Source organism: Kitasatospora sp. NPDC056531, from assembly GCF_042794375.1.
GTDB lineage: Bacteria > Actinomycetota > Actinomycetes > Streptomycetales > Streptomycetaceae > Kitasatospora.
This window is the reverse complement of record NZ_JBHTTU010000054.1, coordinates 1-46350: the sequence shown is the minus strand read 5'-3', so window position 1 is coordinate 46350 and position 46350 is coordinate 1. Positions and strand designations below refer to the sequence as shown.

The following is a 46350-nucleotide window of genomic DNA, read 5'->3' as shown; positions in this document are numbered from 1 at the left end:
TCTCGCGGCGTCCCGGTCTGCCCAGCCCGTCCAGCTCGCGCCGACCCCGGCCGTCCCCGAGCCCGGCACCCAGCCCGGCCCGCGCAGCCGCCCCGCCCGGCCCTTCCCCGGCGGGCCCGCCGAGGCCGCGCGGGGCCTGGGCGCGCCGACCGACGGCAGTCTGCTGGACATGCTCAAGGTCGCCAACGCGATCCTGGACACCGCGGGCCGGGTGGTGCTGTGGAGCCCGGCGGCCGAGGAACTGCTCGGCTGGCCGGGCGAGCTGCTGGTCGGCCGCCGGATCGACGAACTGATCCCGGACCAGGAGCAGGTCGCCCGGATCCGGGCCGCGATCCGGGACACCCTGCACCACGGCCGCTGGGCGGGCAGCGTCGAACTGCGCGACCGGGACGGCCTGCCGGTCACCGTGGACGCCCGGATCTCCCTCCTGGTGGACGGCGACGGCACCCCGTTCCTGCAGTCCAACATGGCCGAGGCGGCCGCCGTCCGGGCCGTCGAGCGGGACCTCGCGGTGCGCGACGCGCTGTTCGAGCAGTCCCCGCTGGGCATCGCCATCCTGGACACCGACCTGCGCTACACCGCCGTCAACCGGACCCTCGCCGAGCTGAACGGCGTCGCCCTGGAGGACCACGTCGGCCGCACCACCGGCGAGACCCTGCCCGAGCGGGCCGCCGACGAGATCACCACGATCCAGCGCCAGGTGCTGGCCACCGGCGAGCCGGTCATCGACGTCACCCTCGCCTCCCCGGTCACCACCCGGCCCGGCTACCGCTCGATCTCCTACAGCCGGATGACCGACCGCTCCGGCCGGGTGCTCGGCATCTCCGGTACCGTGATGGACGTGACCGAGCGTTACCGCGCGGTCGCCAAGGTCGAGCACGCCCGGCGTCGGCTCTCGCTGCTCAACGAGTTCGGCTCCCGGGTCGGTGACCTGCTCGACGCCTCCCGGATCGCCCAGGAACTCGCCAGCTCCGTGGTCCCCCGGCTGACCGACCACTCGGCGGTGATCCTGCTCCAGGCCGTTGCGCACGGTGACGACCTGCCCCGGCACGGCCACGACCGGCGCACCTCCCTGCTCCAGCTCGGCACCGCCTCCGTCCAGGACGGTCCCGAGGTCGAGGTGATGCTCCGGCGCGGCGCCCGGATCACCTTCGCCGAGGACTCCGTCTGCGGCCGGGTGCTGCGCACCGGCGTGCCCGAGCTGCTCTCCGGCGCCGACCAGCTGGACGAGGTGACCTACCCCGGCGACCCCAAGACGCAGGCCGCCCACGACTTGGGCGTGCACTCGATGCTGGTCGTGCCGCTGCGCGCCCGCGGCATCGTGATCGGCCTGCTGCTGGTCAGCCGGGCCGGCTACCGCGAGGGATTCGACCGGGACGACCTGGCCTTCACCGTCGAACTGGCCGACCGGGCCGGCAGCTCGCTGGACAACGCCCGCCTCTACGCCCGCGAGCGCACCGCCGCGCTCACCCTGCAGCGCACCCTGCTCCCGCAGCAGGTCCCGCAGCCCACCGGCGTCGAGGTCGCCTACCGATACGTGCCCGGCAGCAGCGGCACCGAGGTCGGCGGCGACTGGTTCGACGTCATCCCGCTGCCCGGCGATCGCACCGCGCTGGTGGTCGGGGACGTGATGGGCCACGGCCTGCGGGCCGCCGCCACCATGGGTCGGCTGCGCACCGCCGTCCGGGTGCTGGCCGCCCTCGACCTGCCGCCCGACGTGCTCCTGCGGCACGTCCACGAGCTGGCCGACGACCTGGCCCAGGGCCCGGACGAGGCGCTGCTGGCCACCTGCGTCTACGCGGTCTTCGACCCGGGCACGGCGATGCTGACCGTCGCCAAGGCCGGGCACATCCCGCCGGTGCTGGTGGTGCCGGGCGAGGAGACCACCGAGGAGCCGACCCACACCGGCGGCCCGCTGCCCGGCGGCGCCGGCCGGATCCTCGACCTGCCCTCCGGCGCCCCGCTCGGTGTGGGCGGCGTTCCGTTCGAATCCGTCGAACTGAAGATCCCCGAGGGCAGCCTGCTCGCGCTGTGCACCGACGGCCTGGTCGAGTCCCGGGACAAGGACCTGGACGTCGGCCTCGGCCGGCTGATCACCGTGCTCCAGGAGCCGCACGCCTCCATCCAGGCCGCCTGCGAGGCGGTGCTCGACACCATGGAGCAGGGCCGCGAACCGGACGACGTCGCCCTGCTGCTGGCCCGGCTCGGGCACGGCCAGGCCGGCACCCCGACGGCCGGCTGGACCCTGCCCGCCGAGCCCACCGCCGTCTCCCGGGCCCGTCGGCTGGTCCGCGCCGCGCTCGCCGAGTGGGGCGTCGAGGACCTCACCGACACCGCCGAACTGTTGGTCAGCGAGCTGGTCACGAACGCTGTCCGGTACGCCAGCGCCCCGATCGGGGTCCGGCTGACGCTCGGTGAGACACTGCTGGTCGAGATCTCCGACCCGCTGCCCGACCCGCCCCGGGAGCGGCACGCGGCCGAGGCCGACGAGGGCGGCCGGGGCCTGGAGCTGGTCCACCGGTTGGCGCTGCACTGGGGCGCCCGGGCCGAGGGGATCGGCAAGGTGGTCTGGTTCGAGCTGGAGCTGCCGGCGGATGAACGAGCGTAGCGAGCTCATCAACGAGGGGTGCGAGTGCCGGGCGGGTCGTGGTCCGAACGGGACGCGAGTAGAACATCAGGAGAACAGTGCCGCATATGCCAGCAGGGGCCCGGGGGGAGCGCGCGCTCCGGAAGGGGGCGCGGACGTGGCATTGTGGTTGCGCGGGCGGTAGGACAAAAACCTTCGCCCGATCTGATGTTGTGATGTTGAGGGCGTGTGAACGCACCCCTCGATGATGAATACTCGGTCTTCTCGACATCCGGACGGTCGCGGGTTGGAGGGGTCGGTCCGTTGAACAGCACACCGGCGCGGAACGCGCCGAGCAGCAGCGGTCATGCCGCTGTACCCGGGCAGGCCGGCTCCGCGCACCTGCCCGGACCGGCGGCGCCGCCCGCCGCCGGGGCCGGGGGCCCGGGCCGCGGCGCCCACCCCGTCGCCGGGCAGCGCCCCTGGGGCGCCGGCGACCCCGGCTCGATCTACGACTACATCCGGGTCGCCACCTTCGCGATCGGCCCCGACGGGCGGATCAGCCAGTGGAGCGAGCGCGCCGCCGAGTTCTTCGGCGTCCCCGCCGCCGAGGCCGTCGGCGCCGACCCGGTCTCCACCTTCGTGCCCCGAGAACTCTGGCAGCGCGGCCGCGCCCGGCTGGAGCGGACCCTGGCCGGCGAGGAGTGGGTCGGCACGACCCCCTACCGGGACGCCGCCGGTGGAGAGGGCCTCGCCGAGCTCTACCTGATGCCGGACAGCGCCCTGCCCACCGCGGGCGCCACCTGCCTGGCCGTCGACCTCGGCCGACTGCGCCGGATCGAGACCGACCTCGCCGCCTCCGAGGCCGTCTTCGGCCAGACGCCCACCGGCTTCGTGCTCTTCGACGACCGGCTGCGCCTCCAGCGGGTCAACGACGCCTTCGCCTCCGGCATGGGCCTGGTCCCCACCGACCTGGAGGGCCTCACCCCGCACGACCTGTTCCCGCCCTCCGAGGCCGACCGGCTCGCGGCCGCCCTGCGCAAGGTCCTCGCCACCGGCGAACCCGTCTTCGACCTGCGCTTCCACAGTGCCGTCCCGACCCGCGAGGGCAACCGGCTCTGGGCCGTCTCGCTGTACCGGCTGAACGGCTCGGCCGGGCAGCCGATGGGCGTGGCCGGGCAGGTCTCCGACGTCACCAGCCGGCACGTCGCCGAGCGCGAGGCCGACGGCGTGCGCCGCAACCTCGCCCTGCTCAACGAGGCCAGCGCGCACATCGGCTCCACCCTCGACCTGGAGACCACCGCCAAGGAACTCCTCGACGTCGTCGTCCCGCCGTTCTGCGACCTCGCCACCGTCGACCTCTACACCGCGCTGCTCTCCGGCGAGACCGTCCCCAGCGCCGGCCGGCCCGGCGACACCGTGCTCACCGACGGCAGCGGCGAACTGCGCCGGGTCGCCGTCTCCAGCGTGATCGGCGGTGCCTCCTCGGTGCTCGGCTCGGTCACCGGCCTGCCGATCGCCGAGGCCGGCGGCACCCTCTGTTACCCGCGCCGCTCCCCGCACGCCCGGGCACTGCGCACCGGCCGCAGCGTCGTCCCCGAGCCCGGCCGCGACCCGCTGCTGCGCTCCACCCTGATCGTCCCGCTGGTCGCCCGCGACCAGGTGCTCGGACTGGTCCAGCTCTCCCGGGCGATCGGCAGCGAGCCCTTCGACGCCCGCGACGTGGCCATCGCCGAGGAGCTTGTCGCCCGTGCCGCCGTCTGCATCGACAACGCCCGGCTCTACCGCCGCGAGCACGAACGCGCGCTGATCCTCCAGCGCAGCCTGCTGCCCCCGGGCAACCCGGCCGCCAGCGGCCTGGAGATCGCCTGCCGCTACCTGCCCAGCAACAACAACACCGAGGTCGGCGGCGACTGGTTCGACGTCATCCCGCTGCCCGGCAACCGCACCGCCCTGGTCATCGGCGACGTGATGGGCCGGGGCCTGCGCGCCGCCGTCGCCATGGGGCAGCTGCGCACCGCCGTCCGGACCCTGGCGATGCTCGACCTGGAGCCCGGCGAGGTGCTCACCGCGCTGGACGAGATCGCCCGCGGCCTCGGCGACGACTCCGTCCCGGCCGGCCCGCCCACCCCGTACGGCCGGCTCACCTCGACCGCCGACGAGGAGGCCCGCGAGGTCTACCTGGCGACCTGCGTCTACGCGGTCTACGACGCCGTCACCCGGCGCTGCTGGATCGCCAACGCCGGCCACCTGCCGCCCGTGCTGCTCACCCCCGGCGAGGGCGCCCGGATGCTCGACGTGCCGCCCGGCCTGCCGCTCGGCGTCGGCGGAGAGCCCTTCGAGGAGGTCGAGGTGGACCTCCCGGACGGCGCCGTGCTCGGCCTCTACACCGACGGCCTGGTGGAGAGCCGCAAGCACCAGCTGGACGAGGGCCTTCGTGCCTTCCGGGCCGCGCTCTCAGCCGAGGGCAAGGCCCTGGAGGACCTCTGCGACCACGTCCTCGGCGAGCTCAACCCGCACCACGGCGAGGACGACATCGCCCTGCTGATGGCCAAGGTGCACGCGTTCCCCGAGGACGCCGTCGGCAACTGGTTCCTGCCCCCCGAGCCCACCTCGGTCGCCAAGGCCCGCGAGCTGGCCTGCAGCTGGCTGCTCTCCCGGGGCCTGGAGGAACTGGTCGACACCACCGAACTGCTGGTCAGCGAGCTGGTCACGAACGCGCTCAAGCACGGGCGGGGCGAGATCCGGCTGCGGCTGCTGCGCGAGCGCACCATGGTCTGCGAGGTCTGGGACGACGGCTACGCCCAGCCCCGGCAGCGGCGCGCCCAGGAGACCGACGAGGGCGGGCGCGGCCTGCAGTTGGTCAGCCTGCTGGCCGAACGCTGGGGCAGCCGACGCACGCCCAAGGGCAAGATCGTCTGGTTCGAGCTGGCGCTGTAGGGGCGGTGAGGCCGTAGGGCTGGGCCGTACGGGTGCAGTCGCCCGGCTGCCCGCCGTGTCGGCGCGGGTCGGGCCGTCCGGGCGGCGTTCCATGGCCGCCATGCGCGTCCGCCAGCTCACCGCCGCAGCCATCGCGCTGCTGCTCTCCGCCGGCCTCGGCGGCTGCTCCGACAGCCCGGCCCCGGCCCATACCGCCGAGCCCGCGCCGGCCTCGGCCGACCCCACCGCCACCACGGGGGACGTCCGGCCCGCCGATCGCACCGACGTCGAGAACGGCGGCTCGTTGCGCTGGGCGGTGGACGGCGTGCCGACCACGCTGAACGTCTACCAGAGCGACGCGAACGCCGACTCGGCGCTGCTCGCCCACGCGCTGTACCCCTCGCTGTTCCGGCCCGACGAGCGCGGGCGGCTCGTCCCCGACCCGGACTACCTGGCCGCCGCCGAGTCCACCCCGCCCGGGCAGCAGCCGCAGGTGGTCACCTACCGGCTCAACCCGCACGCCGTCTGGAGCGACGGCACCCCGCTGACGGTCGCCGACCTCACCGCCCAGCGGGCCGCCCTGTCCGGGCAGGACCCGGCCTACCGGAGCGCACACCCGGCCGGGTACGACGCCATCGAGTCGATCGCCCAGGGCGCCGACCCGTACGAGGTCAAGGTGACCTTCCGGCGGCCGTACGCCGAGTGGCGCGCGCTGTTCGGACCGCTCTACCCGGCCGCCGAGACCTCCACGGCGACGGCCTTCAACCGGGCGCTCACCGGCAGCGGCCACCTGAGCGCCGGGCCGTACACCGTCTCCCGGTACGACGCGAAGGGCGGACGGGTCACCCTGGTGAGCAACCAGCTCTGGTGGGGGGACCTGCCGAAGACCGACCGGATCGACTTCCTGGCCACGCCGCCCGAGCAGCGGTTGGACGCGCTGGACCAGGACCGGCTGGACGTCGCCCCGCTGACCGTGGCGGTGGACCGGGCGGTGCCGGCCGCCCCCACGGCCAGCCCCTCGGCGGGTACCGGTCCGGCCGCCCCGCCCGCCCCGCCCGCCGCCGCGGACGCCGCAGCGCCCGAGGCGGCGGCTCAGGCGCTGCGGCGGGCCGAGTCGCTGCCCGGGATCACCGTGCACCGGGCCGCCGCCGCCTCGCTCACCGAGCTCACCGTCAACGCCGCCCGAGGCCCGCTCACCGATCCGGCGGTCCGGCGGGCGCTGGCCCGGGCGGTCGACCGGCGGCGGATCGCCGACGCCGCGCTCGGCCCGCTGGGGCTGCCCGGCGCCCCGCTCGGCAGCCACCTGCTCGCCGGGGACCAGGAGGGCTACCGCGACAACAGCGCCGCGGTCGGCCCGGCGGACGCCACTGAACTGCTGGACGAGGCGGGCTGGAAGCGGCCGAACGGCGGCACCCGGGTCAAGGACGGCAAGGAGCTCACCCTCACCCTGCTCGTCCCGGCCGGCTCGGCGACCGCCAAGCGCACCGCCGACGCGCTCACCGCCTCCCTCGCCGAGTCCGGCATCGCGGTGAAGGCGCAGGCCGCGCCCGCCGAGACCTTCGTCAAGGACCACCTCGCGGCCGGGGACTACGACCTCGCCCTGTTCTCCTGGCCGGCCGGCCCCAGCCCGGCGGCCGAGCAGCGCCCCGCCTACGCCAAGCCCCGGCCGGACGCCGGCGGCACGCCCGACCCGGGCACCAACTACGGCCGCAGCGGCACCGAGGAGATCGACCGGCTGTTCGACCGGGCGGCCGCCGAACTCGACCCGGCGGCCCGGCTGGACCTGCTGCAGGAGGCGGACGTGCGGATCTGGCAGCTCGGGCACTCGGTGCCGCTCTACCAGCGGCCGGATCTGGTGGGTGTGCGGACCGGGGTGGCCGGGGTCGGCGCCTGGGGCTTCGGGTGGCCCCGGTTCCAGGACGTCGGCTGGAGCCGCTAGAGCTCGGCGGGCCTCGGCTCCAGCAGGCGCTCGACGTCGGCGATCCGGGCCAGCTCGGGGCACTCCTCGCGGGCCTGGACGAGCGCCTTGCGGGCCTCGTCCGCCCGCCCGGCTGCGATGAGGGCCGCGGCCAGGCTGCAGGAGGCCAGGGCGGGCCAGAGCGTGAAGTGGTGGTCGAACCGGCGGCGGCGGGCGGCGCGAACGGCGGCCTCGGGGTCGCCCTGGAAGCGGGCGAGGTCGGCAGCGGGGAGGAACCGCCGGAGCAGCGTCCGGTCGTCCAGGAAGAACGGGCGGAGGGCGGCCTTCAGCTCACTGACCCGGTCGGGGGTGGTCCCTTCGCGATCGGTGCGGCCGACCACGGCCATCCCGATGATGAGTTGCGCGATCTGGCTCTGGGACGACGGGACCTGCTCCGCGAGGCGCCTGGCGTCCCGGTAGCGGCCCTGGGCCAGGGCGACCGCGGCGGCCGTGACGCGCTCGACCGGCGCGAGGGCGGATTCGTCCAGCAGCGCGTGGGCTTCGGCGATACGGCTCCGGACCAGGAGCCGTTCGGCAGCCACGGCGGTCGGCGACCAGAAGTCGTTCACCAGGGCCCACGGCCGGAAGAGCAGGGCGAACACGGCCCAGAGCGAGTTGCTCGCCGTTGCCCCGGCGACCAGCGTGACCACGACGAAACTGAACAGCAGGCCGAACCCGACGCCCTGGGCCGGTCCGGTGCAGGACGTGGCCAGCCAGGCGCCGAGCCCCGCGTGGAGGCCGAGCAGCGCGGCCGCGCAGAGCAACAGGCGCAGGCGCTGGGCGCGGACGCGCAGCATCGCCCAGGGCAGGTAGCCGCCCTTCGTCGGCCACAGCCGCAGTTCGACCGGTACCCCGGCGATCACGCCGCGCCAGAGCGTCGGTCCCTTGCCGTACGAGGCGCAGAACAGCCGGCCTCCGAAGAGCCGGTGGGTGGACAGGAACCAGAGATCGCCGAGCGGTTCCCGGCCCACCACGGTGCCGATGAGGCAGCCGAGCACGGTCGAGGCGGGGAGCCCGCCGAGGACGGCCAGGAACAGGCCGTACGCCCCGGCGACGTAGCAGAGCTGGGACGGCGAGGGGCGGAAGCGTCTGATCACGAACGGAAGAGTGTCGGAGCCTGGCCGCAGGGTGAAGAGTTCGTGACCCAGCTGTGATCTTGGTCCCGCCCGACCTGCTCGTTTCCGCCCACCTGGGTGCTTCCCCGTACGATAGGAGGAAGCCGAGGCATGTCCATATGCCCGGCGGGTGGACCGGTAGTAGCAGGCGAACGGGTGGCGGCGGCCGACAGGGGCCGCAAGTGCGCGTCTCGCGGCCGGGCGCCGTAACCCACGATTCCGGGAGAATCCGCTAGGCATGCCCACGCGCAACGACATCCGTAACGTCGCTATCGTCGCCCACGTCGACCACGGCAAGACCACGCTGGTCGACGCCATGCTGAAGCAGGCCGGCGCCTTCGCCGCCCACCAGCAGCTCGACGACCGCATGATGGACTCGAACGACCTGGAGCGCGAGAAGGGCATCACCATTCTCGCGAAGAACACCGCGGTCAAGTACCACCCCAAGGACGGTGGCGCGCCGATCACCATCAACATCATCGACACCCCGGGCCACGCCGACTTCGGTGGCGAGGTCGAGCGCGGTCTGTCGATGGTGGACGCGGTCGTGCTGCTCGTCGACGCCTCCGAGGGCCCGCTGCCGCAGACCCGCTTCGTGCTGCGCAAGGCGCTCGCCCAGCGCCTGCCCGTCATCCTGTGCATCAACAAGACGGACCGTCCGGACTCCCGGATCGACGAGGTCATCAACGAGACCTACGACCTGTTCCTGGACCTGGACGCGGACGAGGAGCAGATCGAGTTCCCGATCGTCTACGCCTGCGCCCGTGACGGCGTCGCCTCGCTGACCAAGCCGGAGAACGGCACCGTTCCCGCGGACAGCACCAACCTGGAGCCGTTCTTCTCCACCCTGCTGGAGCACGTCCCGGCCCCCAGCTTCGACGAGGGCGCGCCGCTCCAGGCCCACGTCACCAACCTGGACGCCGACAACTTCCTCGGCCGCATCGCGCTGCTGCGCGTCGAGCAGGGCGAGCTGCGCAAGGGCCAGACCGTGGCCTGGATCAAGCGCGACGGCTCGATCCAGAACGTCCGCATCTCCGAGCTGCTGATGACCGAGGCGCTCACCCGCAAGCCGGCCGAGGTGGCGGGCCCCGGTGACATCTGCGCCGTCGCCGGCATCTCCGACATCATGATCGGCGAGACCCTGGCCGACACCGAGAACCCGATCGCGCTGCCGCTGATCACGGTCGACGAGCCGGCCATCTCGATGACCATCGGCACCAACACCTCCCCGCTGGTCGGCCGTGGCGGCAGCGGCAAGGGCGCGGACGCCAAGTCCGGCGCCAAGGTGGACCGCAAGGTCACCGCCCGCCAGGTGAAGGACCGCCTGGACCGCGAGCTGATCGGTAACGTCTCGCTGCGCGTGCTGGACACCGAGCGCCCGGACGCCTGGGAGGTGCAGGGCCGCGGTGAGCTGGCGCTGGCCATCCTGATCGAGACCATGCGCCGCGAGGGCTTCGAGCTGACCGTCGGCAAGCCGCAGGTGGTCACCAAGGAGGTCAACGGCAAGACCCACGAGCCGGTCGAGCGCCTCACCGTGGACGTCCCCGAGGAGCACATGGGTGCCGTCACCCAGCTCATGGGCGTCCGCAAGGGCCGGATGGACAACATGTCCAACCACGGCTCGGGCTGGGTCCGGATGGAGTTCGTCGTGCCGTCCCGCGGCCTGATCGGCTTCCGGACCGAGTTCCTCACCAACACCCGCGGCACCGGCATCGCGCACTCGATCCACGAGGGCCACGAGCCGTGGTTCGGCCAGCTGACCACCCGCAACAACGGTTCGCTGGTCGCCGACCGCGCCGGTGTGGTCACCGCCTTCGCGATGACCAACCTGCAGGAGCGCGGCGTGCTCTTCTGCGAGCCGGGCACCGAGGTGTACGAGGGCATGATCGTCGGTGAGAACTCGCGCTCCGACGACATGGACGTGAACATCACCAAGGAGAAGAAGCTCACCAACATGCGGTCCTCGACCGCCGACGTGGCCGAGTCGATCGTCCCGCCGCGCAAGCTCTCGCTGGAGCAGTCGCTGGAGTTCTGCCGCGAGGACGAGTGCATCGAGGTGACCCCGGAGACGGTTCGCATCCGTAAGGTCGTCCTGGACCAGAAGGACCGCGGACGTACCGCCTCGCGCGCCAAGAAGGCGTGATCCGGACGCACTGAACGGCCATTGGCCGGATTGTTTCGCCCCCCTTTCCGATTGGAGAGGGGGGCGAACTTTTTCAACTACTCCAAGTTGTCGGGGCCGGTATTAACGGAATAACGCTCATCACACCCGAGTGTCCGCTGAGCGGACGCGACGGTTCGTCATGCATGACGACTGTCCGTTTGGTACCTGTCTGGCTATGTCTCAAATGTCCGGTTTTCGAAACTTACCGACTGTTCATGTGACCTAATTGAGATCGTCACTGGTCACTTTCGTGTCCGTGCGTGACGGATAGTGGAGCCAGTCAGGCTCGGGTCAAGGGTGAACGCGCAGGGGTGCGCGCCGAAACCACGAGCGTGGACGGCATTGCGGGCCCGGTGACAACCGTTCCGTGGTGCCATCCCCGTCGCAACGTCGAATTCAGGAGGCACACCGATGCGTGGTGTGAGCCAGGCCAAGTGGGTTGTCGCAGCGGTTGCTGTCGCGCTCGCCGCGACTGCTTGTAGCAGCAGTGGCAGCAGCGACTCCTCCGGTGGGAGCTCGGACGGCGCCGCGGTCAACCCCGCGGGCGTCTTCAGCTACCAGAGCGCCGAGCCCCAGCGCCCGCTGCAGCCGGCCAACGCCATGGAGAACCAGGGCGGCCGTATCGTCAAGCAGCTCTTCACGGGCCTGGTCGACTACGACCCCGCGACCGGTGCCCTGCGCAACCAGGTGGCCGACAAGATCGAGACCACCGACGCCAAGAACTACACCGTCACCCTGAAGTCCGGCTGGACCTTCCACGACGGCACCCCGGTCACCGCCAAGTCCTTCGTGGACTCCTGGAACTGGTCGGCCAACCCGGCGAACAACCAGATCAACTCGGACTGGTTCTCCGACATCGCGGGCTACGACGCCGTCCACCCGGACAAGGGCGACCCGACCGCCAAGGAGATGTCCGGCCTGAAGGTCGTCGACGACACCCACTTCACCATCGAACTGACGGCCCCCGTCTCGTACTTCACGTACAAGCTGGGCTACTCGGCCTTCTTCCCGCTGCCCACCGGGTTCTTCACCGACCCCAAGGGCTACGGCGAGAAGCCGGTCGGCAACGGCCCCTACAAGTTCGTCTCGTGGGAGCACAACAAGGCCGTCACCCTGGCCGCCTACGACAAGTACACGGGCAGCAACAAGGCGAAGAACGGCGGGATCGTCTTCCGCAACTACACCTCGCCCGAGGCCGCGTACAAGGACCTGATGTCCGACACGCTGGACGTCCTGGACCAGGTCGACTCGACCGACCTGCCGAAGTACAAGGACGACCTGGGCAAGCGCGCCGTCGACCAGGCGCAGGGTGCGATCCAGAACATCTCGTTCGCGATGTACAACACGGACTGGAGTGACCCGGCCAAGGCCAAGGTCCGCCAGGGCCTGTCGATGGCGATCGACCGCGACACCATCACCAAGACCGTGCTGAACAACAGCCGTCAGCCCGCCGACTCGTTCGTGGCGCCGGGCGTCATGGGCTACAAGGCCGGTACCTGCGGCGACGCCTGCAAGTACGACCCGGCCAAGGCCAAGCAGCTGATCCAGGACGGTGGCGGCGTCCCCGGCAACAAGATCACCATCCTCTACAACTCCGACGGTGGTCACAAGGAGTGGGTGGACGCGGTCTGCAACTCGATCCGCCAGGCCACCGGCGTCGAGTGCCTCGGCGACCCGAAGCCGGACTTCAAGACCTCTCGTGACATCATCACGAAGAAGCAGGTCCCCAGCATGATGCGTACCGGCTGGGTGCAGGACTACCCGCTGAACGCCAACTTCCTGCGTGACGTCTACGGAACGGGTGCCGCCGCGAACGACGCCGGCTACTCGAACCCGGAGTTCGACAAGCTGTCCCACGACGCGGACGCGGCCACCTCGGTCGAGAAGACCGCGGACCTGTACCAGCAGGCCGAGGCCGTTCTGGCCAAGGACATGCCGGCCATCCCGCTCTGGTACTACAAGACCAACTCCGGCTACTCCAACAACGTCCAGAACGTGAAGTTCAACTCCTTCGGCGACCCGGTCTACACCGACGTCGAGGTCAAGAAGAAGTAATCGGTCGGCACCGCCTGACCCGGTGACAACGGCCGGTGCCCGTCCCATCCCCACAAGGGCGAGGACTGGCACCGGCCGTTGGCACGCCGACTTATCTCTGGCCGGGTTGACGGGCCCGGCAGAGTCATACATGGAGGCACGATGGGGCGCTTTGTCGCGAGGCGACTGCTCCAGATGATCCCGGTGTTCCTCGGAACGACCGCACTCATCTTTTTCATGGTGCACGCGCTGCCGGGTGACCCGGTGGCAGCGATGTGGGGCGACAAGGCGCCGGATCCGGTGCAGCTCGCCGCTCTGAGGCACCAGCAGGGCTTCGACAAGCCGCTGATCGGTCAGTACACCGACTACATGGGCAAGCTGCTCGTCGGCAACTTCGGCACCGGTCTGGACGGGCGGCCGGTGATCGACAAGATCACCGAGGCGCTGCCGGTCACCATCCGGCTCGCGCTGTTCGCGTTCGCCATCGAGATCGTGCTGGGCGTCACCATCGGCCTGTTCTCCGGTCTGCGCCGCGGCAAGGCGTTCGACAAGGGCACTCTGATCCTGACCCTGCTGCTGATCTCGATCCCGGTCCCGGTGCTGGGCTTCATCTTCCAGACGATCTTCGCGAACAACCTCAAGTGGGTTACGCCGACCGTCCAGGACTCGAACGACATCACCCAGCTGGTGCTGCCGGCCTTCGTGCTCGGCTCGCTGTCGCTGGCCTACGTCGCGCGCCTCACCCGTACCTCCATAGCCGAGAACATCAAGGCCGACTACGTCCGCACCGCGGTGGCCAAGGGCCTGCCGCGCCGGAAGGTCATCGGCACCCACCTGCTGCGCAACTCGATGATTCCGGTGGTCACCTTCCTCGGCACCGACCTCGGCGCCCTGATGGGTGGCGCGATCGTCACCGAGGGCATCTTCAACGTCAAGGGTGTCGGTAACGCGCTGTACCACGCGATCAACCTGAAGGAGAGTGCGACGGTCTCCGGTTTCGTCGCCTTCCTGGTGATCGTGTACCTGGCCGCCGGCCTGATCGTCGACCTGCTTTACGCGGTCCTGGACCCGAGGATCCGTTATGCCTGACCTGACCGAGAAGAAGACGGCCGAGGAGATCCCGGCCCAGAGCACCGCGGCCGCCGTGGCCGCCAAGCCGGAGAAGGCCCGCAGCCTCGGCTCCGACGCCTGGCACGACCTGCGTCGCAAGCCGATCTTCGTGATCTCCGCGCTGCTCATCCTGCTGCTGGTGGTCATCGCGATCGCCCCCGGCCTGTTCACCTCGGTGGACCCGCGGGCCGGTGACCTGCGCCTGCACTACCTGACGAAGCCGAACTACACCCACTTCTTCGAGGGGGACTGGTTCGGTTACGACCTCCAGGGTCGCAGCATCTACGCCCGCGTCATCTACGGCGCCCGCGCCTCGGTCGTGGTCGGCATCTGCGTGACCCTCGGCGTGACCATCCTCGGCGGCATCACCGGCATGATCGCCGGCTACTTCGGCGGCTGGATCGACACGCTCATCTCCCGCATCACCGACATCTTCTTCGGCATCCCGCTGCTGCTCGGCTCGCTGGTGATCCTGAACGCCTTCACCTCGCGCACGGTCTGGAGCGTCGTCTTCGCGCTGGTCGCCCTGGGCTGGACCCAGATGACCCGTGTCATGCGCGGTTCGGTGATCACGATCAAGCAGTCCGACTTCGTGACCGCCGCCAAGGCGCTCGGCGCCGGCACCAACCGCATCCTGTTCAAGCACATCCTGCCGAACGCGATCGCCCCGGTGATCGTGGTCGCGACCATCGCGCTCGGCGGTTACATCGCCACCGAGGCGACGCTGAGCTTCCTCGGCATCGGTCTGCAGGACCCGACCATCTCCTGGGGCATCGACATCAACTCGGCCCAGAAGGTGATCCGCACGGCGCCGTTCGCCCTGTTCTTCCCCGCCGGCATGCTGAGCCTGACCGTGCTGGCCTTCATCATGCTCGGCGACGCGGTGCGCGACGCCCTCGACCCGAAGCTCCGCTGAGAGAAGAGGTGACGACCCGATGACCACCGTGATCGAGAACAACCAGCAGAGTGACCGTCTCGAAGTCGGAACCCCGCTCCTGGAGGTCAAGGACCTCCACGTGGAGTTCCACACCCGGGACGGGATCGCCAAGGCCGTGAACGGCGTCAACTACTCCGTCGCGGCCGGCGAGACCCTCGCCGTGCTCGGCGAGTCCGGCTCCGGCAAGTCCGTGACGGCGCAGACCATCATGGGCATCCTGGACATGCCTCCGGGCAAGGTGACCCAGGGCGAGATCCTGTTCCGCGGCCAGGACATGCTCAAGATGAGCAACGAGGAGCGGCGGAAGATCCGCGGCCGGAAGATCGCGATGATCTTCCAGGACGCACTGTCCGCCCTCAACCCCGTGCTCAGCGTGGGCTACCAGCTCGGCGAGATGTTCCGGGTGCACCAGGGCGCCTCCAAGGCCGAGGCGAAGGCCAAGGCCATCGAGCTGATGGACCGGGTGCGCATCCCCGCTGCCAAGCAGCGGGTGAACGACTACCCGCACCAGTTCTCCGGCGGCATGCGCCAGCGCATCATGATCGCCATGGCGCTGTCGCTGCAGCCCGACCTGATCATCGCCGACGAGCCCACCACCGCCCTGGACGTCACTGTCCAGGCCCAGGTGATGGACCTGCTCGCGGAGCTGCAGGCCGAGTACAACATGGGTCTGATCCTGATCACCCACGACCTCGGCGTGGTCGCCGACGTCGCGGACAAGATCGCCGTGATGTACGCGGGCCGGATCGTCGAGACCGCCCCGGTGCACGAGCTGTACGCGAACCCCGCGCACCCGTACACCAAGGGCCTGCTCCGCTCGATCCCGCGCCTGGACCAGAAGGGCCAGGAGCTCTACGCGATCAAGGGCCTGCCCCCGAACCTGCTGAAGGTCCCGGCCGGCTGCGCGTTCAACCCCCGCTGCGATGTCGCCACCGACCTGTGCCGCACGGAGATCCCGGCGTTGCACCAGGTGACCGGCAAGGACGGCGAGGAGCTCACCGGCCGCCGCAGCGCGTGCCACCTTTGGAAGGAGACCCTCCATGGCTGAGAACATCCTGGAGGTCAAGGACCTGGTCAAGCACTACCCGCTGACCCAGGGCATCCTGTTCAAGAAGCAGGTCGGCGCGGTCAAGGCCGTCGACGGCATCAGCTTCGACCTGAAGAAGGGTGAGACGCTCGGCATCGTCGGCGAGTCCGGCTGTGGCAAGTCCACGCTGGCCAAGGTGCTGATGAACCTGGAGCGGGCCACCTCCGGCCAGGTGCTGTTCAAGGGCGAGGACATCTCCAAGCTGAACGGCTCGGCCCTCAAGGCCGTCCGCCGGAACATCCAGATGGTGTTCCAGGACCCGTACACCTCGCTGAACCCGCGCATGACGGTCGGCGACATCATCGGGGAGCCCTTCGAGATCCACCCCGAGGTGGCGCCCAAGGGCGACCGCCGCAAGGCCGTCCAGGACCTGCTGGACGTCGTGGGTCTGAACCCGGAGTACATCAACCGGTACCCGCACCAGTTCTCCGGCGGTCAGCGCCAGCGCATCGGCATCGCCCGCGGTCTCGCGCTCAAGCCCGAGATCATCATCTGCGACGAGCCGGTCTCGGCGCTGGACGTGTCGGTGCAGGCGCAGGTGATCAACCTGCTGGAGCAGCTGCAGGGCGACTTCGGCCTGTCGTACATGTTCATCGCGCACGACCTCTCCATCGTCCGGCACATCTCCGACCGCGTCGGCGTGATGTACCTGGGCAAGATGGTCGAGATCGGCACTGACGAGCAGATCTACGACAACGCCACCCACCCGTACACCCAGGCGCTGCTGTCCGCGGTGCCGGTGCCGGACCCGGCGGCGCGCGAGTCGCGGGACCGGATCATCCTCAGCGGCGACATCCCCTCGCCGGCCAACCCGCCGTCGGGCTGCCGCTTCCGCACCCGCTGCTGGAAGGCGGAGGACCGCTGCGCGGAGGAGGTCCCGCTGCTGGCGATCCCGACCACGCTGGAGGGCCCGGCCGCCCACGAGTCGGCCTGCCACTTCGCCGAGGTCCGGGAGTCGGCCGCGGCCTGACCTCCCCCGGCGTCCCAGGAAGGGTCCGCGGCTCCGGCCGCGGGCCCTTCCGGCATTTCTGTCAATTCAGCGCTGCGTTGATCCGGCGCTGCGTTGATCCGGCGCTGCGTTGATCCGGCGCTGCGCCGATCCGGCGCCGCGTCAACCCCGCACGGGGTTACGGCACCCGTCCGGGTGCACCCGACTCGCGCCGTCGTCGAGGCGCGCTTCTCATGGGGTGTGATGCGACACACACCCATGAGGAGGGACCTCCATGCCCGTAGCTGCCCGTGCTCGCCTGGTCCTCGCCGCTGCGACGTCCGTGGTCCTGGTGGCCACCGGGTGCGGCGGCGGCGGCGGAGGAGGAGGTGGCACCAGCTCGTCGAACGCCACCAAGACCTTCAGCTACCAGAGCAGTGAGCCGCAGAACCCGCTGCAGCCCGCCAACGCGAACGAGGTCGGCGGCGGTCGCATCATCCAGAACCTCTTCAAGGGGCTGGTGGACTACGACCCCAGCACCGCGAAGATCCGGATGCAGGTCGCGGACAAGATCGACACCAGCGACTCGCAGACCTTCAACGTCACCCTGAAGGACGGCTGGAAGTTCCACGACGGCACCCCGGTGCACGCCAAGAACTTCGTGGACGCTTGGAACTGGGCGGCCAACCCGGCCAACGCCCAGATCAACAGCTCCTGGTTCGACGACATCGAGGGCTACCAGGACGTCCACCCGACCAGCGGGAAGCCCACCGCGGACAAGATGTCCGGACTGACCGTCACCGACGACCTGCACTTCACCGTCAAGCTGCGCCACAAGGTCTCGTACTTCGAGTACAAGCTCGGCTACATCGCCTTCTCACCGCTGCCGGACGGCTTCTTCAAGGACCCGACCGGGTTCGGGCAGAAGCCGGTGGGCAACGGGCCGTACCAGTTCGTCAGCTGGTCCCACAACACCGAGGTGGCCACCAAGACCTTCCCGGACTACCAGGGCGTGGACAAGCCGAAGAACGGCGGCATCGTCTTCAAGATGTACACCACGTCCGAGGCCGCCTACGCGGACCTGCAGTCCAACAACCTGGACGTGATGGACCAGGTGCCGCCGTCCGCGCTGGCGACGTACAAGAACGACCTCGGCGACCGGGCCATCGACGCCCCGCAGGGCGCGATCCAGAACATCGGCTTCACGCTCTACCAGGCCGACTGGTCCTCCCCGGACAAGGCCAAGGTGCGTCAGGGCCTGTCGATGGCGATCGACCGCGACACCATCACCAAGACCGTGCTGCAGGGCTCCCGCAAGCCGGCCACCGCCTGGGTGGCCGAGGGCGTCGAGGGCTACAAGGAGGGCGCCTGCGGCGACTTCTGCAAGTTCGACCCGGCCAAGGCCAAGCAGCTGATCCAGGAGGGCGGCGGCGTCCCCGGCAACAAGCTGCTGATCACCTACAACGCGGACGGCGGCCACAAGGAGTGGGTCGACGCGGTCTGCAACTCGATCCGGCAGAACACCGGCGTCGACTGCCTGGGCGACCCGAAGCCGGACTTCAAGACCGCGCGCGCGGCGATCACCACGCACCAGCTCGACGGCGCCTTCCGCACCGGCTGGGTGCAGGACTACCCGCTGAACGCCAACTTCCTGTCCGACGTGTACCGCACCGGCGCCGCCTCCAACGACTTCGGCTACAGCAACCCGCAGTTCGACGACGCGGCCACCAAGGCCGACGAGGCCGCCAGCGTCGCCGACACGGTGACCGGCTACCAGCAGGCCGAGGCCGTGCTGCCGAGCGGCATGCCGGCCCTCCCGCTCTGGTACTACCGCACCAACTCGGGCTACTCGAGCAAGGTGCAGAACGTGAAGTTCGACTCCTTCGGAAACCCGGCCTGGACCCAGGTCGAGGTCAAGGGCTGATCTCCTGCGGCCCGCCCGGCGGGCCCGCACCACCGGCCCGGCCGGCCGGAACGTAGGAAGGAGGCTCGGATGGGCAGTTACGTGCTGCGGCGGGTGCTGCAGATGATTCCGGTGTTCTTCGGCACCACGCTGCTGATCTTCGTGATGGTCTACACGCTGCCGGGTGACCCGGTGGTCGCGCTGTTCGGCGAGAAGGCCGCCGACCCGGCCGTGGTGGCCAGCATCAAGCACAAGTACTTCCTGGACCAGCCGGTCTGGAAGCAGTACCTGCACTACATGGGGAACCTCTTCCAGGGCGACTTCGGCACCAGCTTCACCGGGCGCCCGGTCTCCGACATCATGGCCAACGCCTTCCCGGTCACCATCCGGCTGGCGCTGCTGGCCTTCGTCTTCGAGATGATCCTGGGCCTCGCCCTCGGCCTGGTCTCCGGGCTGAAGCGCGGCAGCATCCAGGACACCCTGGTGCTCGTGCTGACCCTGGTGGTGATCTCGATCCCGGTCTTCGTGCTGGCGTACATCGCGCAGACGGTCTTCGCCACCAACCTCGGCTGGGTCACCCCGACCGTGCAGAACAGCTACGACCTCTCCCAACTCGTACTGCCTGCCGTGGTGTTGGGTTCGCTGTCGCTCGCCTACGTGGCCCGGCTCACCCGGACCTCGATCGGCGAGAACCTGCGGGCCGACTACATGCGCACGGCCGTCGCCAAGGGCCTTCCCCGGCGCACCATCATCCTGCGCCACCTGCTGCGCAACTCGCTGATCCCGGTGGTCACCTTCCTCGGCACCGACCTCGGCGCGCTGATGGGCGGCGCGATCGTCACCGAGGGCATCTTCAACGTGCAGGGCATCGGCAACGTCCTGTACCGGGCGATCAACACGAAGGAAGGCCCCACCGTGGTCGGCATCGTGACCGTCCTGGTGATCGTCTACCTGGTCGCCAGCCTGCTCGTCGACCTGCTCTACGCGGTCCTGGACCCGAGGATCCGCTATGCCTGACATCCATGACGAGGACTCGTACGAGCCGCACCCCAAGCCCGGCGTCTCGCGCCTCGACTATGCCGGGGAGCAGGGCATGGCGGTCGAGCGGGAGACCCTGGTCGAGCGGGACGTCGAGAAGCGGGAGGAGGCCCGCAGCCTCTGGGGCGACGCCTGGCGGGACCTGCGCCGGCGGCCGATCTTCCTGATCTCGGCGGTGCTGATCCTGCTGCTCGTCATCATGGCGATCTTCCCCGGGGCGTTCACCGACGCCGACCCGCGCAAGGCCGACCTGGTGCACGACTACCTGCGGCGGCCGGACTGGGGCGACATCTTCGGGACCGGCTGGTTCGGCTACGACGCGCAGGGCCGCTCCATCTACGCCAGGGTCATCTTCGGTGCCCGCGCCTCGATCACCGTCGGCATCTTCGTGACCGCCACGGTCACCGTGCTCGGCGGGCTGACCGGCATGATCGCCGGGTACTTCGGCGGCGCCGTGGACGCGGTGATCTCCCGGATCACCGACATCTTCTTCGGCATCCCGCTGCTGCTCGGCTCCCTGGTGCTGCTGAACGCCTTCTCGACCCGCACGGTGTGGAGCGTGGTCATCGCGCTGGGCGTGCTCGGCTGGACCCAGATCGCCCGCGTCATGCGCGGCGCGGTGCTGACCGTCAAGCAGGCCGACTACGTGGTGGCCGGCCGGGCGCTCGGCGCCGGGACCGGACGGCTGATGTTCCGGCACATCCTGCCGAATGCGATCGCCCCGGTGATCGTGGTCGCCACCATCGCGCTCGGCGGCTACATCGCCACCGAGGCGACGCTGAGCTTCCTCGGCATCGGCCTGCAGGACCCGACCATCTCCTGGGGCATCGACATCTCCTCCGCCCAGAAGGTGATCCGCACGGCGCCGTACGTGCTGTTCTTCCCGGCCGCGGCGCTCTCCGTCACCGTGCTGGCCTTCATCATGCTGGGCGACGCGGTGCGCGACGCCCTCGACCCGAAGCTTCGCTGAGCGAGGGGAGCGCATCGTGACTACAGCTGTGGACAGCACCGAACGCGAGCGGGAGACGCCGTACGAGGGGCCGCTGCTCGACGTGCGGGACCTGCACGTCGAGTTCGTCACCCGGGACGGCGTGGCCAGGGCCGTCAACGGGGTCAACTACAGCGTCCGGGCCGGGGAGACGCTGGCGGTGCTGGGCGAGTCCGGCTCCGGCAAGTCGGTGACCGCGCAGGCGATCATGGGCATCCTGGACATGCCGCCGGCCCGGATCCCGCGCGGCGAGATCCGCTACCGCGGCCAGGACATGCTGAGGATGGGCAAGGACGAGCGGCGGAGGATCCGCGGCCGGAAGATCGCGATGATCTTCCAGGACGCGTTGTCCGCCCTCAACCCGGTGCTCAGCGTGGGCTTCCAGCTCGGCGAGATGTTCCGGGCCCACCAGGGGGCCTCCCGGGCGGAGGCCAGGGCGAAGGCCGTCGAGCTGATGGAGCGGGTGCGCATCCCGGCGGCCAAGCAGCGGGTGAACGACTACCCGCACCAGTTCTCCGGCGGCATGCGCCAGCGCATCATGATCGCCATGGCCCTGGCCCTGGAACCGGACCTGATCATCGCCGACGAGCCGACCACCGCGCTGGACGTGACCGTCCAGGCCCAGGTGATGGACCTGCTGGCCGAACTCCAGGCCGAGTTCCACATGGGTCTGATCCTCATCACCCACGACCTGGGCGTGGTCGCCGACGTGGCCGACAAGATCGCGGTGATGTACGCGGGCCGGATCGTCGAGACCGCGCCGGTGCACGAGCTGTACGCGCGCCCGGCCCACCCGTACACCCGGGGCCTGCTGGACTCCATCCCGCGGCTGGACCAGAAGGGCCAGGAGCTCTACGCGATCAAGGGCCTGCCGCCCAACCTGCTGCGGATCCCCAGGGGCTGTGCCTTCAACCCGCGCTGCCCCCGGGCGCAGGACATCTGCCGGGCCGAGGTGCCGGAGCTGTTCCCGGTCGCCGAGGAGGACGGCACGCCGCTGGAGGGGCGCGGCAGCGCCTGCTTCTTCTGGAAGGAGACCCTCCATGACCGTTGACGGAGCCGGCGCCGGCAGGGCCGCCGCCAACGGGTCCAGCGCGCTGGGCGCGGTGGTGCCGGAGGAGGTCGCGTTCGACCAGGAGGTTCCGCGCGGCGAGCCGATCCTCGAAGTCCGGGACCTGGTCAAGCACTTCCCGCTCACCAAGGGCGTGCTGTTCAAACGGCAGGTCGGCGCGGTCAAGGCCGTCGACGGGGTCAGCTTCGACCTGATGCAGGGTGAGACGCTCGGCATCGTCGGCGAGTCCGGCTGCGGGAAGTCCACGCTGGCCAAGGTGCTGATGAACCTGGAGCCGGCCACCGGCGGCTCGGTCCGGTACAAGGGGGAGGAGATCTCCCGGCTGTCCGGGTCCGCGCTGAAGGCCGTCCGGCGCAACATCCAGATGGTGTTCCAGGACCCGTACACCTCGCTGAACCCGCGCATGACGGTCGGCGACATCATCGGGGAGCCCTTCGAGATCCACCCCGAGGTGGCGCCCAAGGGCGACCGCCGCAAGGCCGTCCAGGACCTGCTGGACGTGGTCGGGCTCAACCCCGAGTACATCAACCGGTACCCGCACCAGTTCTCCGGCGGTCAGCGTCAACGCATCGGCATCGCCCGGGGGTTGGCGCTCAAACCGGAGGTCATCATCTGCGACGAGCCGGTCTCGGCGCTGGACGTGTCGGTGCAGGCGCAGGTGATCAACCTGCTGGAGCAGCTGCAGGGCGAGTTCAACCTGTCGTACATGTTCATCGCGCACGACCTCTCCATCGTCCGGCACATCTCCGACCGGGTCGGTGTGATGTACCTGGGGAAGATGGTCGAGATCGGCAGCGACGAGGAGATCTACGACCACGCGACCCACCCGTACACCCAGGCGCTGCTGTCGGCCGTACCGGTACCGGACCCGACGGCGCGCGAGTCGCGGGACCGGATCGTGCTCACCGGGGACGTGCCCTCGCCGGCCAACCCGCCGTCCGGCTGCCGGTTCCGCACCCGCTGCTGGAAGGCGCAGGAGCGCTGCGCGGTGGAGGTTCCGCTGCTCGCCTCGCCGAGCTGGCTGCGGGACGCGGCCTTCCACGACTCGGCTTGTCACTTCGCGGCGGAGCGCGAGATCGGGCAGAGTGCGGCGGAGCGCGAGATCGGGCAGAGTGCGGCGGAGCGCGAGAACGGACAGAACGGCGACTGACTGCGCCGTCCCCAGGGCGCGTCCTCGGAACGGGGGCGCGCCCCGTGTTGCGCCGTGATGGAACCGAGATCTGCCGTGCCCTCCCCAAGTGCGCGTCGGTCATTGATAGTTGCAAGGCGCCTATCGATGGTCGCTGCTGTGCTGAGGAGGGCTGCTCACATGGACGCGGTGGAGGTGATCGGCGGCGGCCGGTCGAGCCTGGAGCCCGGGACCCCGTTGCTGGAGGTCGAGGACCTGCACATCGAGTTCCACACCCAGGACGGCGTCGCCAGGGCCGTCAACGGGGTGAGCTACTCGGTGTCGGCGGGGGAGACGCTGGCGGTGCTGGGGGAGTCCGGCTCCGGCAAGTCGGTGACCGCGCAGGCGGTCATGGGCATCCTGGACGTGCCACCGGGAAGGATCACCGCGGGGCGGATCATGTTCCGGGGTGAGGACCTGCTGACCATGAACCCCAAGGCCCGGCGGGCCGTCCGGGGCCAGCGGATCGCGATGATCTTCCAGGACGCGTTGTCCGCCCTCAACCCGGTGCTCAGCGTGGGCTACCAGCTGGGCGAGATGTTCCGGGTGCACCAGGGGCTCTCCCGCAAGGAGGCCCGGGAACGGGCCGTGGACCTGATGGAGCGGGTGCGCATACCCGCCGCCCGGCAGCGGGTCGGCGACTTCCCGCACCAGTTCTCCGGCGGCATGCGCCAGCGCATCATGATCGCCATGGCGCTCTCCCTGGAGCCCGAACTGATCATCGCGGACGAGCCGACCACCGCGTTGGACGTCACGGTGCAGGCCCAGGTGATGGACCTGCTGGCCGACCTCCAGGCCGAGTTCAACATGGGCCTGATCCTGATCACCCACGACCTGGGCGTGGTCGCCGACGTGGCCGACAAGATCGCGGTGATGTACGCGGGCCGGATCGTCGAGACCGCGCCGGTGCACGAGCTGTACGCGCGCCCGGCCCACCCGTACACCCGGGGCCTGCTGGACTCCATCCCGCGGCTGGACCAGAAGGGCCAGGACCTGCACGCCATCAAGGGCCTGCCGCCCAACCTGCTGCGGATCCCGCAGGGCTGCGCGTTCAACCCGCGCTGCGACCGGGTGCAGGACCGCTGCCTGACCGAACTACCGCCGCTGGTACCGGTGGTGGACGAGGAGGGCGCCGAGCTGCCGGGCCGGCGCAGCGCCTGCCACTACTGGCGGGAGACGCTGCACGGCTGAGCCCCTTCGGGCCGACCGGACGCCGGGCGGCCCTACTTGGTGAAGCCGACGTTCTCCCAGACGATGTCGGACAGCCCCTGCGCCCCGACGTTGGCGAGGTCGGCGCGGGCGCCGTACAGCTGCGGACGCTGGTAGAGCGGCAGCACGCCGGCCACCTTCCAGAGCTCGCCGTCGGCCTGGTTGATCGCCTCGGAGGCGGTGGCGGCGTCGGTCGCGGCGGCGGCCCGGTCGAGCGCGGCGTCCGCGGCCGCGCTGCCGGCGCCGACGTGGTTGGCGCCGCCGTTCTGCGCGAAGCCGGCCCGGCTGCCGCTGGCCGGGAACGGGGTGCCGAGCAGGGCGTAGGCGGCCAGGTCGAAGTCGTTGCGGTTGACGTACTTGTCGAAGAACTCGTTGGCGGCGGCGGTCACCGTGGTGACCTTGATCCCGACGTCCTTGAGCATCTTGGTGACGCCGGTGGCCTCGTTCTGGGCCACCGCGACCCCGGCCGGGACGATCATCCGCAGGTTCAGCTCGCGGCCGTCCTTCTTCCGGACGTCGCCGTCGAGCTTCCAGCCGGCCGCGTCCAGCTTGCGGGCGGCCTCGGCGGGGTCGAAGCGGGACAGGCCGAGGGAGTTGTCGCGGTAGCCGTTCTGGTTGGCGACCAGCAGGTGGTTGTTGAGCGGGACGCCGGGCCAGTCCAGGCCGTTGAGGTCGGAGCGGATCAGGGCGTCCCGGTTGATCGCCTGGAACACGGCCTGGCGGACGGACGGGTCGCCGAGCGCCGGGGTGCGGGCGTTCAGGGTGATCTGCCGGAAGTCCGGCCCGCCGGCCCGGCGCACGGCGGCGCCCTTGGTGTTCTTGATGACCTGGTAGCCGGCCAGGTCGGGGCCGTTGTTGAAGAGGTCGATCTCGCCCTTGGCGAAGGCTGGGCCCATCGCGTTGGGCAGCATGGCGTGGAAGACGATTTTGTCCAGCATCGGCTTGTCGCCCCACCAGGTGGGGTCGGCGACCAGGGTGACGGTCTGCGCGGCCGGGTCCAGGCGGTCGACCTTGAACGGGCCGGCGGTGAGCGGGATCGCGTCCAGGTAGGCCGAGTTGAACAGCTCCGGGGTGGAGACCTTGGAGGCCGGCAGCAGCGGGGCGTTGGCGGCGCCGTTGAACATCGACTGCCACTCGGAGAACGGCTGGTCGAAGGTCATCACGGCCTGGAAGTCGTCCTTGCCGCGCTCGACCGAGGAGACCAGCTCGAAGCCGGTGCTGCTGGAGGGTCGGTAGGCCGGGTTCCTGCCGTTCAGGGCGTGCCAGTTGGCCTCGATGTCGCGCCAGGTGATCGGGGTGCCGTCGGACCAGTGGGCCTTGGGGTTGAGCGTCCAGGTGACCACCTGCCGGCCGTCCTTGAAGTCGGCGTGCGCCTCCTGCAGGTAGGCCGGGTTGACGGTCTGGGTGCCGGCCGCGTCCGAGCGGAAGAGGGTCGGCAGCAGCGGTTTGGTGACGGCGATGGTCGAGGACTCGCTGCCGTCGGTGTGGATCGGCGACCACTGGTGGGAGAACTGGGTGATCGCCAGGTTCAGGGTGCCGCCCTGGCGCAGCTCGGAGCGGTCGTGCTGGTTGATGTCGATCGAGGTGAGCTTGGGCACCCCTGCGGCGCTCGGCATCGCGTCCGCGGCCGCGTCGCCCTGCCCGGAGGAGCAGGAGCAGAGCGCGAGCGAGAGGGTCAGGACGGTGAGGCCGGCGAGCAGTGCCGTCCGGTGGTGCTGGAGGCGGCTGCTCATCGGCGTGGCTCCCGGGGTCGCTGTGACGGAAGGTGTGGCGTCACATCTTGCTGACCGGGAGGTGGAGTTGTCGAGAGGCGGGACCGTCTGCCGGTACTGCGGCAGCGGGCCCGCCCCTCGTTCGTGTCCGGTCCGTCAGACAACGGTGAACTTGAAGGTGCGGTCCTTGTCACCGGTCTTGTCGAACAGCGAGGTGACGGCGTCCGCGACGTCCTGCGGGGTGATCGTGCCGGTCTGGCCGTTCTTCTTGACCTTCACCTTGTCGAACACGCCGTTCAGCTGGGAGCCCAGCGCGTCGAGGTCCCACTTGGGCACGATCTTGCCGGAGGCGTCCGGGACCAGCGTGAGCGCCTTGGCGGCGGTCTTGCCGCCGAACTCCCAGGACTTGGCACCGGCCACGATGTGGATCTTGCCGTTGACGACCTGCTTGCCGAGGCCGTCGGCGGCGGCCTGCAGGGCCTGGGTGGAGACCTTGGGCTGGGCGGCCGTGACGGCCAGCGCGATCGGCTGGTCCGGCTTGCCGTCGGCGCGGTCGCGGTAGGCCTGCTCGACCACGTCCAGGGCGGCGTTGGAGTCCACCGCCTGGCCGGCCTTGCCGGGCACCACGACCGGGTCGCCGGTGTCGCCGAACTTGACGTAGCCCTCCTGCAGGCCCTGGCCCGAGCCGGCCGCCAGCGAGTCCAGCGCCGCCTTGAGCTTGGCCCGGTCGACCCGGACCTGCGGCGCGACCGCCTTGCTGCCGCCCTCGAGCGACTTGATGACGTCGACCGGGTTGTAGCTGTGCGCGGCGAGGCCGTCCACGGTGGCCGTGGTGTCGAAGCTCAGCCCCGCGACGGTCGGGTCGAGGTCGACGCTCTGGTCGCCGATCTTCAGCTTGAGCGGCTGCTGCCCGGCCTTGCCGACCGAATCGTCCAGGGCGTGGATCGCCTGGTCACGGCTGTTGCCGCCGATGTCGGTGCCGAGCACCACGGTGCCCTTGGGGACGTCCGACTGGTTGAGCATCAGGCCGGTGCCGTACGCGGCGGCGCCGAGGAAGAGCACGCCGCCGACGGCGTAGACGCCGAGCTTGACCAGCTTCTTGGCGCCGCCGCCCTTGGCCTTGTCCTTGCCCTTGGCGGGGGCGGCCGGCTCGGCCTTGGCCGGAGCCGGGGCGGGGTTGGGTGCGGAGGCGGACTGCGCGGCGGGACCGGGCGGGACCGGGCCGGCGGGACCGCCCGGAGCGGGCCGGGCCGCCTCCGGGCCCGGGCCGGGGGCCGGGGTCGGCAGCGGGGTGAGCTCGGTGGCCTCCGGGTCGCGGCCGGCCTGCAGGGGGCCGCCGGGGGCGGGCTGCGGCGCGCCCGGGAACAGCCCGCCGGGGGCCGCCGGGGGGCCGAAGGGGTCCTGGCCGGGGGCGGCCGGACGCTGGGTGGCGAACGGGTCGGCGCCGGTCGGGGCCGAGGCGAACAGGCCCGGCTGCGGACGGCCGTCGCCGCCGCGCTGGGCGCCGTTCTGGGGCAGGCCGGGTATGGCGGCCGGCGGCGGGGTGTTCTCGCGGATCGGCGCGAAGCCGTCCACGGAGGTGTCCTCCGGACCGGGCTCGGCGGTGGCCGGGCCCTGCGGACGGCCGTTCAGACCCGGCGCGCCCTGCGCGCCGTTCTGCTGCCGCCGGTTCGGCCGGCCACCGTTCGGTCGGCCACCGTTCGGCTGGGCCCCGTTCGGCCGTGGGGCCGACTGCTGGGCCTGCTGCTGGGGGCGGCCGCCGCGCGGGCCGCGCGGACCGGCCTCGGGGCCGGTCGGGGCGAACGGGTCGGCGGCCTCGTACACCCCGGGCTCCTCGGCCGGCGTCTCGGCGCCGAACGGTGCGGCGGGGGCCTGGTTCGGCGACTTGCCCGGGGCGGGCACCGGGCGGCCGTTCGGGCGGGCCGCGGCGGCGGCCGGGGCCGGGCGGGTGCCGTTCGGGGCGCCCTGCGGACCGGCCTCGGCGGCGGTGCCGGGCCCGGCCGGGGCCTTCGGTGCGCTCGGGGCGCCGGCCGGCACGGCGGCCGGGGTGGGCTCGGCGGCCTGGGCCTTCTTCTGCCGCGGCCGGAACCACGCGCCGGTGGACTCGGACTCGGAGGTCGCCGGCGGGATCGGCGGGATCTGCCACTCCGGCGGCAGGTGCGGCGGGGTGGCCGCGCGGCCGCCGCCCTCCATCACGCCGAGGACGGGCGAGGCGGGCGCGGAGCGGTGCCGCGGGCTGCCCGGCTCGGCGGCGGCCGGGGCCTGCTCGCCCGGGCCGTCCTCGTTCTTGACGGTGCTGCGGACGACGACCGGCGGGATCGGGCGCGAGCCGGGGATGTTGATCCGGACCCGGGTGGTCAGGGTGGTCTCGGTCTTCGGACCGTCGTCCTCGCCGCCCGACGCGGCGCCCTGGTCGGCACCGGCCGCGGCCCGGTCGCCGCCGGGGAACCCCGGGGTGCCGTAGGGCGGCGTGCCCGACGGGTAGGCGTCCGGACCCGTGCGCCGGGGCGTCGGGTTGGCGTTGTCAGATTCGCGGCTGCTCAATGCTGCTCTGCTCCGGGTTCGCGGGCGGGCCGTGCGGCGCGACCGCGGTTCGTGGTCGCCGGGCCCTGGGCCTGTCTCTGCGACCGACGGTCGGGTTCGACGTACTGCGGGACCACCATACTGGGAAGAACTGAGCGGTGAACGGCTTCGGACAGATCCTGATACGTCCGGTTCCTCCGGTATGAGAGTACGGCCGTATGGTCCTGACTGCGCGTCGTGCGCGGTGCCGTTCGCCGCTCGCGGGCGGGATCAGCGCGGGGAGTTGGGCACCCCCGGGAACCAGCTGCCACGGGTGGGCAGGGTGGCGCAGATCACGCCCAGGACCGAGCCGGCGAACAGCCAGGCCAGCGAGGTGGCGTTGGACCACAGCACGTTGTCGCCCTCCGGCCGGGGCACCATCATCAGCAGCATCGCCAGGAACCAGCCGGCCGCGGGCATCGCGGCGCCGAGCCGGGTGCCGGTGATCCGGAGACCGGCGTAGAAGGTCGCGACGCTCGCGGCGAGCGCCAGCAGAACCCCCACCGGCGGCCACAGGGCCTGCACAAAGGATCCGCAGACCGACACCGCGATGCCGAGCAGGAAGAACAGGACATACACCGCGATCCGGACGGCGCGCGGGGGTTGAGGCTCGGCCAGCCGCTCCTTCTGGGTGCCGAGGACGGTCGCCGCGAACGAGCGGCGCGGCGGCGTGGCGGGCGCGGTCATCGGACGGTCCCCTCAGTGGCGGTCTCGGGCTCGGTGTCGTGCTCCAGGCCCGCGAACAGGTCGTGTTCGGGCCGCTCCGGACCGGCCTGGCCGCGCACCAGCTGGTAGTACTCGGTGGCGAACAGCGGCTGGCCGAGGTCGTTGGAGAGCGCGAAGAAGGCGCCGTCCACGGTGATCTGGGTGGCGTGCGCGGCCATCGCGGCGGCCTTGCGCCCCGCGTACCCGGCGCCGTCCAGCGTGGTGGTGACGGCCTCGTCGGCCACCACCCCGGGCACGTCGGCGGGCTGGGCGACGCCCGGGAACGGCGCCTTGGCGGCGGTCTCGGCGAGCCCGGCCTCGATCACCGAGCGGGGCATCCGGTTCCAGTACACCTTGGAGATCCGCCAGGCCCCGCCCAGCTCCGGGCGGTGCGCCGGGTCGGCGGCCAGCTCGTACGCGCGCATCGCGACCCGGTGCGCCTGGATGTGGTCCGGGTGCCCGTAGCCGCCGTTCTCGTCGTAGGTGACCAGTACCTGCGGCCGCACCTCGCGGATCACCGCGACCAGGTGGCCGGCCGCCTCGTCCACGTCGGCCCGCCAGAAGCAGCCGGGGACGTCGTTGTCGGACACGCCCATCATCCCGGAGTCGCGGTAGCGCCCCGGGCCGCCGAGGAAGCGGAAGTCGGTGACGCCGAGGGCGCGCATCGCCTCGGTCAGCTCGCCGATCCGGTACGCGCCGAGGCTGTCGTCCCGATCGGCCGTCAGATGGGCCAGCTCGGGTGGGATCACCTCGCCGCCCTCGCCGAGGGTGCAGGTCACCAGCGTCACCCGGGCGCCCTCGGCGGCGTACCGGGCCATGGTGGCGCCGTTGCCGATCGACTCGTCGTCGGGGTGGGCGTGCACCAGGAGGAGGCTGCGGCCGGTAGTCGCGGTCATGGGAGGAAGCCTAACGACCGCGGCTGCGGGTCAGAGCTTCAGGCCGTTGAGCATTCCGGCGAGGTTGGTGGTGACCTGGGTGATCGACGGGGCGATCGAGCTGGAGGCCAGGTAGAAGCCGAGCAGCGCGCAGACGATGGCGTGCGTCGGCTTCAGGTCGGAGCGGCGGACCAGCACCACCACGATCGTCAGCATCAGCGCGACGGCGGAGATGTTCATGGCCATGTCGGCTCACACCCCTTCTCGGGCGCCGACCCCTGGGGAGGGCCGGCGGTGGGACCGTACGGGAATCGGGGTCGGGTGACCGGGGCCGGGACGGACCCGACGGTCACTCGCCCGACCAGTCATACCCGATAGGTAAGGGGAGCATTACATTCAGTGAGTCCGCGCGCGCCCGGGCATCGGGGCACTCGTGCGGCGCATGGGCCGGTCGGAGGGGGTTTGGACCTCTTTGGGGCGTACTTCGCGACGATGCTCCGAACGAGTGATCACCAGTCACCCGGCTGTGGGAGTCCGCCGTCGTAGGGTCTGGTGCCATGACCTCCCACACCCCTGCGGACACCTTCCCCCGGCAGTACGCGCGGACTCTGCGCTACACCGTCGGCGCGCCCCGCTCCTTCTCCGTCGCACCGGACGGCTCGCGGGTCGTCTTCCTCCGCTCGCGCTCCGGCAGCGACCGGGCCAACCTGCTCTGGACCCTCGACACCGCTACCGGCGAGGAGCGGATCGCCGCCGACCCGGCCGTCCTGCTCGGCGGCGGCGAGGAGGACCTCTCGCCGGCCGAGAAGGCCCGCCGCGAGCGCAGCCGCGAGGGCTCGGCCGGCGTCGTCGGCTACGCCCTGGACGCGGACGGGAAGCTCGCCGCCTTCGCCCTGTCCGGCCGGCTGTTCACCGCCGACCTGGCCACCGGCGCCACCGCCGAACTGCCCGCCCGGGGCCCGCTGCTGGACCCGCGGCTCTCCCCGGACGGCGCGCACGTCGCCTACGCCAACACCATCGGCGAGCTGCGGCTGACCCGTACCGACGGCACCGGCGACCGGGCGCTCGCGGAGCCGGACGGCCCCAACGTCACCTGGGGCCAGGCCGAGTTCATCGCCCAGGAGGAGATGGACCGCGACCGCGGCTTCTGGTGGTCCCCGGAGAGCGACCGGCTGCTGGTCGAGCGCGCCGACGACAGCCCGGTGCGCCGCTGGTGGATCGCCGACCCGGCCAACCCGGACCGCGAGCCCGCCGAGGTCGCCTACCCCGCGGCCGGCACCGCCAACGCCGAGGTCGGCCTCTGGGTGCTCGACCTGCACGGCGGGCGCACCGAGGTGTCCTGGGACCGCGAGGCCTTCCCGTACCTGGCCCGGGTGCACTGGTCGAAGGGCGGGGTGCCGCTGCTGCTGGTCGAGTCCCGCGACCAGCGCACGCAGCGGATCCTCGGCCTGGACGTGGCCACCGGCGCCACCGACGTGCTGTTCGAGGAGCGCGACGAGGCCTGGCTGGAGGCCTTCGCGGGCGTCCCGGCCTGGACCCCGGACGGCAAGCTGGTCCGGATCTCCGACGAGGGAGGGGTGCGCGCGCTGGTGGTCGGCGACCAGGCCGTCACCGGGGCCGACCTGCACGTCAGGTCCGTCGTCGCCGTCACCGAGGAGGAGGTGTTCTTCACCGCCTCCGGCGGCGCCGAGGAGACCGACCCCGAGCCCGGCTGGATCGCCGTCGGCCGGATCAGCCACGACGGCAAGCGGCTCGCCTGGGAGTCTTCCAACGGCCGTCCGTTCACCTCCGTCACCAGCGCGGTGCACGCCGGCGGCATCACCGTCCGGGCCACCGCCGAGCCCGACCTGCCGGGCACCCTGGTGCAGGTCGCCCGCGACCTGCCGGAGGGCGTGGTGGTCGACGACGTCGCCGTCATCGCCTCCCACGCCGAGACCCCGGTCATCACCGCCCGCCCGGTCTTCCGCTTCGCCGGCGAGCGCCGCATCCCGGCCGCCGTCTTCCTGCCCACCGGCTACGACCGTGAGCGCGACGGCCTGCTGCCCGTCCTGATGGACCCGTACGGCGGCCCGCACGGCCAGCGCGTCGTCCAGGCCCACAACCCGCACCTCAACTCGCAGTGGTTCGCCGACCAGGGCTTCGCGGTGGTCGTCGCCGACGGCCGCGGCACCCCCGGGCGCGGTCCGGCCTGGGAGAAGTCCATCGCCTTCGACTTCGTCGGGGCCACCCTGGACGACCAGGTGGACGCGCTCCAGGCGCTCGCCGGGGAGTTCCCGCTCGACCTCGACCGGGTCGCCATCCGCGGCTGGTCGTACGGCGGCTACCTCTCCGCGCTCGCCGTGCTGCGCCGCCCGGACGTGTTCCACGCGGCGGTCGCCGGGGCGCCGGTCACCGACTGGGAGCTGTACGACACCCACTACACCGAGCGCTACCTGGGCCACCCGGCCGAGCGGCCCGACGTGTACGAGGCGAACTCGCTGAACGGCTACGCGGCCGGGCTGGAGCGGCCGCTGATGATCATCCACGGTCTCGCGGACGACAACGTGGTGGCCGCCCACACCCTGCGGCTGTCCTCGGCGCTGCTCGCCGCCGGGCGCCCGCACACCGTGCTGCCGCTGTCCGGCGTCACGCACATGACCCCGCAGGAGGAGGTCGCGGAGAACCTGCTGCTGCTCCAGGTCGACTTCGTGAAGCGCTCCCTGGGGATCTGACCAGCCCCTTCGGCGGCCGGTACTCCTGTGACGGGGGTACCGGCCGCCGGCATGACATCCGTCATGCGGAAGCCACGACGGCCGGCACTGCCGCCGGCACCCGCCCGCGCGGGACTCTGAGGTGGTGCGAACAGCACCGGACGCATCACCGACAGGGGAGAGGAACGGAGCGATGGTTGCCGAAGTGGCCGCCTTCCGCGGCGTGGGGAAGAACTACGGGCGGGTGCGCGCGGTGGACGGGCTGGACCTCGTGCTGAGGCCGGGCGAGACCGTCGCCCTGCTCGGCCCGAACGGCGCCGGCAAGTCCACCAGCCTGGACCTGCTCCTCGGCCTGCGCGAGCCCGACCAGGGCAGCGTCACCCTGTTCGGCGGCACGCCGCGCTCCGCCATCGAGGCCGGCCGGGTCGGCGCGATGCTGCAGAGCGGCGGGCTGATGGCCGACGTCAAGGTCCGCGAGCTGGTCCAGCTCGCCTGCGACGTGCACCCGCGCGGTCGGTCGGTCACGGGGGTGCTGACCGACGCCGGGATCACCGAGCTGGCGGAGCGGCGGGTCGACAAGCTGTCCGGTGGCCAGGAGCAGCGGGTGCGCTTCGCCCTGGCCATCGCCGGCGACAACGACCTGATCGTGCTGGACGAGCCCACCACCGGTATGGACGTCAGCGTCCGGCAGGCGTTCTGGGCGAGTATGCGGGCCGAGGTCGACGCCGGGCGCACGGTGCTGTTCGCCACCCACTACCTGGAGGAGGCCGACTCGATCGCCGACCGGGTGCTCGTGCTGCACCGGGGCCGGCTGATCGCGGACGGCAGCTCCGCGGAGATCAAGGCGCGGGCCGGAGCCCGCCGGGTCTCCTTCGAACTCCACGACGCGGATGGGCAGTTCTTCGACGAGGGGGTGCTGCGCACACTGCCCGGCGTGCAGTCGCTGGACGTCACCGCCCGGGCCCCGGGGGTGCGGACGGTCCGGATCCGGACGGCGGACGCCGACGCGAGCGTCGCCGCGCTCTACCGCTCCGGGCTGTACCCGCGCGGGCTGGAGGTCGCCGGGCTGGGCCTGGAGCAGGCCTTCCTGACCATCACCGGCGAACTGGACGAGGCCGCGAAGGAGAACGTGCGATGACCACCCTGATCAAGCTGGAGATCCTGCGGACCCTGCGCAACCGGCGCTACCTGATGTTCAGCGTCGCCTACCCGGCGCTGATGTACTTCTTCTTCATCCACGCCTACGGCACCGACAAGCTGGCCGGCGGCCTGCCCGTGAAGACGTACTTCATGGTCTCGATGGCCACCTTCGGCTCGGTCGGCGCGGTGCTGACCGGCAGCGCGCAGCGGATCTCGCTGGAGCGCAAGAGCGGCTGGGTGCGCCAGCTGCGGCTGACCGCGCTGCCCGGCCGGGCGTACACCCTGGCCAAGATCGCCGCGAGCTCGGTGACCACGCTGCCGGCGATCCTGGTGGTCTTCGCGGTCGGCGCCAGCCAGGGCGTCTCGCTGAGCGCGGCGCAGTGGCTCGGGCTGACGGCCGCGCTGTGGCTGGGCAGCTTCGTCTTCGCCGCGCTCGGGGTCGCGCTCGGCTACGCGGCGGCGCCGGACTCGGTGCAGACCATCGTGATGATCACCTACATGGTGATGTCGTTGTTCGGTGGCACCTGGTTCCCGCTGACGGGCACCCTGGAGACGTACGCCCGGATCAACCCGGTGCACCTGTACAACCAGCTGGCCACCTTCACCCAGCCGGGGCACTCCCTGGACCTGGCCGCGGTGGCCGGGCTGGCCGGCTTCCTCGCGGTCTTCGTGGCCGCGGCGGCGGCCCTGTACCGCCGCGACACCCGCCAGGCATGATGATCGACATGAGTGACACGCGCCGGACCCGCCGCACCGACGACCACATGCAGGTGGGCCTGGCGCGTGCGTCGTTCATGAACGTCCCCGGCTCCCCGGTGGAGACCCGGCGGCAGCTGCTGGTCAAGGTCGCCTGGATGCTGCTGTGGATGCTCTACCTGGCCTACCCGGCGGGCAACCTGCTGAACGGGGACCACAGCGCGGCCGGCCAGGTGTTCGGCTGGTGCTGCCTGGCGGGGTTCGTGGCCGCCTACGTCCTGCTGGTGATCTTCCGCTCGCAGGCGGGGATGAAGCCACGGCTCTGCCGGGTGATCGTCGCGACCATGACCGTGCTCGCGGTCGCCGCCTCCTTCGTCCTCGGCGGCGCGTTCCTGACCCTGTTCATCTACGCGGCCGTGTGCCTGGCGATCATCGCGCCGGCGCGCTACGCGCTGCGCGGGCTCGCGGGCATGGCCGCGCTCACCGCCGTGACCGGCCTGCTGATCCACGCCGGGAACGACAACACCTCCACCTTCGCCCTCAGCGCCTTCCTCTCCGGCGTCGCGATGACCGGCCTGCAGCGGCTGGTCGCCACCATGCAGGAACTGCGCGAGGCCCGCGCGGCCGTCGCCCACCTGGCCGCCTCCGAGGAGCGGCTGCGGCTCGCCCGCGACCTGCACGACCTGCTCGGGCACTCGCTCTCGCTGATCACCCTGAAGAGCGAGCTGGCCGGACGGTTCATGGACGCCGGCAAGGACGAGGCGGCGCGGGCGCAGGTCGCCGACATCGAGCAGGTCGCCCGGCAGTCGCTGATCGACGTGCGCGAGGCGGTGACCGGCTTCCGCCGCCCGACCCTGCCGGTCGAGCTCGCCGCCGCCCGGACCGCCCTGTCCGCCGCGCAGGTCCGGCTGGAGGCCGCGCCGGAGCTGGTGGACGCCTGGCCGTCGCTGGCCAACGAGGAGGCGGGCGCGCTGGCCTGGGCGCTGCGCGAGGCCGTCACCAACATCGTCCGGCACGGCGAGGGCGCCACCGTGTGCACGGTGGCGGCGGACGAGAGCTGGGAGGCGAGCGGCGAGCGCTACGCCGTCCTGGAGATCGCCGACGACGGGCGCGGGCCGGGCAAGTCCCAGCCGGGCAACGGACTCTCGGGATTGGAGGAGCGCCTCGCACTGGTCGGCGGGCGGCTGGAGACCGGGCCGGGGGAGCGCGGCAAAGGCTTCCGGTTGCGGGCCTCGGTGCCGCTGCGGACGACGGCCGCGCCCTCCGAGCCTTCCGAGCCCTCCAAGGTCCGCTAGCCGGAAGGCGCTCCTGCGGGAACCCGGCCGGGTGGACCGATCGTCCTGTCGGGCATGTCCACCGTTCTCATCCTCGGCTTCGACCCGCACGCCGTCCCCGGCATGGACGGCGACGGCATGCGGGCCGTCCTCGACGCCGAACTCGCCCGCTTCGCCGAGCACGGCCTCGACGCGGCGATGACCCTGGTCGCCCCCGACGGGACCGCCGAGCCCGCGATCACCGCCGCCCTCGCCGACCGGGACTGGGACGTCGTCGTCATCGGCGGCGGCATCCGCAAGCCCGAACCGGCGCTGCCCTTCTTCGAACTCGTCGTCAACCTCGTCCGCCGTCACGCCCCACAGGCCGCCGTCGCCTTCAACACCAGCGGCGCCGACAGCGTCGAGGCCGCCCAGCGCTGGCTGTAACCCGTGGTAGGGCGTGGTTTCGACGCACTCGGTCCCGCTGGTACGAGTAACCGCCCGGTGCGGTGTGGGGAGGCGGGCGGGGCGACCTCCCCCCCCCAAAAAACCCAAGGGTGTGGTTATCGCAAACGGGGGAGACGGTTGGGAAGAAGGGCCCGGTGTACTCGATGATCCCCTGGTCGTCCGACCAGCGATGCACGAGGGCCAGGATCGGGGTGCCGGGCGCCAGCGCGAGGGCGGAGGCCTCGCGTGGGGTGGCCTCGCGGGCGTGCATGTCGTCGCGCCCGGCAGTGATCTTGCGGCCGGTCGCTTCGAGCACGCGGGCGGTCATGCCGTCGTTGCGGGCGGGGTTGGTGTTGAGGAGGTCCGGGCACAGGGCCGCGAAGTGGGCGGGGTACCAGGAGACGGCGAACATCGTCCGGGCCTTGCCCCGGCCGACGATGTACTCGCGTCGGATGATCTGCGCGCCGCTGTCGAGGTCGAAGAGGTCGGCCACGTACAGCGGCGGAACGACCAACTCGGCGGCCGTGACCCGGCTGGTCTCGCCGTCCATCAGCGACGACTTCCGGCGGCTGACCCGGGCCAGCCGCTCCTGGCTACTGGCGGTGACCCGGGGATCGTCCGCCACGAAAGTTCCGCGAGGACTGGTACGCACGTAGCCCTCCACCTGGAGGTGCTGCAGCGCACGGGAGACGGTCGCGACGGCTACGCCCCACCGCCCGCAGATCTCCTTGTTGCTGGGCAGCTTTGTGCCCGGTTCCAGCTCGCCGGACAGTATCCGCTGCCGGTAGTGGTCGGCGATGACGGTGTAGGTCTTCGGGGCTCCAGCAGACAAGTCGCTCTCACGCTCCAAGTTCTGACGGACAGTAAGAGCAGACTAGTTCACTCGGAACCGTAGCGGGTGAACTACGTCACTATTCATTCTGGACTAGTTCACTGACACTCCGTTGAGAGGGGTTTGCTGTGCGTGTCCGTTCGGGTAGGGGATCGAGGCTGGTTCGGGAGACCGAGGAGATCCGGCGGGAGGCGGCGATGGTGTTCGACGACCTCCAGGCGGTGTTGGCGGCGGTGCGGGTGAAGCTGCCGTCGATGCGGGTTGATTGGGCGTCAGTGAGGACCACGGGGGTGGTGGTCATCGAGTTGGGCGGAGCAGCTCCTCGCGAGATCGCCAAGCTGGTCGAGGTGCTGCGGGAGGGCGCCCGGGTCGTGAGCGCGAGTGACGGCTGGGTTCCCGGTGTCGGCGAGACGGTGGCCATCGTGCCTCCGGACTGGGAGATCAGCACGCCGTGGGCGCCCCGGATTCCTGCCGAAGTCGTAGAGGTGATCGACAACCTGGTGACGCTCACCGTCGATGGCAACCTTCGGCTCCGGCGCCTCCACCAGGTCGAGCCCTGGACCGCTTGATGAGCACTCCCGAGATGTACACCCCCAGGCCTGGCGACCTGGTTCACGATCGTCGCACCAATCGCATCGGCTTCGTCATGGATGTCGTCGGCAGGCGGCTCTACCTTCGCCCGCCAGGCGGCGGCATCGAGTGGACCGTCGATCCTCGCCACGTCGTTCCGGCGGAATCGGCGGAATCGGAGTAGGAAGTCGGCCGGGCCGACTTCCTACTCCGTGGGGCGGAGGGCAGCCAGGCTGCGGCGGTAGGAGAGAGCGGGGAGGTCACCGAGGAGAGTCTCCCCGGTGACCGCGAAGCCGTTGTGGGTGAGGACGGCTTGGGAGGCAGGGTTGTCGAGGGTGGTGGCGGCGGTCAGGGTGTGCAGGCCGTACGCAGTGGCGGCGAGGCGGCAGGCCTCGGCGACGGCGGCCTTGGCGAGGCCTCGGCCGGCGGCGGATTCGGCGATGCGGTAGCCGAGTTCGGCGGTGCCATCCGCGATGTCGACCAGGTTGATGCGGCCGACGAGGGAGCCGCTCGGATCGAGGATGACGTGGAACCGGCAGGTGCCCTCGGCCTGTTCGGCGAGGAGGGCGGCGTGGCGGGCCGGGAACTCGGCGAAGTAGGTGTCGCCTCGGTCGGGGACGGTGCGGGCGAACCAGACGCGGTTGGCGCGTTCGAAGGCGAGGACGGCTTCGGCGTGGTCGGGGCGGAGGAGTTCCAGGGTCAGCATCCTGCCAGTCTGGTGCGCAGGGCCTCGGTGAACCACTCGAATACCTCGCGCAGGCTCTCCTGGACCGGCCAGCCGTTGATGACCGCCAGCAGCTGCCAGTAGCGCTCGGCGCGCGGGTCGTTGGCGGTCTCCAGACGGGTGAGCAGCCAGCGCCGCAGCTCGACGTCGTCAGGGCGCTCGAAGGCCTCGGCGAAGGCGGCGGTGAGGGAGTCGAGGGCGCGGTCCGCGCAGGGGGAGGAGGGTGCGATGCCCTCAGCGACAGCCCCGCCGACCACCGACCGCACGGTCTCGGTCAGCGCCACGTGCAGCCCGCCCCGGTCGCCGTCCGCCCGCTCGGCGGCCTGGTGCTCGGCCATCCGTCGCACCGCCGCCCGGAAGTCTGGGTCCTGGACGAGTTCGCCCAGCTCGACCCAGGCCTCGACCTGCTCCGGCCTTGGCTCGTCCGGAAGTTCGGGCATGGTCGAGCGCAGCACGGCGACGAACTCGGGGTTGGCGTCCAGGCCGCCGAAGGTCTCGTCGATGAAGTCGTGGACCAGTCGTCGGCGTTCGGCGTCGGAAAGCTTGGCGAGCTTGTGCATGAGTCTCATCTCCTCGGGGCTGGAAGAACGTTGGGCGACCGCGAGCAGCACCGCCCGGCGAAGCCGCAGGGTGCGGATCTGCACCTCGAGCGCCTCCGCGTGCGCGGCGGCGACCTCGTGCAGCGGGGCCTCGCGTTCCAGCACCCGGCGGATCGCGGGCAGGTCCAGCCCGAGTTCGCGCAGCGTGCGGACGAGGTCCAGCCGGGCCAACGCCCGGACGTCGTAGCGCCGGTAACCGGCCGGGGTGCGGTCGGCGGGCGGCACGAGGCCGGTGTCGGCGTAGAACCGGATCGTCTTGACGGTGAGTCCGGTGCGCCGGGCGAGGTCGCCGATCGAGTAGAGCGGGTCGTTGCCGTCCATGCGGTCCACCTTGGCGTCTCCCCCTACAGGAGACTCAAGCCTCCCTCTATGGTCTTGACCATGGGTAACACAGAGAACAGCCCCTCGATCCGCGTGCTGCTCGCCGAGGACCAGGGCATGGTCCGCGAGGCGCTGGCGGCGCTGCTCGGGCTGGAGGGGGACATCGACGTCGTCGCGCAGGTGGGCCGCGGGGACGAGGTGGTGGAGGCGGTGCTGGCGAACGACGTGCAGGTCGCCGTGCTGGACATCGAGATGCCGGGCATGACGGGCATCGAGGCGGCCGCCGAGCTGCACCGCAAGGCGCCGCGGACGAAGGTGGTGATCGCGACGACATTCGGCCGCCCCGGTTATCTGCGCCGCGCGATGGAGTACGGCGCGGACGCCTTCCTGGTGAAGGACGCGCCCGCCTCCGAGCTCGCCGAGGCGATCCGCCGGGTGCTGCGCGGTGAGCGGGTGATCGACCCGGCGCTGGCGGCGGCCGCGCTGGCGGAGGGCGCCAACCCGCTGACCGCGCGCGAGCGGGACGTGCTGGGGGCGGCCGCCGACGGCGCGGTGAACGCGGACATCGCCAAGCGGCTGCACCTGTCGGAGGGGACGGTCCGCAACTACCTGTCGATGGCGATCCAGAAGACCGAGGCCCGCAACCGCACCGAGGCGGTCCGGATCGCCCGGGAGAAGGGCTGGCTGTAACCCCGCGGACGATCAGTTGAGCCGGTGCCGGGCCGCCCGGGCCTCCTGGCGGACCTTGGCGGCGCCGTCCGGGTCGAAGGCGTCCAGGATCTGCGCGTAGGCGTCCATCTCCGCCGAACCGCCGAGGAAGTCCCCCATCCGCACCAGGAGTTCGGCCCGTTCCAGCCGGAGCTGAGCCGGGTGCCGGGGGAGCAGCAGGGCGAGCTCGGTGGCCCACAGCTGGGTGCGGGCGTGCTCGGGCCGGTCGGCGGCCCAGACCCGGATGTTGCCGAGCACCCGCAGCACGATGTCCAGCGGCTGGGCGGGGGTGAGCAGGTCGGGGGTGAACTCGTGCCCGGCGGCGGCGACCAGCTGCTCGACGTCGGCCGGGTCGAGCAGCCGACCGCCGTGGAAGGGGTCGGCGAGCACGTACTCCTCGCCGCCGGCCGGGCCGCCGACCGCGACGATGAAGTGGCCGGGCAGCCCGATGCCGTGGACGGCGAGTCCGGCCCGTTGTCCGACCGCAGTCCACACCAGCGAGAGCATGATCGGCAGTCCGCGCCGGCGCCGCAGCACGTCCGGCAGCAGCGAGGACTCCAACCGCCGGTAGTCGGACATCCGCCCGTGGAACCGCTCCCGCCCGCCGAGGACGGCGGCGAGCAGGGCGGCGGTCTCCTCCGGCCCGGAGGGCGAGCGCTCGGCGACGGCGAGCCGTACGGCGGCCGCGTGCCGGTCCAGCGCGGCCTCGCAGGCGGCGAGCAGGGCGTCGACGCCGGGCGGCTCGCCGACGTCGCCCGGGTCGAGGACCGGGCCGTGCTCGGCGGCGGCGAGCAGGCAGAGCAGCACCGGGTCGGGCTGCTCGGCGCGGGCGGCGGTCCGGAAGCGGTCTCTGCTCTGCTCGGTCACGGTGACGACGACGGCCTTCGTGCGACGGACGGACAAGCGGACAAACGAGGATGTAACGGTCGGGTGGCTACCCCTGGGGCAGAGGTGCGTAGTGGTAAGTGTGACTGGTCGTGAAGCCGAGTCCGTCATAGAGCGCGATCGCACCGTCGTTCCCGGCCTCGACCTGCAGGTACGCGCCGCTCGCCCCCTCCTCGGCCGCCCGGGCGGCGAGCACCGCCATGACCGCCGTCGCCAGCCCGGCCCGCCGGGCGTACGGCTGGACCTCGATCGCGCCGAAGCAGGCCCAGGGCCCGTCGATGACGCAGCGTCCGATCGCCAGCGGCGGCTGCCCGGGGGCGCCCGGCGCGGTGGCGAACCAGACCGACGGGCCGCCGTGCAGCACCCGTCGGGCCGCCTCCCGCACCGCCGGGTCCTCGCTCAGCCGCCCGTACAGCGACATCCAGTCCGCGTCCGCGGTCCGCGAGAGCCGGACCCGGTCGTGCCCGGCGCCGGCCCGGGCCACCCCGGCCAGCGGGGCCGTGCGCGCCAGGGTCGGCGAGCGCGGCGGGCCCAGCAGCGCCCGCAGTTCGTCCGCCGTCCCGGGGGTGACCACCTCGACCAGCGCGGGCAGGCCGCGTGCCGCGTACCAGTCCCGGACGGCGGCCAGCGCGTCCGGCAGCGGCAGCCCCGGCTCGCCGAGCGCCTGGACGGAGTTGGCCCGCCGGGTGAACCCGGACGCGGCCCGCAGGGTCCACTCGCCGAGCGCCTCCTGCTCGACCCCGGGCCACCCGCGCCCGGCGATCCGCTGCAGCTCGACGGGCGTGGCGGCCGGCTGCGGCACGCGCCGGACCGGGAACAGCGGGACGGCCTTGCCCGCGACCAGCAGTTTCTCCGGGAAGGAGACCGGCTCGCCCGAGCGCGGTGCTACGGTGAGGCCATGATCGTCCCACGATGTGAGCACCCCGATCACATCGCGGAACACCGGACGGTCGTCCACGAACTCGGACACCCGTCGCACGGACACGCGTCGTCCCACGTCAGAGCGATCTATCCGGACTTCCGGACGGCTGTCCAGCGGGTCCCGAGTCATGATCCGGCCACCTCCTGTGCATTTGCGGTCTCCGACCCGCGATACTAGGGGCGGGCATCGACGACGCCGCGCTCACCGCGCACGCGAGCAGAACAGAACGGGCCGCCAGGGCCCTTCCGAGGAGGAACGACAGCGTGACCTACGTCATCGCGCAGCCTTGTGTCGACGTGAAGGACAAGGCGTGCATCGAAGAGTGCCCGGTTGACTGCATCTACGAGGGCCAGCGTTCCCTCTACATCCACCCGGATGAGTGTGTCGACTGTGGCGCTTGCGAGCCGGTCTGCCCGGTCGAGGCGATCTTCTACGAGGACGACACTCCGGAGGAGTGGAAGGACTACTACAAGGCGAACGTCGAGTTCTTCGACGACCTGGGCTCGCCCGGTGGCGCCTCGAAGCTCGGCCTGATCGAGCGGGACCACCCGTTCATCGCCGCTCTGCCGCCGCAGAACGCCGACCACTGACGATCGGTGGCTACTGAGCTGTGAGCACGAACAGCACGCGCGCGCCGTTCCCGGGCCACCCGGGGGCGGCGCGCCGCGTTTCCGACCGGCTGCCCGTCTTCCCCTGGGACAAGCTGGAGCCCTACAAGGCCACCGCCCTCGCCCACCCGGGCGGCCTCTGCGACTTCTCCGTCGGCACCCCCGTCGACCCGGTCCCCGAGGTGATCCAGAAGGCGCTGGCCGCCCACACCGACACGCCCGGCTACCCGACCGTCTGGGGCCCGCTGGAGCTGCGCGAGGCGATCGCCGGCTGGCTGCACCGCCGCTGCGGCGCCGAGATCGGCCCGCAGGCCGTGCTGCCGACCGTCGGCTCCAAGGAGCTGGTGGCCTGGCTGCCGACCCAGCTCGGCCTCGGCCCGGGCGACCAGGTCGCCTACCCGCGGCTGGCCTACCCGACCTACGAGGTCGGCGCCCGGCTGTGCGGCGCCGAGCCGGTCGAGTACGACTCGGTGGAGGAGCTGGACGGCTCCCGGGTGCGCCTGCTCTGGGTGAACTCGCCGTCCAACCCGACCGGCCGGGTGCTCGGCGGGGACGAGCTGCGCCGCGCCGTCGAGTGGGCCCGGGAGCACCGGGCGCTGCTGGTCAGCGACGAGTGCTACCTGGAGCTGGGCTGGGAGGCAGACCCGGTCTCCGTCCTGCACCCGGACGTCTGCGGCGGCCCTGCCGACGGAACGCAGCACGAGGGTCTGCTGGCCGTCCACTCGCTCTCCAAGCGCTCCAACCTGGCCGGCTACCGCGCCTCCTTCGTGGCGGGCGACCCGGTGGTGGTCAAGGAGCTGCTGGAGGTGCGCAAGCACGGCGGCATGATCGTGCCGGCGCCGGTCCAGGCGGCGACGATCGCGGCGCTGGCGGACGACGCCCACGTGGCCGAGCAGCGGGAGCGGTACGCGGCCCGGCGCTCGGCGCTGCGGGCGGCGCTGGAGGCGTACGGCTTCCGCGTCGAGCACTCCGAGGCGAGCCTCTACCTGTGGGCGACCCAGGACCGGCCGTGCTGGGAGACCGTGGCCGAACTGGCGGCTCTGGGCATCCTGGTGGCGCCCGGCGACTTCTACGGCCCAGCCGGCGAGCGCTTCGTCCGGGTCGCCTTCACCGCGACCGACGAGCGGGTCGCCGCGGCCGTCGAGCGGTTGAACGCGGCGCGCTGACGACACGTCGAAGGGGCCGGTGTTCCGAGCGGGAACACCGGCCCCTTCGGCCTGTGCGGACTACCGGGGGCTACCGCGGACTACAGCGGCAGGCCGCTGATGCTGCCGCCGTTGGCACCGCCCAGCAGGCCGCTGACCGGGCCGAGCGCGCCGGTCAGGCCGGAGAGCGGGTTGTTCGGGCCGAGGTCGGCGCCGCCGAGGCGGTTGGCCGAGCCGTGCTCCGCGAGGCCCAGGACGTCGGTGCCGGGCAGGCCGCCGGGCAGGGCGTGCTCGACCGTGCCGACCGGCAGCGCGCGCTCCACCGAGCTGAGCGGCAGCGCGTCGGTGACGGCGTTGGTGCCGGGGACGGCGCCGGAGAGCTTGTCGGCGCCGGGCAGGGCCTGGGCGACGGCGCCCGCCTGGGCGAGCCCGCCGACCGGGCTGGCGCCGGCGTTGGCGCTGCGGGTGCCCATGCCCATGCCCTTGCCGGTGACGGCCTCGCCGAGCTTGCCGGCCAGCGTCGAGGCGACCTTCGGGGTGGCGGCGGAGAGCTGGCCGGTGGTGGCGGCGGTCTGGTCGACCGGGGCGGTCAGCGAGCCGGCCTTCTCGTTCGCCTCGGGGAGCTGGTGGGCGACGATGTTGCCGGCGGCGTCGGCGGAGGCCGGCACGCCCGCGGCGACGGTGGCCGCGCCGGTGGTGCCGGCCGCCTGGCCGAGCTGGTGGGTGGTGTGCTGCAGGGTGGAACCGGTGTCGGTGTTGGTCAGCTGGCCCAGCGGCGCCGCGAGGTCGCTCTTGGGAAGCAGGGCGTCCCCGCCCAGGGCGGACGCGGAGCCGGCCGCGACCAGCGGGGTCGCTCCGGCGGCCACGACGAGCGCGGCCTGGGCGATCCGGCGCGTGAGGGGGTGAGACATGGGGCTCCTCGAAGGGGTCTGGGTCCGTCCCGTCCGCCGGGTGGACGACCGGGCCTGGACGGGACCGGGCGGACGAGGTTGTTACCGCTTGAGAAGCCAGAAGGTTTCGGCCGGGGCAAGGAAAGTTCCCAACCGACCATCGGATCGTATGACCACAGCGGCGGGGTCCACCGGACCCCGCCGCACCCCGTCGGATCGGCCCCGGCCAAGGGGAGTGACGGTTCTCCACCCGGGTTCGCCGGAACGGGCGGTCGGTCCACCGGAGTTGACCGGAATCACCCGTCCGGCGGCAACCCGTACGTCTGTACGTCAGCTCTTGTCGTACGGGGCCAGGGTGACCTGAACGAGCTTGGTCGACGTCCCCGAGGTCTGGGTCTGCCAGCCGTCCTCGGACTTGCTCTTGCGCCAGATCTTCCCGTCGTAGGCGACCGTCGCGATGCCCAGCTGCTGGGCCTGCGCGACCGCCCAGTGGGCCACCTCCCAGCCGCTGGTCCGCTCCGCGTTCGCCCCGGCGTCGCCGCCGGCGTCCGCCGAGGAGGTCAGCGCCGCGGTGGCCGGGTCCGGGGTCAGCGAGACCGCGTTCTCGGCGCCCTTGATCGTCGAGGTGTAGCCGGTGGCCGGTGTGACGGTGCGGCCGAACTCCCGGCGCACCCGGTCGGACAGCACCTGGGCGCGGTCCGGCTGCGCGACCGGGGTGGCCGAGGCGCCCGCGGTCGGCGACGGCGAGTCGGCCGGGTCCGGCTTGGCGTAGTCGTGCACCACGCAGGTGAAGGAGGCCGGCTCGCGCCCGGCCAGCGCCGAGGTCAGCAGGGTCGCCTTGGTCTCGTGCTTGGCGTACGCCTGCGGGTAGCCGCTCTTCTGCACCGCCTGCGCCGCGTCGGTCAGCGGCATCCGGGTGTAGCCGGGCACCTTGGCCAGGCCGTCCAGGAACTTGTTGGTCGCGTACACCGGGTCCGCGATCTGCGCCGGGGTGCCCCAGCCCATCGACGGCCGCTGCTGGAACAGGCCGATCGAGTCCCGGTCACCGCCCGCGAGGTTGCGCAGCTTGGACTCCTGCATGGCGGTCGCCAGCGAGATCGCCGTCGCCCGGTCCGGCAGCCCGCGCGACCGCGCCACCGCGGCGATCGTCGCCGCGTTGGCGGCCTGCGGCAGCTCCAGCGTGCCGCTGCCGGCCGCGGTCTTCACCGAGCACTCCTCGGAGACGCCCGGCCGGAACCCGAACCACCAGATCCCGACCACCGCCAGGCCCGCGACCAACGCCAGGCCGAGCAGCCCGACCAGCACGAGCAGCAGCGCGCGCACCGGACCGCGGCGGCGGGGCGCCACTTCGTCGCCCAGCTCCTCGCCCAGCTCCTTGCTGCGCCTTCTCCTGGCCACCCTCGCCCCTCTCGCGCCCGCCATCTTGATCCGACACCGTACCCACTCGGACGGATGTGCGGCGCATTCCGGTTGCTGTAACTCGCCCGCTCGCCTCCGGGGCGCTCGGGCCCGGTGCCGACGGTCGGCGCTCCGATGCCCTCGTTCCTCGGGCCTCCTCGCTTCTCCCTTTCGGCGCCGGCGCGCCCCTTCGGCTCGGGGCGGGGACTCGCCCGCTCGCCTCCGGGGCGCTCGGGCCCGGTGCCGACGGTCGGTGCTCCGATGCCCTCGTTCCTCGGGCCTCCTCGCTTCTCCCTTTCGGCGCCGGCGCGCCCCTTCGGCTCGGGGCGGGGACTCGCCCGCTCGCCTCCGGGGGGCTCGGGCCCGGTGCCGACGGTCGGCGCTCCGATGCCCTCGTTCCTCGGGCCTCCTCGCTTCTCCCTTTCGGCGCCGGCGCGCCCCTTCGGCTCGGGGCGGGGACTCGCCCGCTCGCCTCC

General features: G+C 71.8%; 38 protein-coding genes. 25 read left to right on the top strand and 13 right to left on the bottom strand.

Annotated elements, in window-relative coordinates:
- The 3 genes from ACFQ87_RS31970 to ACFQ87_RS31960 all read left to right on the top strand — a co-directional run.
- Positions 1 to 2608, top strand: a 2608-nt coding sequence (locus tag ACFQ87_RS31970) for a SpoIIE family protein phosphatase (protein ID WP_380614359.1), incomplete at its 5' end; no start/stop codon positions are given.
- Positions 2609 to 2890: 282 nt separating this feature from the next.
- Entirely contained in the window at positions 2891 to 5506 is a 2616-nt protein-coding gene (locus tag ACFQ87_RS31965; protein ID WP_380614358.1) for a SpoIIE family protein phosphatase, read from the top strand.
- Between the two features lie 100 nt (positions 5507 to 5606).
- Positions 5607 to 7424 carry an ABC transporter family substrate-binding protein gene (locus ACFQ87_RS31960; protein ID WP_380614357.1) on the top strand — a complete coding sequence of 606 codons (1818 nt, stop codon included), beginning with the start codon at positions 5607 to 5609 and terminating at the stop codon, positions 7422 to 7424.
- Here the strand turns inward: ACFQ87_RS31960 and ACFQ87_RS31955 are convergent.
- Positions 7421 to 8539, bottom strand: coding sequence for a hypothetical protein (locus ACFQ87_RS31955; protein ID WP_380614356.1), 1119 nt, complete (start codon positions 8537 to 8539; stop codon positions 7421 to 7423). The genes ACFQ87_RS31960 and ACFQ87_RS31955 overlap by 4 nt on opposite strands.
- Before the next feature lie 256 nt (positions 8540 to 8795).
- Here ACFQ87_RS31955 and typA point away from each other — a divergent pair, with 256 nt between their 5' ends.
- The 12 genes from typA to ACFQ87_RS31895 all read left to right on the top strand — a co-directional run bounded on the left by typA (position 8796) and on the right by ACFQ87_RS31895 (position 24174).
- The gene (gene typA / locus ACFQ87_RS31950; protein ID WP_380614355.1) at positions 8796 to 10700 is read left to right on the top strand and encodes a translational GTPase TypA; all 1905 of its coding nucleotides are present in this window, start codon (positions 8796 to 8798) and stop codon (positions 10698 to 10700) included.
- 432 nt (positions 10701 to 11132) lie between these two features.
- The gene (locus tag ACFQ87_RS31945) at positions 11133 to 12776 is read left to right on the top strand and encodes an ABC transporter substrate-binding protein (RefSeq protein WP_380614354.1); all 1644 of its coding nucleotides are present in this window, start codon (positions 11133 to 11135) and stop codon (positions 12774 to 12776) included.
- Between the two features lie 141 nt (positions 12777 to 12917).
- The gene (locus ACFQ87_RS31940; protein ID WP_380614353.1) at positions 12918 to 13844 is read left to right on the top strand and encodes an ABC transporter permease; all 927 of its coding nucleotides are present in this window, start codon (positions 12918 to 12920) and stop codon (positions 13842 to 13844) included.
- Complete coding sequence (locus ACFQ87_RS31935; protein WP_380614352.1) at positions 13837 to 14781, top strand: ABC transporter permease; 945 nt, start codon at positions 13837 to 13839, stop codon at positions 14779 to 14781. The genes ACFQ87_RS31940 and ACFQ87_RS31935 overlap by 8 nt, the downstream gene beginning before the upstream one ends.
- A 19-nt stretch (positions 14782 to 14800) precedes the next feature.
- The gene (locus ACFQ87_RS31930) at positions 14801 to 15850 is read left to right on the top strand and encodes an ABC transporter ATP-binding protein (protein ID WP_380614351.1); all 1050 of its coding nucleotides are present in this window, start codon (positions 14801 to 14803) and stop codon (positions 15848 to 15850) included.
- Complete coding sequence (locus tag ACFQ87_RS31925; protein WP_380614350.1) at positions 15843 to 16859, top strand: ABC transporter ATP-binding protein; 1017 nt, start codon at positions 15843 to 15845, stop codon at positions 16857 to 16859. Before ACFQ87_RS31930 ends, ACFQ87_RS31925 begins: the two co-directional genes overlap by 8 nt.
- A gap of 253 nt (positions 16860 to 17112) precedes the next feature.
- Complete coding sequence (locus ACFQ87_RS31920) at positions 17113 to 18741, top strand: ABC transporter substrate-binding protein (RefSeq protein ID WP_380614349.1); 1629 nt, start codon at positions 17113 to 17115, stop codon at positions 18739 to 18741.
- A gap of 69 nt (positions 18742 to 18810) precedes the next feature.
- Entirely contained in the window at positions 18811 to 19737 is a 927-nt protein-coding gene (locus ACFQ87_RS31915; RefSeq protein ID WP_380614348.1) for an ABC transporter permease, read from the top strand.
- Positions 19738 to 19813: 76 nt separating this feature from the next.
- The gene (locus tag ACFQ87_RS31910) at positions 19814 to 20728 is read left to right on the top strand and encodes an ABC transporter permease (RefSeq protein ID WP_380614360.1); all 915 of its coding nucleotides are present in this window, start codon (positions 19814 to 19816) and stop codon (positions 20726 to 20728) included.
- Between the two features lie 16 nt (positions 20729 to 20744).
- A complete protein-coding gene (locus ACFQ87_RS31905) occupies positions 20745 to 21797 on the top strand; it encodes an ABC transporter ATP-binding protein (RefSeq protein WP_380614347.1) in 1053 nt (350 codons plus the stop codon).
- On the top strand, positions 21787 to 22965 hold the full coding sequence (locus ACFQ87_RS31900) for an ABC transporter ATP-binding protein (RefSeq protein WP_380614346.1): 1179 nt from the start codon (positions 21787 to 21789) through the stop codon (positions 22963 to 22965). The genes ACFQ87_RS31905 and ACFQ87_RS31900 overlap by 11 nt, the downstream gene beginning before the upstream one ends.
- A 159-nt stretch (positions 22966 to 23124) precedes the next feature.
- A complete protein-coding gene (locus ACFQ87_RS31895; protein WP_380614345.1) occupies positions 23125 to 24174 on the top strand; it encodes an ABC transporter ATP-binding protein in 1050 nt (349 codons plus the stop codon).
- Between the two features lie 32 nt (positions 24175 to 24206).
- Here ACFQ87_RS31895 and ACFQ87_RS31890 read toward each other — a convergent pair whose 3' ends face one another.
- The 5 genes from ACFQ87_RS31890 to ACFQ87_RS31870 form a co-directional block, all read right to left on the bottom strand.
- Positions 24207 to 25925 (bottom strand): ABC transporter family substrate-binding protein, encoded by a 1719-nt coding sequence (locus tag ACFQ87_RS31890; RefSeq protein ID WP_380614344.1) that lies wholly within the window; start codon positions 25923 to 25925, stop codon positions 24207 to 24209.
- Positions 25926 to 26060: 135 nt separating this feature from the next.
- Positions 26061 to 28448 carry a peptidoglycan binding domain-containing protein gene (locus ACFQ87_RS31885; RefSeq protein ID WP_380614343.1) on the bottom strand — a complete coding sequence of 796 codons (2388 nt, stop codon included), beginning with the start codon at positions 28446 to 28448 and terminating at the stop codon, positions 26061 to 26063.
- 249 nt (positions 28449 to 28697) lie between these two features.
- Positions 28698 to 29153: a DUF6113 family protein gene (locus tag ACFQ87_RS31880; protein WP_380614342.1), complete on the bottom strand. Its 456-nt coding sequence runs from the start codon at positions 29151 to 29153 to the stop codon at positions 28698 to 28700.
- A complete protein-coding gene (gene mshB, locus ACFQ87_RS31875; RefSeq protein ID WP_380614341.1) occupies positions 29150 to 30067 on the bottom strand; it encodes an N-acetyl-1-D-myo-inositol-2-amino-2-deoxy-alpha-D-glucopyranoside deacetylase in 918 nt (305 codons plus the stop codon). Before mshB ends, ACFQ87_RS31880 begins: the two co-directional genes overlap by 4 nt.
- A 30-nt stretch (positions 30068 to 30097) precedes the next feature.
- The gene (locus ACFQ87_RS31870; RefSeq protein WP_380614340.1) at positions 30098 to 30292 is read right to left on the bottom strand and encodes a DUF2304 domain-containing protein; all 195 of its coding nucleotides are present in this window, start codon (positions 30290 to 30292) and stop codon (positions 30098 to 30100) included.
- 311 nt (positions 30293 to 30603) lie between these two features.
- Between ACFQ87_RS31870 and ACFQ87_RS31865 the strand changes: the two genes are divergently transcribed.
- The 5 genes from ACFQ87_RS31865 to ACFQ87_RS31845 all read left to right on the top strand — a co-directional run bounded on the left by ACFQ87_RS31865 (position 30604) and on the right by ACFQ87_RS31845 (position 36272).
- Positions 30604 to 32757: a prolyl oligopeptidase family serine peptidase gene (locus ACFQ87_RS31865; RefSeq protein WP_380614339.1), complete on the top strand. Its 2154-nt coding sequence runs from the start codon at positions 30604 to 30606 to the stop codon at positions 32755 to 32757.
- Between the two features lie 172 nt (positions 32758 to 32929).
- Entirely contained in the window at positions 32930 to 33874 is a 945-nt protein-coding gene (locus tag ACFQ87_RS31860) for an ABC transporter ATP-binding protein (RefSeq protein WP_380614338.1), read from the top strand.
- Positions 33871 to 34593, top strand: a complete 723-nt coding sequence (locus ACFQ87_RS31855) for an ABC transporter permease (RefSeq protein ID WP_380614337.1) — start codon at positions 33871 to 33873, stop codon at positions 34591 to 34593. The genes ACFQ87_RS31860 and ACFQ87_RS31855 overlap by 4 nt, the downstream gene beginning before the upstream one ends.
- Before the next feature lie 8 nt (positions 34594 to 34601).
- The gene (locus ACFQ87_RS31850) at positions 34602 to 35867 is read left to right on the top strand and encodes a sensor histidine kinase (RefSeq protein ID WP_380614336.1); all 1266 of its coding nucleotides are present in this window, start codon (positions 34602 to 34604) and stop codon (positions 35865 to 35867) included.
- Between the two features lie 54 nt (positions 35868 to 35921).
- On the top strand, positions 35922 to 36272 hold the full coding sequence (locus ACFQ87_RS31845; RefSeq protein ID WP_380614335.1) for a hypothetical protein: 351 nt from the start codon (positions 35922 to 35924) through the stop codon (positions 36270 to 36272).
- Here ACFQ87_RS31845 and ACFQ87_RS31840 read toward each other — a convergent pair.
- Positions 36223 to 37122 carry a GntR family transcriptional regulator gene (locus tag ACFQ87_RS31840; RefSeq protein ID WP_380614334.1) on the bottom strand — a complete coding sequence of 300 codons (900 nt, stop codon included), beginning with the start codon at positions 37120 to 37122 and terminating at the stop codon, positions 36223 to 36225. The genes ACFQ87_RS31845 and ACFQ87_RS31840 overlap by 50 nt on opposite strands.
- Positions 37123 to 37301: 179 nt before the next feature.
- Between ACFQ87_RS31840 and ACFQ87_RS31835 the strand changes: the two genes are divergently transcribed.
- Positions 37302 to 37673, top strand: coding sequence for a hypothetical protein (locus ACFQ87_RS31835; protein ID WP_380614333.1), 372 nt, complete (start codon positions 37302 to 37304; stop codon positions 37671 to 37673).
- On the top strand, positions 37673 to 37858 hold the full coding sequence (locus ACFQ87_RS31830; RefSeq protein WP_380614332.1) for a hypothetical protein: 186 nt from the start codon (positions 37673 to 37675) through the stop codon (positions 37856 to 37858). The genes ACFQ87_RS31835 and ACFQ87_RS31830 overlap by 1 nt, the downstream gene beginning before the upstream one ends.
- A gap of 21 nt (positions 37859 to 37879) precedes the next feature.
- Here the strand turns inward: ACFQ87_RS31830 and ACFQ87_RS31825 are convergent, their stop codons facing one another.
- Positions 37880 to 38380 carry a GNAT family N-acetyltransferase gene (locus ACFQ87_RS31825; RefSeq protein ID WP_380614331.1) on the bottom strand — a complete coding sequence of 167 codons (501 nt, stop codon included), beginning with the start codon at positions 38378 to 38380 and terminating at the stop codon, positions 37880 to 37882.
- Positions 38374 to 39318 (bottom strand): MerR family transcriptional regulator, encoded by a 945-nt coding sequence (locus tag ACFQ87_RS31820; RefSeq protein WP_380614330.1) that lies wholly within the window; start codon positions 39316 to 39318, stop codon positions 38374 to 38376. The genes ACFQ87_RS31825 and ACFQ87_RS31820 overlap by 7 nt, the downstream gene beginning before the upstream one ends.
- A gap of 60 nt (positions 39319 to 39378) precedes the next feature.
- On the opposite strand from ACFQ87_RS31820, the gene ACFQ87_RS31815 reads away from it, so the two are divergent.
- Positions 39379 to 40008, top strand: a complete 630-nt coding sequence (locus tag ACFQ87_RS31815; protein ID WP_380614329.1) for a response regulator transcription factor — start codon at positions 39379 to 39381, stop codon at positions 40006 to 40008.
- Positions 40009 to 40020: 12 nt separating this feature from the next.
- Here the strand turns inward: ACFQ87_RS31815 and ACFQ87_RS31810 are convergent, their stop codons facing one another.
- Together ACFQ87_RS31810 and ACFQ87_RS31805 are read right to left on the bottom strand one after the other, a co-directional pair.
- On the bottom strand, positions 40021 to 40929 hold the full coding sequence (locus ACFQ87_RS31810; protein ID WP_380614328.1) for a transglutaminase family protein: 909 nt from the start codon (positions 40927 to 40929) through the stop codon (positions 40021 to 40023).
- Between the two features lie 31 nt (positions 40930 to 40960).
- Positions 40961 to 41962: a GNAT family N-acetyltransferase gene (locus tag ACFQ87_RS31805; RefSeq protein ID WP_380614327.1), complete on the bottom strand. Its 1002-nt coding sequence runs from the start codon at positions 41960 to 41962 to the stop codon at positions 40961 to 40963.
- Positions 41963 to 42096: 134 nt separating this feature from the next.
- Here ACFQ87_RS31805 and fdxA point away from each other — a divergent pair, with 134 nt between their 5' ends.
- Together fdxA and dapC are read left to right on the top strand one after the other, a co-directional pair.
- The gene (fdxA, locus tag ACFQ87_RS31800; RefSeq protein WP_030287402.1) at positions 42097 to 42423 is read left to right on the top strand and encodes a ferredoxin; all 327 of its coding nucleotides are present in this window, start codon (positions 42097 to 42099) and stop codon (positions 42421 to 42423) included.
- A gap of 20 nt (positions 42424 to 42443) precedes the next feature.
- The gene (dapC, locus tag ACFQ87_RS31795; RefSeq protein WP_380614326.1) at positions 42444 to 43607 is read left to right on the top strand and encodes a succinyldiaminopimelate transaminase; all 1164 of its coding nucleotides are present in this window, start codon (positions 42444 to 42446) and stop codon (positions 43605 to 43607) included.
- Positions 43608 to 43687: 80 nt separating this feature from the next.
- On the opposite strand, the gene ACFQ87_RS31790 is transcribed toward dapC, so the two are convergent.
- Together ACFQ87_RS31790 and ACFQ87_RS31785 are read right to left on the bottom strand one after the other, a co-directional pair.
- Complete coding sequence (locus ACFQ87_RS31790) at positions 43688 to 44497, bottom strand: hypothetical protein (protein ID WP_380614325.1); 810 nt, start codon at positions 44495 to 44497, stop codon at positions 43688 to 43690.
- A gap of 309 nt (positions 44498 to 44806) precedes the next feature.
- Positions 44807 to 45874 carry a hypothetical protein gene (locus ACFQ87_RS31785; protein WP_380614324.1) on the bottom strand — a complete coding sequence of 356 codons (1068 nt, stop codon included), beginning with the start codon at positions 45872 to 45874 and terminating at the stop codon, positions 44807 to 44809.
- Between the last annotated feature and the right edge of the window lie 476 nt (positions 45875 to 46350).

Excerpts from the sequence above, each read along its gene's own strand:
- ACFQ87_RS31960 (WP_380614357.1), top strand. The coding sequence starts at position 5,607 with ATGCGCGTCCGCCAGCTCACCGCCGCAGCCATCGCGCTGCTGCTCTCC.
- typA (WP_380614355.1), top strand. The coding sequence starts at position 8,796 with ATGCCCACGCGCAACGACATCCGTAACGTCGCTATCGTCGCCCACGTC.
- ACFQ87_RS31945 (WP_380614354.1), top strand. The coding sequence starts at position 11,133 with ATGCGTGGTGTGAGCCAGGCCAAGTGGGTTGTCGCAGCGGTTGCTGTC.
- ACFQ87_RS31940 (WP_380614353.1), top strand. The coding sequence starts at position 12,918 with ATGGGGCGCTTTGTCGCGAGGCGACTGCTCCAGATGATCCCGGTGTTC.
- ACFQ87_RS31935 (WP_380614352.1), top strand. The coding sequence starts at position 13,837 with ATGCCTGACCTGACCGAGAAGAAGACGGCCGAGGAGATCCCGGCCCAG.
- ACFQ87_RS31930 (WP_380614351.1), top strand. The coding sequence starts at position 14,801 with ATGACCACCGTGATCGAGAACAACCAGCAGAGTGACCGTCTCGAAGTC.
- ACFQ87_RS31925 (WP_380614350.1), top strand. The coding sequence starts at position 15,843 with ATGGCTGAGAACATCCTGGAGGTCAAGGACCTGGTCAAGCACTACCCG.
- ACFQ87_RS31920 (WP_380614349.1), top strand. The coding sequence starts at position 17,113 with ATGCCCGTAGCTGCCCGTGCTCGCCTGGTCCTCGCCGCTGCGACGTCC.
- ACFQ87_RS31915 (WP_380614348.1), top strand. The coding sequence starts at position 18,811 with ATGGGCAGTTACGTGCTGCGGCGGGTGCTGCAGATGATTCCGGTGTTC.
- ACFQ87_RS31910 (WP_380614360.1), top strand. The coding sequence starts at position 19,814 with ATGGCGGTCGAGCGGGAGACCCTGGTCGAGCGGGACGTCGAGAAGCGG.
- ACFQ87_RS31900 (WP_380614346.1), top strand. The coding sequence starts at position 21,787 with ATGACCGTTGACGGAGCCGGCGCCGGCAGGGCCGCCGCCAACGGGTCC.
- ACFQ87_RS31895 (WP_380614345.1), top strand. The coding sequence starts at position 23,125 with ATGGACGCGGTGGAGGTGATCGGCGGCGGCCGGTCGAGCCTGGAGCCC.
- ACFQ87_RS31890 (WP_380614344.1), bottom strand. The coding sequence starts at position 25,925 with ATGAGCAGCCGCCTCCAGCACCACCGGACGGCACTGCTCGCCGGCCTC.
- ACFQ87_RS31880 (WP_380614342.1), bottom strand. The coding sequence starts at position 29,153 with ATGACCGCGCCCGCCACGCCGCCGCGCCGCTCGTTCGCGGCGACCGTC.
- mshB (WP_380614341.1), bottom strand. The coding sequence starts at position 30,067 with ATGACCGCGACTACCGGCCGCAGCCTCCTCCTGGTGCACGCCCACCCC.
- ACFQ87_RS31870 (WP_380614340.1), bottom strand. The coding sequence starts at position 30,292 with ATGGCCATGAACATCTCCGCCGTCGCGCTGATGCTGACGATCGTGGTG.
- ACFQ87_RS31865 (WP_380614339.1), top strand. The coding sequence starts at position 30,604 with ATGACCTCCCACACCCCTGCGGACACCTTCCCCCGGCAGTACGCGCGG.
- ACFQ87_RS31860 (WP_380614338.1), top strand. The coding sequence starts at position 32,930 with ATGGTTGCCGAAGTGGCCGCCTTCCGCGGCGTGGGGAAGAACTACGGG.
- ACFQ87_RS31855 (WP_380614337.1), top strand. The coding sequence starts at position 33,871 with ATGACCACCCTGATCAAGCTGGAGATCCTGCGGACCCTGCGCAACCGG.
- ACFQ87_RS31850 (WP_380614336.1), top strand. The coding sequence starts at position 34,602 with ATGAGTGACACGCGCCGGACCCGCCGCACCGACGACCACATGCAGGTG.
- ACFQ87_RS31845 (WP_380614335.1), top strand. The coding sequence starts at position 35,922 with ATGTCCACCGTTCTCATCCTCGGCTTCGACCCGCACGCCGTCCCCGGC.
- ACFQ87_RS31835 (WP_380614333.1), top strand. The coding sequence starts at position 37,302 with ATGGTGTTCGACGACCTCCAGGCGGTGTTGGCGGCGGTGCGGGTGAAG.
- ACFQ87_RS31830 (WP_380614332.1), top strand. The coding sequence starts at position 37,673 with ATGAGCACTCCCGAGATGTACACCCCCAGGCCTGGCGACCTGGTTCAC.
- ACFQ87_RS31825 (WP_380614331.1), bottom strand. The coding sequence starts at position 38,380 with ATGCTGACCCTGGAACTCCTCCGCCCCGACCACGCCGAAGCCGTCCTC.
- ACFQ87_RS31820 (WP_380614330.1), bottom strand. The coding sequence starts at position 39,318 with ATGGACGGCAACGACCCGCTCTACTCGATCGGCGACCTCGCCCGGCGC.
- ACFQ87_RS31815 (WP_380614329.1), top strand. The coding sequence starts at position 39,379 with ATGGGTAACACAGAGAACAGCCCCTCGATCCGCGTGCTGCTCGCCGAG.
- ACFQ87_RS31805 (WP_380614327.1), bottom strand. The coding sequence starts at position 41,962 with ATGACTCGGGACCCGCTGGACAGCCGTCCGGAAGTCCGGATAGATCGC.
- ACFQ87_RS31790 (WP_380614325.1), bottom strand. The coding sequence starts at position 44,497 with ATGTCTCACCCCCTCACGCGCCGGATCGCCCAGGCCGCGCTCGTCGTG.